The organism is Phormidesmis priestleyi BC1401 (assembly GCF_001650195.1).
In the GTDB taxonomy this organism is placed as follows: Bacteria; Cyanobacteriota; Cyanobacteriia; order Leptolyngbyales; family Leptolyngbyaceae; genus Phormidesmis_A; species Phormidesmis_A priestleyi_B.
The window spans coordinates 57672-115342 of record NZ_LXYR01000012.1 but is presented as its reverse complement, the minus strand read 5'-3'; the positions used below and the strand labels follow the sequence as shown (position 1 = coordinate 115342).

The 57671-nt window shown below is 49.4% G+C and carries 55 protein-coding genes (2 of these 55 cut by a window edge); 24 read left to right on the top strand and 31 right to left on the bottom strand.

Features of this window, described 5'->3' with window-relative positions; genetic code table 11:
* Both minD and minC read right to left on the bottom strand, forming a co-directional pair.
* A protein-coding gene (minD, locus tag A8707_RS09210; RefSeq protein WP_068816510.1) for a septum site-determining protein MinD crosses the window boundary here: on the bottom strand, positions 1-684 show its 5' portion. It extends 117 nt beyond the left edge of the window; 684 of the gene's 801 nt are visible here — the first part of the coding sequence; it begins with the start codon at positions 682-684; its stop codon lies beyond the left edge, outside the window.
* Between the two features lie 186 nt (positions 685-870).
* On the bottom strand, positions 871-1686 hold the full coding sequence (minC, locus tag A8707_RS09205) for a septum site-determining protein MinC (protein WP_068816509.1): 816 nt from the start codon (positions 1684-1686) through the stop codon (positions 871-873).
* Between the two features lie 145 nt (positions 1687-1831).
* On the opposite strand from minC, the gene A8707_RS09200 reads away from it, so the two are divergent.
* From A8707_RS09200 to A8707_RS09190, 3 genes are all read left to right on the top strand, one after another.
* Positions 1832-2572: a phosphatase PAP2 family protein gene (locus A8707_RS09200; protein ID WP_082906296.1), complete on the top strand. Its 741-nt coding sequence runs from the start codon at positions 1832-1834 to the stop codon at positions 2570-2572.
* A 153-nt stretch (positions 2573-2725) separates the two neighbouring features.
* Positions 2726-2983 (top strand): hypothetical protein, encoded by a 258-nt coding sequence (locus A8707_RS09195; RefSeq protein ID WP_068816508.1) that lies wholly within the window; start codon positions 2726-2728, stop codon positions 2981-2983.
* A 298-nt stretch (positions 2984-3281) separates the two neighbouring features.
* On the top strand, positions 3282-3437 hold the full coding sequence (locus tag A8707_RS09190; RefSeq protein WP_156518455.1) for a hypothetical protein: 156 nt from the start codon (positions 3282-3284) through the stop codon (positions 3435-3437).
* 342 nt (positions 3438-3779) lie between these two features.
* On the opposite strand, the gene A8707_RS09185 is transcribed toward A8707_RS09190, so the two are convergent.
* The 5 genes from A8707_RS09185 to A8707_RS09170 form a co-directional block, all read right to left on the bottom strand.
* On the bottom strand, positions 3780-4034 hold the full coding sequence (locus A8707_RS09185; RefSeq protein WP_068816506.1) for a hypothetical protein: 255 nt from the start codon (positions 4032-4034) through the stop codon (positions 3780-3782).
* A 69-nt stretch (positions 4035-4103) separates the two neighbouring features.
* Entirely contained in the window at positions 4104-4487 is a 384-nt protein-coding gene (locus A8707_RS29010; protein WP_331711693.1) for a tetratricopeptide repeat protein, read from the bottom strand.
* On the bottom strand, positions 4387-6780 hold the full coding sequence (locus A8707_RS09180) for a tetratricopeptide repeat protein (RefSeq protein WP_197484703.1): 2394 nt from the start codon (positions 6778-6780) through the stop codon (positions 4387-4389). Before A8707_RS09180 ends, A8707_RS29010 begins: the two co-directional genes overlap by 101 nt.
* Positions 6781-6957: 177 nt before the next feature.
* Positions 6958-7545: a Uma2 family endonuclease gene (locus tag A8707_RS09175; protein ID WP_068816505.1), complete on the bottom strand. Its 588-nt coding sequence runs from the start codon at positions 7543-7545 to the stop codon at positions 6958-6960.
* Between the two features lie 106 nt (positions 7546-7651).
* Positions 7652-9145, bottom strand: coding sequence for a TM0106 family RecB-like putative nuclease (locus A8707_RS09170; RefSeq protein WP_068816504.1), 1494 nt, complete (start codon positions 9143-9145; stop codon positions 7652-7654).
* Between the two features lie 127 nt (positions 9146-9272).
* Between A8707_RS09170 and A8707_RS09165 the strand changes: the two genes are divergently transcribed.
* From A8707_RS09165 to A8707_RS09115, 11 genes are all read left to right on the top strand, one after another.
* The gene (locus tag A8707_RS09165; protein WP_068816503.1) at positions 9273-10457 is read left to right on the top strand and encodes an aminotransferase class V-fold PLP-dependent enzyme; all 1185 of its coding nucleotides are present in this window, start codon (positions 9273-9275) and stop codon (positions 10455-10457) included.
* Positions 10458-10536: 79 nt separating this feature from the next.
* Positions 10537-11625 carry a glycosyl transferase gene (locus tag A8707_RS09160; RefSeq protein ID WP_068816502.1) on the top strand — a complete coding sequence of 363 codons (1089 nt, stop codon included), beginning with the start codon at positions 10537-10539 and terminating at the stop codon, positions 11623-11625.
* Between the two features lie 118 nt (positions 11626-11743).
* Positions 11744-12160: a secondary thiamine-phosphate synthase enzyme YjbQ gene (locus A8707_RS09155; protein WP_068816501.1), complete on the top strand. Its 417-nt coding sequence runs from the start codon at positions 11744-11746 to the stop codon at positions 12158-12160.
* A 34-nt stretch (positions 12161-12194) separates the two neighbouring features.
* Positions 12195-13208: a hypothetical protein gene (locus A8707_RS09150; protein ID WP_068816500.1), complete on the top strand. Its 1014-nt coding sequence runs from the start codon at positions 12195-12197 to the stop codon at positions 13206-13208.
* 14 nt (positions 13209-13222) lie between these two features.
* Entirely contained in the window at positions 13223-13522 is a 300-nt protein-coding gene (locus A8707_RS09145) for a hypothetical protein (RefSeq protein ID WP_068816499.1), read from the top strand.
* A 31-nt stretch (positions 13523-13553) separates the two neighbouring features.
* The gene (locus tag A8707_RS09140) at positions 13554-14765 is read left to right on the top strand and encodes a hypothetical protein (RefSeq protein ID WP_068816498.1); all 1212 of its coding nucleotides are present in this window, start codon (positions 13554-13556) and stop codon (positions 14763-14765) included.
* A gap of 24 nt (positions 14766-14789) precedes the next feature.
* Positions 14790-16961 carry a serine/threonine-protein kinase gene (locus A8707_RS09135; RefSeq protein WP_068816497.1) on the top strand — a complete coding sequence of 724 codons (2172 nt, stop codon included), beginning with the start codon at positions 14790-14792 and terminating at the stop codon, positions 16959-16961.
* 2 nt (positions 16962-16963) lie between these two features.
* Positions 16964-17926, top strand: coding sequence for a PP2C family serine/threonine-protein phosphatase (locus A8707_RS09130; protein ID WP_068816496.1), 963 nt, complete (start codon positions 16964-16966; stop codon positions 17924-17926).
* A gap of 4 nt (positions 17927-17930) precedes the next feature.
* Positions 17931-19208, top strand: a complete 1278-nt coding sequence (locus tag A8707_RS09125) for a vWA domain-containing protein (protein WP_068816495.1) — start codon at positions 17931-17933, stop codon at positions 19206-19208.
* A gap of 9 nt (positions 19209-19217) precedes the next feature.
* Complete coding sequence (locus A8707_RS09120) at positions 19218-19880, top strand: FHA domain-containing protein (RefSeq protein WP_068816494.1); 663 nt, start codon at positions 19218-19220, stop codon at positions 19878-19880.
* Positions 19881-19900: 20 nt separating this feature from the next.
* The gene (locus A8707_RS09115; protein WP_068816493.1) at positions 19901-21310 is read left to right on the top strand and encodes a hypothetical protein; all 1410 of its coding nucleotides are present in this window, start codon (positions 19901-19903) and stop codon (positions 21308-21310) included.
* A gap of 4 nt (positions 21311-21314) precedes the next feature.
* On the opposite strand, the gene A8707_RS09110 is transcribed toward A8707_RS09115, so the two are convergent.
* On the bottom strand, positions 21315-21689 hold the full coding sequence (locus A8707_RS09110; protein WP_068816492.1) for a DUF1257 domain-containing protein: 375 nt from the start codon (positions 21687-21689) through the stop codon (positions 21315-21317).
* A gap of 255 nt (positions 21690-21944) precedes the next feature.
* Here A8707_RS09110 and A8707_RS09105 point away from each other — a divergent pair, with 255 nt between their 5' ends.
* The 3 genes from A8707_RS09105 (at position 21945) to rpmB (ending at position 26343) form a co-directional block, all read left to right on the top strand.
* A complete protein-coding gene (locus A8707_RS09105) occupies positions 21945-24365 on the top strand; it encodes a sucrose synthase (protein WP_068816491.1) in 2421 nt (806 codons plus the stop codon).
* Positions 24366-24758: 393 nt separating this feature from the next.
* Positions 24759-26024 (top strand): aspartate aminotransferase family protein, encoded by a 1266-nt coding sequence (locus tag A8707_RS09100; protein ID WP_068816490.1) that lies wholly within the window; start codon positions 24759-24761, stop codon positions 26022-26024.
* A gap of 82 nt (positions 26025-26106) precedes the next feature.
* A complete protein-coding gene (gene rpmB, locus A8707_RS09095) occupies positions 26107-26343 on the top strand; it encodes a 50S ribosomal protein L28 (RefSeq protein ID WP_068816489.1) in 237 nt (78 codons plus the stop codon).
* 63 nt (positions 26344-26406) lie between these two features.
* On the opposite strand, the gene purF is transcribed toward rpmB, so the two are convergent.
* The 4 genes from purF to A8707_RS09075 all read right to left on the bottom strand — a co-directional run bounded on the left by purF (position 26407) and on the right by A8707_RS09075 (position 32529).
* Positions 26407-27912: an amidophosphoribosyltransferase gene (purF, locus tag A8707_RS09090; RefSeq protein ID WP_068816488.1), complete on the bottom strand. Its 1506-nt coding sequence runs from the start codon at positions 27910-27912 to the stop codon at positions 26407-26409.
* Between the two features lie 161 nt (positions 27913-28073).
* A complete protein-coding gene (gene purL, locus A8707_RS09085; RefSeq protein ID WP_068816487.1) occupies positions 28074-30428 on the bottom strand; it encodes a phosphoribosylformylglycinamidine synthase subunit PurL in 2355 nt (784 codons plus the stop codon).
* 322 nt (positions 30429-30750) lie between these two features.
* Positions 30751-31953 (bottom strand): glycosyltransferase, encoded by a 1203-nt coding sequence (locus tag A8707_RS09080; protein ID WP_068816486.1) that lies wholly within the window; start codon positions 31951-31953, stop codon positions 30751-30753.
* A gap of 84 nt (positions 31954-32037) precedes the next feature.
* Complete coding sequence (locus tag A8707_RS09075; RefSeq protein ID WP_068816485.1) at positions 32038-32529, bottom strand: DUF1622 domain-containing protein; 492 nt, start codon at positions 32527-32529, stop codon at positions 32038-32040.
* Positions 32530-32833: 304 nt separating this feature from the next.
* On the opposite strand from A8707_RS09075, the gene A8707_RS09070 reads away from it, so the two are divergent.
* The 4 genes from A8707_RS09070 (at position 32834) to A8707_RS09055 (ending at position 36232) form a co-directional block, all read left to right on the top strand.
* Complete coding sequence (locus tag A8707_RS09070; RefSeq protein ID WP_068816484.1) at positions 32834-33745, top strand: amino acid ABC transporter permease; 912 nt, start codon at positions 32834-32836, stop codon at positions 33743-33745.
* On the top strand, positions 33742-34734 hold the full coding sequence (locus A8707_RS09065) for an amino acid ABC transporter permease (protein WP_068816483.1): 993 nt from the start codon (positions 33742-33744) through the stop codon (positions 34732-34734). Before A8707_RS09070 ends, A8707_RS09065 begins: the two co-directional genes overlap by 4 nt.
* A 73-nt stretch (positions 34735-34807) precedes the next feature.
* Entirely contained in the window at positions 34808-35536 is a 729-nt protein-coding gene (locus A8707_RS09060) for an amino acid ABC transporter ATP-binding protein (protein WP_068816482.1), read from the top strand.
* 99 nt (positions 35537-35635) lie between these two features.
* Positions 35636-36232, top strand: a complete 597-nt coding sequence (locus A8707_RS09055) for a fasciclin domain-containing protein (RefSeq protein WP_068816481.1) — start codon at positions 35636-35638, stop codon at positions 36230-36232.
* Positions 36233-36349: 117 nt separating this feature from the next.
* On the opposite strand, the gene A8707_RS29005 is transcribed toward A8707_RS09055, so the two are convergent.
* The 13 genes from A8707_RS29005 to A8707_RS09000 form a co-directional block, all read right to left on the bottom strand.
* The gene (locus A8707_RS29005; RefSeq protein WP_197484702.1) at positions 36350-36490 is read right to left on the bottom strand and encodes a hypothetical protein; all 141 of its coding nucleotides are present in this window, start codon (positions 36488-36490) and stop codon (positions 36350-36352) included.
* A 50-nt stretch (positions 36491-36540) separates the two neighbouring features.
* A complete protein-coding gene (locus A8707_RS09050) occupies positions 36541-36801 on the bottom strand; it encodes a hypothetical protein (RefSeq protein ID WP_068816480.1) in 261 nt (86 codons plus the stop codon).
* A gap of 222 nt (positions 36802-37023) precedes the next feature.
* A complete protein-coding gene (locus A8707_RS09045; protein WP_068816479.1) occupies positions 37024-38067 on the bottom strand; it encodes an amino acid ABC transporter substrate-binding protein in 1044 nt (347 codons plus the stop codon).
* Positions 38068-38147: 80 nt separating this feature from the next.
* The gene (locus A8707_RS09040; protein ID WP_068816478.1) at positions 38148-39110 is read right to left on the bottom strand and encodes a glycosyltransferase family 2 protein; all 963 of its coding nucleotides are present in this window, start codon (positions 39108-39110) and stop codon (positions 38148-38150) included.
* Positions 39111-39219: 109 nt separating this feature from the next.
* Positions 39220-41448 carry a phosphoketolase family protein gene (locus A8707_RS09035; protein WP_068816477.1) on the bottom strand — a complete coding sequence of 743 codons (2229 nt, stop codon included), beginning with the start codon at positions 41446-41448 and terminating at the stop codon, positions 39220-39222.
* 190 nt (positions 41449-41638) lie between these two features.
* Positions 41639-41983, bottom strand: a complete 345-nt coding sequence (locus A8707_RS09030) for a DUF5615 family PIN-like protein (RefSeq protein WP_269452697.1) — start codon at positions 41981-41983, stop codon at positions 41639-41641.
* 7 nt (positions 41984-41990) lie between these two features.
* The gene (locus tag A8707_RS29625) at positions 41991-42146 is read right to left on the bottom strand and encodes a DUF433 domain-containing protein (RefSeq protein WP_231947993.1); all 156 of its coding nucleotides are present in this window, start codon (positions 42144-42146) and stop codon (positions 41991-41993) included.
* Positions 42121-42234 carry a DUF433 domain-containing protein gene (locus A8707_RS29620; protein WP_231947992.1) on the bottom strand — a complete coding sequence of 38 codons (114 nt, stop codon included), beginning with the start codon at positions 42232-42234 and terminating at the stop codon, positions 42121-42123. Before A8707_RS29620 ends, A8707_RS29625 begins: the two co-directional genes overlap by 26 nt.
* Positions 42235-42681: 447 nt before the next feature.
* The gene (locus A8707_RS09020) at positions 42682-43053 is read right to left on the bottom strand and encodes a clan AA aspartic protease (RefSeq protein ID WP_068816476.1); all 372 of its coding nucleotides are present in this window, start codon (positions 43051-43053) and stop codon (positions 42682-42684) included.
* Positions 43050-43325: a hypothetical protein gene (locus A8707_RS09015; protein WP_068816475.1), complete on the bottom strand. Its 276-nt coding sequence runs from the start codon at positions 43323-43325 to the stop codon at positions 43050-43052. Before A8707_RS09015 ends, A8707_RS09020 begins: the two co-directional genes overlap by 4 nt.
* A 339-nt stretch (positions 43326-43664) precedes the next feature.
* A complete protein-coding gene (locus A8707_RS09010) occupies positions 43665-45542 on the bottom strand; it encodes a hypothetical protein (RefSeq protein ID WP_068816474.1) in 1878 nt (625 codons plus the stop codon).
* Positions 45539-46018, bottom strand: a complete 480-nt coding sequence (locus tag A8707_RS09005; protein WP_068816473.1) for an ABC-three component system middle component 2 — start codon at positions 46016-46018, stop codon at positions 45539-45541. Before A8707_RS09005 ends, A8707_RS09010 begins: the two co-directional genes overlap by 4 nt.
* A gap of 1 nt (position 46019) precedes the next feature.
* Positions 46020-47099: an ABC-three component system protein gene (locus tag A8707_RS09000; RefSeq protein WP_231947991.1), complete on the bottom strand. Its 1080-nt coding sequence runs from the start codon at positions 47097-47099 to the stop codon at positions 46020-46022.
* A gap of 763 nt (positions 47100-47862) precedes the next feature.
* Between A8707_RS09000 and A8707_RS08995 the strand changes: the two genes are divergently transcribed.
* On the top strand, positions 47863-48234 hold the full coding sequence (locus tag A8707_RS08995) for a hypothetical protein (RefSeq protein ID WP_068816471.1): 372 nt from the start codon (positions 47863-47865) through the stop codon (positions 48232-48234).
* Here A8707_RS08995 and A8707_RS08990 read toward each other — a convergent pair.
* The 6 genes from A8707_RS08990 to A8707_RS08965 all read right to left on the bottom strand — a co-directional run bounded on the left by A8707_RS08990 (position 48225) and on the right by A8707_RS08965 (position 55168).
* A complete protein-coding gene (locus A8707_RS08990) occupies positions 48225-48563 on the bottom strand; it encodes a hypothetical protein (RefSeq protein ID WP_068816470.1) in 339 nt (112 codons plus the stop codon). The genes A8707_RS08995 and A8707_RS08990 overlap by 10 nt on opposite strands.
* 419 nt (positions 48564-48982) lie before the next feature.
* A complete protein-coding gene (locus tag A8707_RS08985; protein WP_068816469.1) occupies positions 48983-50032 on the bottom strand; it encodes a cysteine hydrolase family protein in 1050 nt (349 codons plus the stop codon).
* 29 nt (positions 50033-50061) lie between these two features.
* Positions 50062-50460 carry a phosphomannose isomerase type II C-terminal cupin domain gene (locus A8707_RS08980; RefSeq protein ID WP_068816468.1) on the bottom strand — a complete coding sequence of 133 codons (399 nt, stop codon included), beginning with the start codon at positions 50458-50460 and terminating at the stop codon, positions 50062-50064.
* A gap of 66 nt (positions 50461-50526) precedes the next feature.
* A complete protein-coding gene (locus A8707_RS08975; protein WP_331711692.1) occupies positions 50527-52092 on the bottom strand; it encodes an MBOAT family O-acyltransferase in 1566 nt (521 codons plus the stop codon).
* A 287-nt stretch (positions 52093-52379) separates the two neighbouring features.
* Positions 52380-54503 (bottom strand): FG-GAP-like repeat-containing protein, encoded by a 2124-nt coding sequence (locus A8707_RS08970; RefSeq protein ID WP_156518453.1) that lies wholly within the window; start codon positions 54501-54503, stop codon positions 52380-52382.
* A gap of 317 nt (positions 54504-54820) precedes the next feature.
* Positions 54821-55168 carry a DUF4870 domain-containing protein gene (locus A8707_RS08965; protein ID WP_068816466.1) on the bottom strand — a complete coding sequence of 116 codons (348 nt, stop codon included), beginning with the start codon at positions 55166-55168 and terminating at the stop codon, positions 54821-54823.
* A 173-nt stretch (positions 55169-55341) separates the two neighbouring features.
* On the opposite strand from A8707_RS08965, the gene prfC reads away from it, so the two are divergent.
* Positions 55342-56970 carry a peptide chain release factor 3 gene (gene prfC, locus A8707_RS08960; RefSeq protein ID WP_068816465.1) on the top strand — a complete coding sequence of 543 codons (1629 nt, stop codon included), beginning with the start codon at positions 55342-55344 and terminating at the stop codon, positions 56968-56970.
* Between the two features lie 34 nt (positions 56971-57004).
* Positions 57005-57671, top strand: partial view of a M48 family metalloprotease gene (locus tag A8707_RS08955; RefSeq protein ID WP_068816464.1) — the beginning only. It continues 1664 nt past the right edge of the window; 667 of the gene's 2331 nt are visible here — the first part of the coding sequence; it begins with the start codon at positions 57005-57007; its stop codon lies off the right edge, out of view.

The following is a 57671-nucleotide window of genomic DNA, read 5'->3' as shown; positions in this document are numbered from 1 at the left end:
GCCAGCAGTAGAGGGTGTCTCAGACAAGACGAGCGGTTCGCCTTTGTTGGTCGAGACAATCACCCGTTCGTCATCGGGAACCACGCCAATTAAGGGCACCGCCAAAATTTCTTGCACGTCTTCGACCGACATCATATCGTTTGCCGCCACCATCGCAGGTTTGAGCCGATTGACGATCAGATGAATGCGTTTGATGTTGTTTGCTTCGAGCAAGCCAATCACCCGATCGGCATCTCGCACTGCCGCGATTTCAGGAGTCGTGACGATCAGGGCTTCTTTGGCAGCGGCGATCGCGTTTTGAAAGCCCATCTCAATCCCGGCGGGGCAGTCAATCAAAATATATTCATAGACTCTCGCCAGGGCGTTCACCAATTGCCGCATTTGATCGGGATTAATGGCATCTTTAGTGCGATTTTGCGCCGCCGGAAGCAGCACCAAATTATTAAACCGTTTGTCTTTGACGAGTGCCTGCTCTAGGCGACACTGCCCTGATAACACTTCAACGGCAGTGTAGACCACTCGATTTTCTAAGCCCAGCAAGAGGTCAAGATTTCTCAAGCCAAAATCGGCATCAATGACCGCAACTTTACGTCGCCGTTTTGCCAGAGCCATCCCTAAATTTGCTGTGCAGGTAGTCTTACCGACTCCCCCTTTACCCGATGTGACGACGATGATACGAGCCATTGCAATGATGCGACTACAGAACGACAAGCGTTGACCCAACCGGATCGACTCTTACAAGCTTTCTAGAATAGACGTAAACCCGATCGCTTCAATGATCAGGGTGAACCTTCAGCCCACACTATCAGAAAACTCGATCGATTGACTCAATCCTAAACCGAACTTAAAAACCTGTTTAAATCTCATTCCTCACTCTGGCGCTGGCTGTCTGACAAACTCCGTCGCTCTCGCAATCCGAATATTGCCTTGGGGGGCGACATACGCCACTTCGGGGTGATACTGAGCCGGAGGGGTTTCGGGCGCTCTTGCCACAAAATCAGCAATCCGAATTTGGGTCGGTTCGAGTTGCAGCGCCATAATCAAACATCGGGCATTGCCCTTGCAGCCTGCGTGAGCCACTCCGCGCAGCCGCCCCCACACGAGAATGTCGCCCTCTGCAATCACGCTGCTACCGGGATTGAGATCGCCTAACACAACCACCGTGCCATTATGCCGAATTTCAGTACCCGATCGCAGCGTCATCTGAAGATAAAGCGGCTCGTCCATCGCTTGCCCCGCCTCGACCTGAGCCTGATTGAGCGGAGTCACGGGGGCAGGATGCTGCTCGACTGAATAACCCGCAGTGGCGGCAGCAACAGCCGTTTGACGACGACTGGTAAAGACTCGCTTGAGCTGAAGTTGGGCTTCGGTCAGGGCATCTGCGATCGCTTGCAGTTGTCGATTGTCGAGCAAGCGATCGCCAACGACCAAATCCACGCGAGTTCCGGGTTGCCAGAATCGCTCTTTGGCATCTAGCTGCTGTTTAAACTGCTGCCAAATCTCGCCCCACGTCAAAGCTAGCGACGCATTGGCAGCCGTCACTTCTGATTCAGGAGGCAGGGTGAGAATCAGCCGTCCCCCTTCGCTTTTGAGACGAACCTGGATGTTAGGGTTAACCTCTAAAGCAGGGGGGCTAACCTCGACAGGCGGAGTGCTGGGCGGAGTAGAGGAGGTTTCAGAAGTCATGCGGGAGATTGGCGGCAACGGATCAAATATATTACCTTTGCCCGACTCCGAGAGCAGGAGTCAGAAAGTTCGTTCTTTGGGCTAGGAGTAATCGGGCACGGGTCATGAATTAATAGAAGGACTCGTCAAAAAAATTACGCTCCCCATGCTATTTGATTGGATTCACGATCTGAGTAGAAAAATAATTGCTTTGTGGCGGCACAAAGTCGGACTCAAACTACAGCCTCTGCTCACAGCGGTTCGATTAGGAGGTTTGGCACTAGCAACGATCGCCCTCTGGTTATTTACCTACATTGCCGAAGAAGTCTTTGAGCATGAAACTCAAGCCTTTGACGCAAATGTTTTATTAGCGATCCGATCGCTGCAAAGACCGTGGCTCGATCCGATTATGGTGTTCGTTACCGATGTCGGTGATCCAAGAGTGCTGCTCGTGATCTGTGTGGGGTTGAGTGCGATTCTGCTCATTCGACATCACAGAGCCGAGGCGATGACGATCGCGATCGCTGGGTTTGGAGCGTTGGGGCTAAATTTCGTGCTCAAGAATTTGTTTGCGCGGGCGCGTCCTGAGCTATGGTCACGCATTGTAGATGTGACAAATTATAGCTTCCCCAGTGGTCACGCGATGCTGTCGATGGTGATGTATGGGTTATTGGGCTATTTGTTAGCGACTCGGTTTCAACGGTGGCGAGGAGTCATCGCTACGCTGTCAACATTACTCATTCTGCTGATTGGTTTCAGCCGTCTCTATCTGGGTGTTCACTGGTTCACCGATGTGGTTGGTGGATATGCGGCAGGGCTGGTTTGGCTCATCACCTGCATTCTCAGTCTAGAAATTTGGAGACAGCGCCACGATTTGAGCCATTCTAAGCCCTCTCCAGATGTCTGAAAGGCTTCTTGCTCACTCGCACCTGTGAAAAACATGACCGCTTCTGCAAAATCAGCGATCGTATCTATCAGATCCGGGATCAACCGACTTTTTTAAGAACTTCGCCTTTTATACTGGATATACCTTGGGCAAGAATGCAGAGGAAACCGCTTTATGGTTCAAGTTGTCATTAATCCAGCATCGTTGTTGGAGACTGGGATTCAAGTCGAGAAAGTGGATCAACTGAGCCTATTTAAATTTACCGATGCCTTGCAATCTCGCTTAGAGACTTTGTTGGAAGACAATGAAACGGGTTCTCTGACACCAGAAGATGCCGAAGAATTGACTGCGATTCAGGAACTCGCAAGCTTCGCTACACGCAGTGTTCGCATTTTCACGTATCTCAATTCGCGGCTGATTGCCCAACAGTGACGATCAATGACTCGACGAAGCGAACTGTTCGTAAACGGGGGCAAGATAGATGCGAATATTGCCACTCGCCTGAACGAATTAGGGCGTTGCTGAATCGATGGATGAAGCACAGATTTTACCCTCACCCTAGCCCTCTCCCCAAGGAGAAGGGACAAGAGTTCTGGCTCCCTTCTCCCTGGGGAGAAGGGTTGGGGATGAGGGTAATCGCGATCTCGAATCTGCGGCAGTTGTCTCTTTGTTTAACCCTCGACTGCACGATTGGGCGGATCATTTTACCTGGACGGCTGATGGAACCAGAATGGTTAGGTTGACCCCGATGGGGCGGGCGACGTGTGATCGCTTGGATGTGAATGACGATCGCTATCAGGGAGAACGATCGATCACTGAAGCTCGATCGCTGTGGGTTGAAGCGGGTTGGCATCCTCCGGGCGATGATCCTCGACAGAGTGAGTGAGAAGTGCGATCGCTTCTATGAAAAACAAGGCTGCTGGTGCAAAAACCTCGATCGTTTCTCCAAATTGTGCGATCGTTGGTGCAAAAAGCTCGATCGTTGCTCCAAGAGGGCGTTTGATGAAGTATAGAAAGCCTCTTCACTATCGTTGCTAATCCGCTCCGGACTGAAGTCGGGGCTAGCCTTGCGAAGTCCGTTGAAACGGACTGAAGACGCGGTACTGACTGGCTTTTAGTCCCTTTAGTGGACTTCGCAAGGCTAGCCCGGAATTCCATTCACGGGCGGGATGGAATCGAAGCCAACAACCTCGGTCGACCCCACGTTCTCGACCGTGCCGATCAAATCCTAAATTACCGTTGCCCCATGTGTGATCGTTTTCTCGAAAAGCTCGATCGTTCGTGCAAAAGCCTCGATCGTTCGTGCGAAAACCATGACCGTTCTCTCAAAAAGCTCGATCGTTGCTCTAAATTGCTCGATCGTTCCCCCAAAAAGCTCGATCGTTCCTATAAAAACCATGACTGTTCGTGCAAAAACCTCGATCGTTGCTCCAAATTGCCTGATCGCTCCCCCAAAAAGCTCGATCGTTCCTATAAAAACCATGACTGTTCGTGCAAAAACCTCGATCGTTGCTCCAAATTGCCCGATCGTTGGACGGCTGACCCCGATCGCTCACCCTTCATCGTGTGTCTTACCCATCATTTGCCGCACATATTCTAAACTCTGCCGCGTTCCGATCGTGTAGGGATGCTGATTTCCCAAAAGTTGCTGGCGCAGTTCTAACGCTTGGACGAGCAATGGCTCTGCGTCCGTCAATCGCCCCTGATTTGCATACAGCACTGCCAAATTGTTGAGGCTGGTTGCCACATCGGGATGTTGCTCTCCTAAGAGCGATCGACATAATGCCAACGCCTGAAGGTAGAGCGGTTCTGCCTCCTCGTACCGTCCTTGAGACTTATAGAGTCCTGCCAAATTGTTGAGGCTGCTTGCCACATCGGGATGTTGCTCTCCTAAGAGCGATCGCTTTTTCCTCCTCGTACCGTCCTTGAGACTTATAGAGTCCTGCCAAATTGTTGAGGCTGCTTGCCACATCGGGATGTTGCTCTCCTAAGAGCGATCGCCATAATGCCAACGCCTGAAGGTAGAGGGGTTCTGCCTCCTCGTACCGTCCTTGAGCGCGATAGAGTTCTGCCAAATTGTTGAGGCTGTTTGCCACATCGGGATGTTGCTCTCCTAAGAGCGATCGCCATAATGCCAACGCCTGAAGGTAGAGGGGTTCTGCCTCCTCGTACCGTCCTTGAGCGCGATAGAGTTCTGCCAAATTGTTGAGGCTGTTTGCCACATCGGGATGTTGCTCTCCTAAGAGCGATCGCCATAATGCCAACGCCTGAAGGTAGAGGGGTTCTGCCTCCTCGTACCGTCCTTGAGCGCGATAGAGTTCTGCCAAATTGTTGAGGCTGTTTGCCACATCGGGATGTTGCTCTCCTAAGAGCGATCGCCTTAATGCCAACGCCTGGAGGTAGAGCGGTTCTGCCTCCTCGTACCGTCCTTGAGACTTATAGAGTCCTGCCAAATTGTTGAGGCTGGTTGCCACATCGGGATGTTGTTCTCCTAATCGCTGCTCGACGATCGCTCGACACTGCCCATACCATTGCTCTGCCTCTGCAAAAGCTGACTGTCCCTTATGAAACCAAGCGATCCGAGTGGCGGGTACAATCAAATCGTCATCCGACAGCCAGGGGTTGAGCGTCGTTGCCGCTTCTTTGAGATGAGGAATGGTAGGCAAAACAGCCTGAAGAACAGAGAGCGTTGGCTGTTGTGGAATTTTTTGCCCCTCTCTCACCATGACTTTACAGAACGATCGCTTCCATTCCTCCACTTCTGCCATCTGTTCTCGCTTGACCGCAAAGAACTCTCGAAGCAGTTGATGGAGTTGATACATCTCTTGTCCAGTTCGCTCCAGCAAACTCAATCCCAACAACTTCTCATCTCGCAGATCTTCGAGATCTTCCGGTTCCTCCTCTGGCAAACACGCCTCAACCAACGACCAGGGGATTTCTGCCAGCGCAAACATACTCAACAACGCCGCCAACTGTTGAGATTTCTCATTCAGATCTTGCCAACTCAACTCAAACGCTGCCGTCACACCTAACGATGCCGTCATTTCTGGCTCTGCTTTCAGCAACGCTTTAGCAAATAGCTTTTTATCTTGCAATCGTTGCCACAAAACCGCGATCGACACATCCTTCTTCTTCGCCAGATATCGCCCGACCAACTCCAACCCCAATGGCAAATAGCCCAACCATTCACAAACTTGCTTTGCTGTCGCCAAATCCTGATCAATTCGCTGATCTTGAACGATCGCCCTCAACAACTCCAGCGACTTTTCTTCCGACAGCACCTTGATTTCAAAATCTTCTACCGGATGACCAAAGCGCGATCGAGTCGTCAGCAAAACTCGAAACTGCGATCGCTGGGGTGGCAAAACGGATGCAATGTCGTCATACTGCTGCACATTATCCAACACAATCAGTGTTTCTTTTTTCTCCCAATTTCGCCAACACCACGCCACCTTTTCGGCTAATTCCCGATCCTCTGGGATGGTGAGATTTAGCTGCGATCGAGCAAACAACACAATCTGCGATCCCACATCCTCTCGCGCTCTCAGCCAGCAGATCCCTCCTGGATAGGTGCCCATGTCTCGCTGCTGAAGGGCATACTGCGCCGCTAATTCAGTCTTACCGATGCCGCCCATTCCGGTGATTGACGAGATGGCGATCGTTTCTCTCGACTGAAGTTGTTTGTGCAGCGTTTCTAAATCCTCGTCTCGCCCCACAAAGATCTCACTCACACGCGGCAGATTAGCCGCAATGTCAGGCGGATAGACAGGTTTGGTGCGATTTGTTCCCGATGCCGCACTTCCTGGAAATCGTGGCTTTTGATTGGGTTTGGTTCGTCCATCTAGCACCGATCGCCGCACCAATTCTTGCGCTTCTGCCTCATCGACTCCAACTAGATCAACATAAACGATCGTCGCCAAAATTCCAGACAGCTTACATTCCCCAACTCGAATCGGAATTAAGGTTCGTTTCTCCCCAGTTGGATCTTGAGCAAACGCTGCCGCCCATTCAGGTTGAGTAAATAGAGACTCCAAATAGTGGTCTGACAGCACCGCGATCGTTCTCTCTGCTTCAGATGCCGCCTTTTGCATATCCAACACAAAATTTCCACCGGGGCGAAAATCCCACGCCTGAATGACTACTGAATATTCGGCTTCTTCTAGAATCCACGCGATCCATTCTGCGAAGGCGCGATCGTGACGGTTGTAGCTAACAAAAAAATCCTTCATAGAGCAACAGTGAGGAACCGAGAGAGGCGATCGTTTCTACCTTCTTTCTACCTTAAGAACTTAAGCCGTTCCGTGAATTCTCAAACCTTCTGTAGAGAATGACACCTGTGCAACTGAGAAGGCGATCGCCACACTTCACAAAGTGTTTATTCCGATTTGAAATGCAACACGACTCCCTTATTCATCGGTGAACGGATCTACCTGCAAGATAAATCCAGGTAAAACCGCTTCTCCAGAGAGTTGAACAGGCAGCGACTTCACTTCTTTATCCTGTCCTTGACGATACACTTCGACCTGTTGATCTTGAGGATTAAACAGCCAGCCCAACCGCACGCCACTATCGAGATATTCCTGCATCTTTGCTTGTAGCGTCGCCAGGTCATCGGTGCGCGATCGCAGTTCAATCACAAAATCAGGCGCGATCGGCGGAAATCTTTTACGTTGTTCGGGTGTCAGTGCCTGCCATCGAGAGAGTTCTACCCACGCTGCATCTGGAGAGCGGTCACTTCCACCCGGTAGCTTAAACAGAGTTGAAGAGCTAAATACTTTTCCTAGTTGGGTCTGCTTGTTCCATACATATAATTCTCCTCCCAAATCCATCTCTCGGTTTCCACTGTCTCCTCCTACGGGTGACATAACAATCAACACTCCTTTTGCGTTTCGCTCGATATCTAATTCAGGATTGTGAATGCAGAGTTGATAAAATTGCTCATCGGTCAGATGAACGTCTTGCATATCTACCAGTAAAGGAAGGGTCAGTTCCATCGTCTGTGACTCCCATTGATAACGGTCTACCAGAAGTTAGTGTCTAGGTCTTTAAAAGCGTTGTTCTGATGGTCTCACATTAGTCTACAGAGTCTTTGAGATGGAGTTAATGACTGTCTTGACTCTCAAAAAATCCTGTTAGCCACTCTTTGATGTGATAGGTTGCCCGACAATCATCTTCGTTATAAATCACGATCGAGTCCAAAAACGCTCGATCGCCCGTCGCCAGCCATTGAGCATACCAATAGATCGATTGGGCACCGTTGGCGCTAGAGTCTCGCCAATCAAATCCTAACCATCGAGCAATATGCTTGAGCGCATAGCTTTCGACAGGCAGCGTCACCGATTTTGTGACCCGATCGTGCAAATCGACAAAGCGCGCCAACAGCGGCGTAATTCGTTCTCTAGGCGTGCCATACAGTTCGGCAAGTCGCCCGACGGTTTGCACTTCATAGGGGCAAAAATGAAAAATGGGCGCATCTGGATACGCCCACACAAGGTCAAGAAATTCTCGCCAGATTTTTGACTCGTCTTCCGGTTTATCTGCCAGCAGTGGATGGAAGACTTCGGTTTTCTTCTGGCGATCGACGATCAGCACCCCATGTAGATAAATTAGATTCAGCGACGGCTCGGCTTCGATATCAAAATAAAGCTCGATCTCGGCTGTGGGAATGAAAGAATCTTGACTGCGGTGAATGGGTTTGTGTCCGTTTTGCGGCTCTGAGTCGGGCAACGCGGCGTAACTTTCACCCAAGAAAGCGCGATTTTGGGTCGTAGATTGCGCCTGTCGCACTAGCTTTCGAGCCGCTTCACCACCAAATCCGGCTATGTGTTCTAGCTGATTTGGGTGCAGATCTGCCAGCGATTCTAACGTGGTTAAGTTCAGCGCTTGGAGTTGAAGATAGCGGCTGGGCGTAACACCGGGAAGCAGGGAAAGATGCTGATCAGCTTTGGCGATCGCATAACAATGACTATACCAATGACACAGGCTACAGCGACTGCGAGAGATAAACACCTCTGGCTCCTGGTCATTCTTTAACGTGGCGAGACACTCCTCTAAAATCGCCTCCATCCGAGGAATCGCCTCCCACAAATCAACTTCGTAATAGCCTTTGCCGCGCAGCAGCAGCCATGCCGTTTCGCCCCAGGCTCCTTGCACGGCGGCTAGCACCTTCGTGTGATAGGCAACAATAATTTGATATTCTTGCTTGGGGCGTTTGCTCAACTTGATCTCAGTGGGCACATAGATCCAGTCGCCAAACACCGATTCTCCGGGCTGTTTGGTCAACAGATCAGGCACACTGATCAGCGTCACACCGTCTTGCTCAGTGAGTAAAACAGGCTGATAGATTTGATCGACTCCCTGGCGCATCAGGTTTAGCGTTGCGTCTGCTCCGGCTGCCCAATCGCCCGATCGATAGCTCGGTTTTTGGTAGGTTTCGCCCGTTAAAATCTGCCGATGATTGGCGATGCTGTCTTGAATTAATTTCAGCAAATAGTCATTAGGAGCATCTCGTTGATTGAGATCTCCATATAAATCGAGAAACGCTCGACGGCTACACCGTTGATAATTAAGCAGAAGATCGGCTGTCAGCAACATAGCTATACGCTAACAAGAAATTGGGCTAACGGCATAACCGTTATTTGTCATCTGTCAAGAGAGATTCACGGTCAAGACTTCGCTTAAGGTAGATCACAATCATCACTCGTCTAGAGCAGAATAGAACATGGTCAGCATTTCTACGGAGACTACTCAACTAGAACACTATCGGCAGCACTTTCCTTATCTCGAAAATGCCGCTTACTTTAACTATGGTGGGCAAGGTCCGATGGCTCGATCGGCGATCAATGCCATTAACCAGGCTCAAGAGTCGCTGCAAAAAATGGGTCCGTTTTCGAGCGCGGTCAACGCCTGGATGGGGGAAGAAGCCAAACAGACGAGAATGGCGATCGCCGCAGAATTAAACGCTCCAGTCGAGACAATCACTCTGACTGAGGATGTTTCGGTCGGCTGCAATATTGCCCTCTGGGGCATTGACTGGAACGCCGGAGATCACCTGTTACTAACCGACTGTGAGCATCCTGGAATCGTGGCAGCAGCGCAAGAGATTCAGCGTCGATTTAAGATCGAGGTGTCGATGTGTCCGTTAAAAGCGACTCTGAATGAGGGCGATCCGGTCGCGGTGATCACGGAGCATTTGCGTCCTCAGACTCGGCTCGTCGTCCTCAGCCACATTCTTTGGAATACAGGACAAGTTTTGCCACTAGCGGAGATCGTGTCTGCCTGTCAAACCTATCCCAGTCACCATCCCGTTAGAATTCTCGTGGATGCCGCTCAATCGGTGGGCGTGTTGCCCCTCAATCTCACCGACTTGGGAGCCGACTTCTACGCGTTCACGGGTCATAAGTGGTGGTGCGGTCCGGCAGGAGTCGGTGGACTTTATGTACGTCCAGAAGCGCGAGAAAGTTTGGCTCCGACCTTTATCGGCTGGCGCAGTATCACGACTAATTCGTCTGGCACACCGATCGGATGGCAACCCGACGGACGACGCTATGAGATTGCAACATCAGCCGTACCCCTTTATGCCGGATTGCGAGACGCGATCGCCCTTCAGTCAACCTATGGCACGATTGCGGAACGCTATCAGCAAGTGTGCGAGCGTAGCACTGATTTGTGGCAGCGTTTGAGAGACCTGCCGACGGTGAAATGTCTACGATCGACTCCTCCCGAAGCGGGTTTAGTCTCATTTCAATTAGAGAGCGGCAACCATAACTCACTCGTTCAGACACTGGAAAGCAAAGGTATCTTTGTGCGTACTATTCTTGATCCCGACTGCGTTCGCGCTTGCGTTCACTATTTCACTACCGAAGCTGAAATCAATCGGTTAGTAGAAGCGATTAAGGAGTTCTAAAGAGAATTCAGGCGAGCAGCCTACAATAAAGTTAGTTGATGTCTCGATCGTGATTAATCTGAACTTTCACTCGTGACTCATGCCTCAACCCATTCTCTATATAGCCATCACCAATCACGGATTTGGACACGCCACTCGCGCCGCTTCGGTTGCCGCCAAAATTCAAGAACTATGTCCAGATATTTTGCTGATTTTGGTAACGACTGCGCCCAGATCTCTCCTAGAAGCATATATTCCCGGTGATTTTATTCACCGTCCGCGTGGGCTTGATGTGGGCGTTGTGCAGTCCGATAGTTTGACGATGGACAAAGCCGCGACGCTAGAGAAACTAAGAGACATTAAAGCCAATCAACGATCGCTGATCGCCTCTGAAGTCAACTTTATTCAGCAAAATCGCGTCGGATTAGTGCTGGCAGACATTCCGCCATTAGCGGCTCCGATCGCGAAAGCCGCAGGAGTTCCCGGCTGGATGATGGGCAACTTTGGCTGGGATTTCATCTATCGAGCCTGGGGCGGCGAGTTTATTGAAATGGCAGACTGGATTGGCGAGTGTTTTGGTCAGTGCGATCGCTTATTTCGGTTGCCCTTCCACGAGCCGATGGGGGCATTTTCGACGATCGTTGAGACGGGGTTGACGGGGGTAAATCCCCGATTTGATTTGGCAGAACTCAAGGCAAAATTTGACCTCACCGAGACTCCCAAAGACAACATTGCGCTGATGACCTTTGGCGGATTGGGACTCGATCGCATTCCCTACGAAACCATGCAAAAATTTCCTGATTGGGTGTTTATCTGCTTTGATTTGAGTGCGCCTGAGTTGCCAAATCTGCTGCGAATTGATGATCGCTTCTACCGTCCCGTAGACTTTATGCCTCTGTGCGGTCGCTTGATCTCCAAGCCGGGATACAGCACTTTTTCGGAAGCGTGTCGGCTCGATTTACCGATCGTGTCCCTGACTCGCGAAGGCTTTGCCGAGGCTCCCGTTTTGCTCGAAGGCATTCAAAACTACGCCCATCACCAAATTCTTTCTCCGGCTGACTTCTTTCAAGGCAAGTGGGAGTTTTTACAGCAGCCGTTGATTGCGCCTCGTTTGTCTGCGTCACTGACTAAAGATGGCAATGACACTATTGCTCAAGCTGCGATCGATTATCTGATGCCAAACCATTAAGGTCAGCGCAACGTAAAAAATCCTTGCTGTCACCTTGAGAGAAACCGAAGAGTTGTCAGACATTGCAGTTTGGTGATTAGCATAGAGTTGAACGTGAATTGATGCCCAAATCGCTCCTATGGCTCAATACCAAAAAATTCTCACCATTCCCACATCTGGCAAAGCGCTGCTGAGAATTACTCAAAAGATTCAAGCGATCGTTGCCGAGTCAGGCATCAAAACAGGCATCTGTCATCTATTTCTGCGTCACACCTCGGCTAGTCTAATCATTCAGGAAAACGCTGACCCCGACGTGTTGAAAGACTTAGAGAATTTTTTCTCCAAACTGGTTCCAGAATGGGAATCTTATATTCACAGCGCTGAAGGTGCCGACGATATGCCCGCCCACATTCGCACTGTGCTCACGCACACATCTGAGCAGATTCCGATCGCTCAAGGTCGTTTGCTGTTGGGCACTTGGCAGGGCATCTATATTTGGGAACATCGGCAGCGCAGCCATCACCGCGAATTAGTCGTGCATATCACCGGAGAATAAGGCAAGCGTGACTCAGCTATCGTTTCGATCCAATATGCAAAATTCAAATAAAATCATCTGGGTTATCTTCGCTGCCAGTCTCAGCCTCGGTGGTTGCAGCGTTGAAAAAGCGCGGGCACTTCAAGGAGCCGCTGTGCAGTTTAAAACCGAATCTCTGGCGGCGATCGATGCCATTGACCAGATGCGACAGCGAGAATTAGAAGCGCCTCCGCGATCGCAATCTGAGATTCGTCAAGGATTTATCTCACGGTTGCTCAACTCTAAAGTCGATCTCAATAGTGCCGTGGTTGATTTGGCGATCGACCCGTTTAAGCCGCCCAATGTTGCCGAGTGGGATGATTTTATCGTCGATTTGCGGAGCCAATATGACGGCTTTGCATCAATTTTTGACAAGCTAGATAGCGGCACATTAATCAGCCAAGCTGAAGCCAAACAGTCCGCCGAATATGCAAGAACGCTCACCGTGCAAATGGCACTGCTAGCGGACGCGATTGCTAAGAATCCGCCAGTTCTGGGACAATATCGATCGAGAACGATCGTCAAACTCAAAAAACTTCGGCAAGATTATCAAACGCTGCTGACTCGCCTCAAAGCCAGAGAAGCCGGGATCTCAGACGGGAATGAAACGCTACAGCAGATGAACCAACGCAAATCAGATCTCGAAAATCAAGCCGGAGAACTGATGAATGAATGGCAGCAGATCAAACAGGAGGAACAAAAACTGCTCGAAACGACCGTTGCCCAATGTACGAAAGCTGCCACGATCGGCAAAGAAGTCGTCGAAGTCGCCAATCATTACGACGATTTAGAGATCGGTCAACTCAACGCCCTGATTCCTAGAATTCTCACGACGGCGGCTGCGTTTACAGGTCGCGATTACAGCATGGTGAAAGTCAAAGCAACGAATTTGGTGTCTCAGATCCAGTCCGATCCCCTGTGGAGTGGCGTGACAAAAACGCTGCTCGATCGTGCCAATACTGCCGCCGCCAGTCGCGCTCCGAGCCAGGTCAGTTTGCCCGTGTCGCTCCCGCCCACTAGCCGAAATTAGCAAAATCCCCTTCTATGTCTGACTCTAATCACCTGTTTCTGCAACAAGCGTCTGATCTAATGAATGATCTCAACGTCCGCTACATGGAGGCGGAATTTGATGATCAGGTGCAGCTTAAAGATCAGCTCGATCGAGCAATGAGTGATTTTTCTAGAGCAAAACTAGCCATTCTCAAAAACAGCATTATCTGCACTTCAGACGATGTGAAACAAATGCAGCAGCTTCGACAGCGACTCTCAAACGCTCCTGATGTGCAGAAGATTTTGGCGACGGTCGTTAGTTTCGTGAGCTTTGTGCGGTTGCGGTTTCTCTAACCAGGCTGAATATCCAATTGTTGATGGATCAATGATTACGATCGAACACGTTGACCAACTTCTCAAGGACTGGAAGCAGAACGTCAATCTAGTGAGTCAAAACCTGATTGACCTTCAAGATTTGCCCACCTATCAACAATTATCGGGTGCGCCTGGAGTCTTAAACATCCATTTAATTGGAGTGACCGCAGCGCAAGTCACACCAGCATTAGAGACGATCAATGATCTGTTTCAGCAGTTTGATTTGCTGGTTAAACCGATCGAGCAAGCTAATTACCTTCGCAAACAGATGTCTCGATTTTTGGGGGCAGAAAAAGCGCTGCAAGAAATTGAAACTCTGCTGACGGGCGCTTCGATTCAGCTATCTGTGGTGCAAACGCCCTTCGCTCACCGAGATTTACTCACTGCCGCCGAAACCACGACGACGATCGCGCCTGCTCAGTTGTTGTCGATGATGACGCAGAGGTTTCAAGCCGCGAGAGATGTCGTGTTAGCCGTCGATGCCGCGTGGTTAGCACTGGACTCGATGCTGATCAACGCTGAGACAGAGATGCGATCGCTTCAGCAGTCTGCCGATTTGATCAATCAGGGTTCTTTACGAGAATTGGTGCAGGCGCATCATGTGATCGCCGCCTTGCACGATCGCATTCAGACCGATCCGTTAGGGGTAAAATTGGAGTTTGAGCAAACGATTCAGCCGTTGATTGCACGAGCCAGAAACGCGGTTCAGCAAGGAGTTCAGCAACAGGGACAAGTGCGAGAAAGACTGACGATCGCCCATACGTTATTCAGTCAGTTGCAAGCACTTCACCAACAAAATTTAGTAGCCTTTGCGGAAAGTCAGGAAAAAGTCGTGGATCACTCTTTGCTACAGAATCCGACCGCGCCAGAGCATCTCGCGGCTCTCAGCCAATGGCTCACCCGCCTCGAAGCCAAATCGACCGAAGGACTCGTTAGCCCCGTGTTGATCGGCTTAGAGAATTGGATGACCCAACTGCGATCGTCTCTGGCAGCCGAAAAACGGGCATACTCAGCCAATCTTAAACCTCTCGAAACTCGACGTGAGTTACGCGGGCGATTGGATGCTCTCAAAGCCAAAGCTCTCGCACGAGGACTTTCTGAAGATGCCACTCTCGTCGAACTTGCCGCTCAAGCCAAACAGCTTCTCTACACCCGTCCCACACCGTTAGATGCCGCGATCGCAGTCGTATCCCACTATGAAAAACGTCTCAATGGTCATTAGCCTTCTACTCACAGGAGTTTTTAGATGAACGGCGAGCGCTGCACTCGAAATCACTGCACGGGCACTCTCGAAGATGGTTACTGCGACGTTTGCGGACTTGCAGCGATCGCGACATCAAGAAACCCTCAACCGAGTGCGAGAGTTACGGCAAGAAGCGCCCCCGTCACAACTGGAACGGGATCGTCTCCCCTGACACGGGCATCTAAAGGATCGCGACGCACTCACTCCACGTCAGCGCGCAGCACTCGCAGACAACTCGGCGCAGGCTTAATTTCGATTCCTGAATTGCCCTCTACAGAGCCAGAAAAGGCGATTCTGATCGAAGCCAAAGTGCCTGAAAACAAACGCGCTTGCGGCAACTGCAACAACCCTCTCAAACGAGAAAAAGGCTTTTGCAGCAAATGTGGGCAAAAATATTCGTTTATCGCCACGCTGCAACCGGGAGATGTGATCGCAGGTCAATATGAAGTCAAAGGCGCGATCGCTTACGGCGGTTTGGGCTGGATTTATCTGGGCTTTGACAAAACGCTGTCTCGCTATGTGGTTCTCAAAGGGTTGCTCAACAGCGAAGATGCCGCCAGCGCAGCCGTTGCGGTTGCAGAACGCCAGTTTCTCGCGGTGGTCAAACACCCGAATATTGTGGGCATCTATAACTTTGTCAATCACGGCACCGAAGGCTTCATCATCATGGAGTATGTCGGCGGGCAAACGCTCAAAGATATTCGCAAACAGCGAGGCGTGCTGCCTGTCACCGAAGCGATCGCCTATATTCATCGCATTTTGAGTGCGTTTGCTTATTTGCATCAGTTGGGGTTGGTCTACTGTGACTTTAAGCCCGACAATGTGATGTTAGAAGGCGGCGATGTCAAGCTGATTGACTTGGGCGGGGTGCGGCGCATTGATGATCCCAGCGGCGATATCTATGGCACGGTTGGCTACACTGCGCCCGAAGCCGGAGAAGGTCCGACGATCGTCTCTGATCTGTTCACCGTTGCGCGGACGTTAGCGGTACTAATCACCAATATCAAAGGCTTCAGCAAAGAACACCTTTTCACCTTGCCGAATGCGGATGAAGATCCGATCTTCGCGCAACACGAATCACTCTATCGATTTCTAATTAAAGCGACGGCTGAGAATCCCGACGATCGCTTGCAGACTGCCGATGAGATGGCAGATCAGCTATTGGGTGTGCTGCGAGAAATGGTGGCGTTAGAAACCAATGTTCCGCGCCCTACATCGAGCAACTTGTTTAACGGCGATCGGTTAGCGTTGATGAATAGTAGTGACTCTGCACCGATTAACGCCAGCTATGATCAATTACCGATTCCTTTATTAGATGCGACTGATTCAGGGTTCGACGCTGTGATGAATGCCAGCGCGATCGCAGATAATAGCCATCGAATCGAGAATTTATCACAAGCGGTTAAACAATTTCCTACCTCAACCGAAGCGCTTTTACGATTAGCTAATAGTTTGATCGGAGTCAACTACGCTCACGCTGAAAACTGCCTAGCCGAAGTCGAAGCCAAAGACCCGTGGGACTGGCGATTGCTGTGGTATCGAGGTCGATCGCTGATGGCGCAAGGCAAATTCAAAGAGGCTCAGGCAGCCTTCGACCAGGTTTATTTTGACTTACCCGGAGAGTTAGCGCCAAAACTCGCGTTAGCCTTATCCGCCGAGCAAGCCAAGAATTATCCCTTAGCGATCAAGATGTATGATTTGGTGTCTCGCACCGATCCCAGTTACGTCTCGGCTGCATTTGGGTTAGCGCGATGTTTGAGTGCCAGAGGCGATCGTAAAGAAGCCGTGGCTGCGCTAGAGCGAGTGCCGCAATCATCCAGTTTGTTTACACGATCGCGAGTCGAAGTTGCCCGGACGCTGGTCAATCGCGATCGTAGTGCCCCCGGAGCCCAAGAGCTAAGAGCGGCTTCTGTAGCGATCGAAGCCTTAACGCTGGATGGCGTAGAGCGACATCGCCTCACGCAGCAAGTCCTCGAAACGGCTCTGCATTTGGTCACGACGAAAGCTATTCCGCCCACGTCAGCGATCGCGATTCTGGGTCAACCTTTAGAGGAACCCAAAATCAGAAAAGGACTCGAAAAAGCTTTGCGTAACCTGGCACACCTGGCAACCGGAGATGAAAAAATTCGGCTCGTCGATGAAGCCAATCGAGTCAGACCAAGGAGTCTATTTTAATCATGCCAACGACTCAATGCCCACAGTGTGAGGCACCCGTTTTGCCAGCCGACCAGTTTTGTGAAGAATGCGGCACTGCTTTAGCCGAGAAAAATGCCTCTTCTGGGTGTGAAAAATGTGGTGCGTCGCCTGACACGATCGACCCAGACGGGTTCTGCAATCAGTGTGGATTTCGTCAAGAGGTGAGAGAGGGCGATCGGGTTGAGGTGATTCTCAATCCAAATTTGGCAGGAGTCAGCGATCGAGGACTTCGACATCATCAAAACGAAGATTTTCTAGCACTACAAACCGTGGGAACCGCCGAAATTCTCATCGTTTGTGATGGCGTATCTAGTTCTCATTATCCCGAACTCGCGGCTCAAGCTGCGTCTAAAAGTGCGTGTTTGACCTTAGCATCCGCCCTGCAAACTGGCGCTTCACCAGAGTCTGCACTGCGATCGGCGATGGACACTGCGAGATTGGAGGTTAGTCGCCTTTCTGAAGGTCCGTCTGACACCGAGCCACCGTCTACCACAGTAGTTGCGGCAGTCGTGCATGATGGAATCGCCACGATCGCATGGCTGGGCGACAGTCGTGCTTACTGGATTTCTGACACCGGATCGCAGCAGTTGACGCACGATCACTCCTGGGTAAATGACGCGATCGCATCCGGCAAAATAACCGCAGCCGAAGCAAATCACTCTCCCCAAGCACACGCAATCACTCGCTGGCTAGGAGCCGATGCCCAAGACGACGCTGCCCCCCCGATCGTTCGTTTCCCGCTTCCCAGCGCTGGCTATCTCCTACTGTGCAGTGACGGGTTATGGAATTACGCACCCGAAGCCCAACAGATTCAGGAATTGGTGCAAAAAAGTTTGGGGACGGATGCGGTTACGATTTCGAGATCGCTAGTAGAGTTTGCCCGATCGCAAGGTGGACACGATAACATCACGATTGCACTATTCATTCATCACTTATTGAACTAAACCTATGTCTACTCAATTCACCGCCGAAGTCTTTCAAAATCAATTCTTGCCGCAAGGATCGAGAGAAGTCCACGCGATCATGACCGTGAACGCTGGTGAGAATACAGAAATTTCAAGCAGCGTATCGGGAGGGCGACTATTTGGAATCATCTGCGACACATCAGGATCAATGGGCGGGCAAAAAATTCGATCGGCAAAAGATGCCATGATCAAAGCGGTCAATCTGCTCCCAGAAGATGCTCATTTCTTCATGGTCACGGGGGCAAGTCAAGCGCGATTAGTCGTTCCTCTAATGCAAGCAACTCCTGAAAACAAACAGCAAGCGATCATCAATATTCGCTCGATCGAGGCAGGGGGCGGAACGCTGATTTCAACGTGGCTAGAGGCGGCTCGCAAACAATTTCAGCTTATGCCGTCTGCTATTCGGCAGGCATTATTGCTGACGGATGGACAGAATGATGAGTCAGATGAAAAAGCATTCGATCGGGCGCTTCAAGCCTGTGAAAGCGTGTTTCAATGCGACTGTCGAGGAGTCGGAACCGATTGGCGCGTTGCCCAACTCAGACGCATTTCTAGCAAGCTTCTCGGCACCACTGACATCATCGCCGATGCTTTGATGATTGAAGCTGATTTTCAGACGATTTTGCAGCAGGCAATGGGCAAAAATATTAGCGATGTCTCAATGCGGTTGTGGACTCCTCAAGGAGCTAAGATTCTTTTCTGCAAACAAGTCAGCCCCGATATTGTTGATCTCACCGATCGGGCTAAACCCATGAAGCCGCAGGTGGTGGACTATCCAACCGGGGCGTGGGGCAAACGCGAATCGCGGGATTACCACTTCTGCATTGAGGTCAATCCAGGTAATGTGGGTGACGAAATGCTGGCAGGTCGGGCAAGTCTGATCTGCACGATCGACGGCACCGAAACCAAAATTGCCGAAGCTCGAATTCTAGCCGTCTGGACAGATGATGATGCCAAATCTACCAAGATTGATCGCCGCGTCGCTCACTACACGGGGCAAGCTGAACTCGCTCAGACCATTCAAGAAGGGTTAGACGCTCGTAATCGTGGCAACGTCGAGGTCGCGACCGCCAAACTAGGACGAGCCGTTAAAATCGCCCATGAATCGGGAAATGAAGCCACCGCCAAACTGCTGCGAACCGTGGTGGAAATTGAGGACGCGCCTACCGGAACTGTGCGATTGAAGAAAGCGATCGCCAAAGAAGATGAAATGGCATTGGAAACCCGATCGACCAAAACCACGCGCATTCCTAAGTCATAATCCATTACTATGTCTACCTATTGCCCCAAAGGTCACGAATCTAGCGAGTCTGATTATTGCTCAGAGTGCGGCGCGAAAATCGGCAGCCCTTCCGCCGCGATCGCGCCTACCATTCCTGAGATCGCCGCGCAACTATGCCCCGATTGCAGTGCCCTTCACGAACTCCACAGCGGCAAGTTTTGCGAGATTTGCGGCTATAACTTCGTGACAAAAGCCCACGGAGAACTGCCCATCATTCAATCCGTTGTGCCCGAAGTCGTGACCCCTCTTGAGACCACCACGACCAAACAGGAACCAGCCACTCGTGAATGGGAAGTTGTGGTGACGATCGACCCATCACTGCGTCACCCCGACAGCCCCACACCACCAGCAGACGCAACTCCGATCACGATTCGCCTCGGCAAATCGACTCATTTGATCGGTCGCACCAGCCAAGTGAGAGCCGTCTACCCAGACATCGCGCTGGATTTGGATGACGCGGTTTCTCATCGTCACGCGCTTCTCGATCGTCAGCTAGATGACACATTGACTCTGCGCGATATCGGCTCATCCAACGGGACGCAGCTTAACGGCGTTGAACTTAAACCAATGGTTGATATGCCGCTCAACAATGGTGATGTGATCACGATCGGACATTGGACAAAAATTATCATTCAAACAATTACTCAGTAAGTAAAACTATTTTCTAAATCATGGCTACCATTACACAGAAATCTACTAAAGCAATCAAAAAACTAACAACTCCCCAACTGATTAGAAGTGGCTTATACATCGTTTGGGGAGCAGGCTTATTATTGCTGACGACTACAATTCTGGGAATACAAGAACAACGTAATGCGATTAAAACTGTAGGGAGAGATGCAGTGCCCAGTATTATCACAGCCCAACGCTTAAAAGACGGCATGGCTGGAATGGATGCCTTTGCTGCCAGCGAGTTTTTAGTGCCGTCTAGCAACACACAAAATTCGTTTCTAGAACCCGTCGAGAAAGACAATGATGGAACGATCGTTCAAAGTTATAATGAACGTTACAGATCGGTAACAGAACGATTAATCGCGGCGGCTAATAACATTACCTACGATGAAGAACGCGAACCGATCCAAACCATGCAACTCGGAATCGGTGAGTATGTTGCGAAGATTCAGCAAGCGCGAGATGCCCATGCCCGTCGAGATCAAGCTGGAACGTTAGCTGCTTATTTGTCGGCAGTTGAGATTCTAGATAAAACCCTTTTGCCTGCTGCCGATCGCTTAGATCAAGCAAATTTGAAGGTTCTCGATCGCACCTATGGAGAGCAACGATTTGCCTCTGCCCGATCGCTGTTTTTGATTGCGATCGTGACGCTAGGGTTAGCCGGAATTTTGGTGATGCTTCAGCTATTTCTTAGCCAGCGAACTCGACGCACGTTTAATCCTTTTTTGCTGTCTGCAACCGCGATCGCGCTCCTGTTTTTGGTGCATACGATCGGGTCTCTGCTGTCGGCTTCCAATCATCTCAAAGTCGCTAAAGAAGATGCCTTTGACTCAATGCACGTTCTACGTCAAGCCCGTGCCCTTGCTTATGGTGCTAATGCTGACGAGAGCCGCTATTTGTTGGATGTCAGAAATGCAGCCACTCATGAACAAGCATTCTTTAACAAGCTGAACCAGATTGCGGCTCCTCCGAGTGGTCAGACACTTGAGCAAATCATTCTACTCGCACAACAAGACACTAAACTCACAGGGCTGACCGGGTTTTTAGGAGAAGAATTGAGCAATATTACGTTTCCGGGTGAGCGGCAAGCCGTGATTGACAACCTTTCTACGCTGTCTCAATACCTTCAGATTGATAAACAAATCCGTCAACTCCAGCAAAGCGGAAAATATCGAGAGGCGATCGCGCTGTGCGTTGGCAACAATCCAGGTGAATCGAATTGGGCATTTGAGCAATTTAAAAAAGCCAATCAAAAAACTTACGACGTGAATGACAAAGCCTTTAAAGATGCCATCACCCAAGGCGATCAAGATCTAGAAGGATTTGAAGTTAAAAGCACGATCGTCACCATCACGATCGCGCTACTCGTCCTCTTAGGAGTGATGCCCCGCCTTAAAGAGTATTCTTGACTCGCTAAACCCACCGACCCACGACTACTCGCACCGTTCCATCGCTTAAAACTTCTTCTTCCTCAATGTTAAACCCCTGCTCTTGAGCGGTTTTCATTAGAGTTTTGTGAGCATATTTTTGACTGATAGCATTCACAAACTCTTGCTGGTTAATCTTTGCGCCCCAAAAATCAGCAATCAGATCGTAAGTTTCTCCACTGCGTCGAAACCCCAAATCATAGCCATTTGACTGTCGAACTACATAATCGGCTTGGGTCGTATTGCCCTGATAGCCGCGCACGTTGCGATCGCACTCTACTTTATAGCCCAATTCATTCAAAACCTGGTGCAGCGTCTCGCCATTTCTGATCTGAATTTTAACCGTCGTGAAGTGAGACATAATCCAATTCTAAATTGAGCAAGCTTCTCCGATTGTAGAGCAAGAATTTGACGGTCTTTCAATAGTGTAAGCAAGTGTTTAGATCTGCATAGTAAAGATTGCAATTCTCGAAATTTTCCAGCCTTATGGACGATACATCACGGGTGAGATCAGAACTAGCATCATTGTTGGTAAGTAGGTGAGCACTGAAGACGGTTGCCAGGATAGCAAAATCGGGTGCTGATCCCTGACCGCTGATCCCCTAAAAAAGTTGCTATGTCAGACCTCATTCAAGCGGTTCTTAACACTGAAGAAAAAGCAGATTTACGTCAGTTTGTGAGTCTTTTGCGAACGTCTGACAAGAAATATCTATTGCGAAACGAAATCCTACGCGCGTTTGGCGAATATTGTCAAAATTATCAGAAATCAGAGCAATTTCATACGTCGTCGCGACTCAGTAAGCTGATTTATTATGTTCAAGAAATCATCTTGGTGAATGAAACACTCTGTATGATTATTCGCCCCCGAATCGCCCGACAAGAGGCATATCGGCTGTTAGAAGATCTGACGATCGAGCCAATCACCCCCCAAGAATTGTTAGATTTGCGCGATCGGCTTGTCAATCACTACCATCCGCAAGACGGTGGCACTTTTGAAATCGATTTCCAACCATTTTATGATTATTCACCGACCATTCGTGACCCTAAAAACATCGGCAAAGGAGTCGAGTTTCTCAACCGATATCTATCGAGCAAACTGTTTCAAGACTCTAGCCAATGGGAAGATTCGCTCTTTAATTTTTTGAGATTGCACCGCTATGGCGGCTCACAGTTGATGATTAATGAACGAATTCAGTCGCGACAGCAATTGTCCGATCGGGTCAAACAGGCGTTAAGTTTAGTCAGCGATCAGCCCGCCGATTCTCCCTATCAAAGCTTTCGATTTGACTTGCAAAATCTGGGATTTGAGCCAGGATGGGGCAACACATCTCATCGAGTTCAAGAGACGCTAGAATTGCTCGATCGTTTAATAGACTCCCCTGATTACCAGGCACTCGAAGCCTTTATCTCACGCATTCCGATGATCTTTAAGGTGGTCTTGGTGTCGCCTCATGGATGGTTTGGACAAGAAGGCGTACTCGGCAGACCCGACACAGGCGGACAGGTGGTTTACATTCTTGATCAGGTGAAAAGCCTTGAACAGCAGCTTCAAGAAGATCTTGACTTGGCAGGGCTAGAAGTCTTGGATGTGCATCCAAAAGTCATGGTGTTGACTCGTCTGATTCCCAATAGTGACGGCACTCTCTGCAATCAGCGATTAGAGAAAATTTACGGTACAAAAGATGCCTGGATTCTCCGCGTTCCATTTCGCGAGTTCAATTCCAAATTGACCCAAAATTGGATCTCTCGCTTTGAAATTTGGCCTTACCTAGAAACGTTTGCCCTTGATGCTGAAAAAGAGCTTCGGGCTGAGTTTCAGGGCGTTCCCGATCTGATTGTCGGCAACTATTCTGACGGCAATTTAGTGGCGTTTTTATTAGCAAGACGCTTAAAAGTCACTCAGTGCAACATCGCTCACGCGCTTGAAAAATCAAAGTATTTGTTTAGTAATCTCTATTGGCAAGATTTAGAGAATTCCTATCATTTCTCCCTTCAGTTTACGGCTGATTTAATCGCGATGAATGCTGCAAACTTTATCATTAGCAGCACCTATCAAGAAATTGTCGGCACCCCTGAAAGCGTCGGACAATATGAGTCTTATAAGTCGTTTACGATGCCGGATCTCTATCATGTGGTGAGCGGCATTGAGCTATTTAGCCCCAAGTTTAACGTGGTGCCGCCTGGAGTTAATGAGAGTGTATTTTTCCCTTACACGCGCCAAGACGATCGACTGTTGGGCGATCGTGACCGTCTAGAAGAGATGCTCTTTACGCAAGACGATCCGACTCAGATTTATGGCACCTTAGATGACCCCAATAAACGTCCGTTGTTCTCAATGGCGCGGCTCGATCGCATCAAAAATCTGACAGGCTTAGTCGAACTGTATGGCAAAAGCACCGACCTTCAAGAGCGCTGTAACCTAATTTTGATCGCCGGAAAACTTCGCACTGAAGACTCCACGGACAGCGAAGAAATTGATCAAATTCAAAAGCTTTATCAGTTGATTGACCAATACAATTTATACGGCAAGATTCGCTGGTTGGGAACGCGATTGTCAAAGAGCGATACGGGAGAAGTGTATCGGGTGATTGCCGATCGTCAAGGCATTTTTGTGCAACCCGCTCTCTTTGAAGCCTTTGGTCTAACCATCTTAGAATCGATGATTACCGGATTGCCAACCTTTGCGACTCGCTTTGGAGGTCCGTTAGAAATCATTCAAAACGCGGTGAATGGATTCTATATCAATCCGACTGAGCAAGCAGAGAGTGCAAGTGTGATTTTAGAATTCTTAAATGAGTGCGATCGCAACCCCAATTATTGGAGCGAGATTTCAAAACGGGGCATCGATCGGGTTTATAGCACCTATACCTGGAAGATTCACACGACTCGACTGCTATCTCTTGCCAAGATTTACGGCTTCTGGAACTACACGTCTCAAGAAAACCGTGAGGATATGCTGAGATATATCGAATCGCTGTTTTACTTACTTTATAAGCCGAGGGCACAACAGTTGATGCAAGACCACATGAACCGATAGTTATTGTGATCAGCGCGGCGATTGGGATGGAGATGGCGCGATCGAGTTTTCCATTCCTTATAGGGTCAAACCTGGATGCTAATTCTTTGCTTATACGCTCGATCAAACAGCAATGGGAACAATGAGTGGGCGAATTTGCAGAATCCTGATGTATATTGCGTTTGCTCTGGAAATGGGGACGCAACGATCGCCTGTAAGTTAGATTGAGCGTAGCAAAACCTTCCTCATTCATCGTCCCCTGCCTCCAAACGTCATCGATTCCCCACAAAGCTCTCCCGATCGCCAGTATCTTCTACTAGACTAAGCAAAGGTTCGCATCGACGTAAACCCCAAGTCAGAACTAACCTCTCCCCGTTTTGACTCGATTCCACCCCATGCTTAAGGATTAAACCAGTGAGTCTAGAAACCCTCGTCAGCCCTGCCATTACTTCACTCGCCACCCCCTTCAACACGGCTGAGTTTGATGACTATGTGATGACCACCTACGGGCGTTTCCCCCTCACCCTAGAGCGCGGATCAGGCTGTCGAGTTTGGGATGACCAAGGACGTGAGTATCTCGATTTTGTTGCTGGAATTGCGACCTGTACATTAGGTCATGCCCATCCCGCAATGGTTGAAGCGGTGACTCGGCAGATTCAGACCCTCCATCATGTCTCTAATCTTTACTACATTCCTCAACAGGGCGAACTGGCGAAGTGGCTCGTTGAGCATTCCTGTGCCGATCGGGCTTTTTTCTGCAACTCTGGCGCGGAGGCAAATGAAGGCGCGATCAAACTGGCTCGAAAATATGCTCACACCGTTCTTAACATTGAGAACCCAATCATTTTGACGGCTCACGCGAGCTTTCATGGACGCACACTCGCCACCGTCACTGCCACCGGACAGGCGAAATATCACAAGGGTTTTGAACCGTTGGTTTCTGGCTTTCACTATGTCCCCTACAACGATATTGAGGCGTTAGAAGCGACGATCGCGGCTCTCGATCACGACCAGCGTCAAGTCGCCGCCATTCTACTAGAAGGGCTACAAGGAGAAGGCGGCGTGCGTCCGGGAGACATCGCCTACTTTAAGCGGGTGCGCGAGATCTGCGACCAAACCGGGATTCTGCTGATGATGGACGAAGTGCAGGTCGGCATGGGTCGGACGGGTCATCTCTGGGGCTATGAAAATCTGGGCATCGAGCCAGATGTGTTCACCTCCGCTAAGGGGCTGGGAGGCGGCATTCCGATCGGGGCAATGCTCTGCAAGTCTTTCTGCAATGTGTTCAAACCGGGGGATCACGCCAGCACCTTTGGCGGCAACCCCTTTGCTTGTGCGGTTGCGTTAGCGGTTTGTCACACCCTAGAGCAGGAAAACATTTTGGCAAACGTGCGCGATCGCGGAGAGCAACTTCGGGCAGGGCTGCGGACACTCGCTGAAAAGTTTCCGATGCTGGTGTCTGAGGTGCGGGGCTGGGGCTTGATCAACGGCATGGAGATAGTCGCAGATGTCGCCTTGACTTCGGGGGATATTGTCAAAACGGCGATGAGTGAAGGCGTTCTCTTGGTGCCTGCGGGTCCAAAAGTGCTGCGCTTTGTGCCCCCGTTGATTGTCACCCGCGAAGAAGTCGATCGCGCTCTGCAATCGGTCGATCGTGCCCTCACTGCGGCAGTATCCTAATTTTTTCCTTCCCGACGAGCGCCGAGTGTGTATACAATAAGGGACTGTATGAAACTGCATTCAAGAATTCGGAGACGCTACTATGTCACGTAAATGTCAACTGACGGGAAAAAAGGCAAACAACGGCATGGCTGTTTCCCACTCTCACCGTCGCACCAAGAAATTGCAGGAAGTCAACTTGCAGTCAAAGCGAGTCTGGTGGGCAGAAGGCAAGCGCTGGATCAGGCTAAAGCTTTCTACGAAGGCAATCAAGACGCTAGAGATTAAGAGCCTGAGTGCTTTTGCGAAAGAAGCTGGAATCGATCTGAGCCGTCTCTAAAGAAATTAAACAGTTTGCAACGGCTGGGGTGAGGGCGCGTCGTTCACCCCAGTTTTGTCGTGGTTAAGGAGTCGCTGCTTTTTCTAACATCAGCTTGGAGCGCTTTAAGGGTTCAGGAACGCCGATCGGATAATCACCCGTAAAGCAAGCCGAGCAAAACTCGTTGGTGTCTTCGCGAGTGGCGGTTAACATCCCTTTCCAACTGAGATATTGCAGAGAATCGACCTCGATTTGCTTGGCAATCTCATCAACCGATTTGGTGGCGGCAATTAAATGATCCTGACTGTCGGTGTCGATCCCATAAAAGCACGGGTGCGTCACTGGCGGCGATGAAATTCTCATGTGCACCTCGATCGCGCCTGCGTCACGCAGCGCTTTCACAATTTTGCGGCTTGTGGTGCCTCGGACGATCGAATCATCGACGATGACCACACGCTTTCCTGCCAGCACGTCTTTAAGCGGGTTCAGCTTCATTTTGATTCCCGCTTCGCGCATGAGTTGAGTCGGTTGAATAAAGGTGCGGCCGACATAGCGATTTTTGATCAACCCTTCTGCATAAGGGATTCCTGACGCTTGAGAGAACCCGATCGCCGCAGGCACTCCCGAATCAGGAACGGCGATCACGATGTCGGCATCGACCGACGATTCTGCAGCAAGTTGGCGACCGATTCGCAGCCGATAGCTATACAAACTTTCTTCGTGCATCACACTGTCAGGGCGCGCAAAATAAATCATCTCGAAGATGCAAAGCTTGCGCTGTGATTGCTCTGCCCAGCGAATCGACTCTAACCCAGCATCGGTGATCCACACCAGTTCACCTGGCGCGACATCGCGCAGATAGTCGGCTCCGATGATGTCTAAGCCACAGGTTTCAGACGCGAGAACATAGCGAATTGGGTCGCCGGGTGACTCTTGGGGCAGCGTGCCGATGACTAACGGGCGAATGCCGTTTGGGTCGCGAGTGCCAATCATGCCGTCAGGAGTGCCGATCGCTAAACTAAAGGCTCCTTGGCAGCGCTTAAAGGCGTGAGTGGCAGCATCAACCCAGGTGTTTCCAGCATTGACCGCTTCTGCAATTGCCCACGCGATCGCTTCTGAATCGGTGGTGGTGAGAAAATCATGATTCTGTTCTAAAAGCTCTTCTCGCAGCGTTTGAGTGTTGACCAAGTTGCCGTTGTGAGCCAGCGCAAGTTTGCCTAAGCGGGTTTGCACCACAGCAGGTTGAGCGTTGACTGCCCGACTCGACCCAGTGGTTGAGTAGCGCGTGTGTCCGATCGCCAGATTCCCAGTCAACTCGCTGAGAATCGTTTCGTTAAAGACTTGAGACACTAAGCCCATTTCTTTATGGAGGTGAACCACGTCTCCGTCAAAGGTGGCAATGCCTGCTGATTCTTGTCCACGATGCTGAAGTGCATACAGCCCAAAATAGGTGAGATTGGCAACTCGCTCTCCGGGTGCATAAACTCCAAAGACTCCACATGCTTCTTCTGGTTTGTCAGCAGTGAGTGGATCTGCCCATTTAGACGACTCAGAAGCAGGGTAATCGGACAATGTGTCATCAGGCAGCATAGGTTTAACTCAGAGGTTAGTAAGGGTTGCGTAATCTGCAAGCAGTGGCTGAGTGAACGGGCGACTTAAAGAGTCTTAATGTTTACTTAATACTCTCATAAATCTGATTCGATCCCGGTTAAAGTGCAAAAACGAAACTGCATTCCTGTGATCTTAGGGTTCTAAACCGCTAATCGTCGCTCGATCGCGTCTTGCCATGAACATTGCATCTCTGCGATCGTAGCGTCGATTAACCAGAGATGGTTAGCCGTTGAAATTCGCAGCGATCGACCTCCAACTTGACCGATTTTCTGCCAGTGTGCATCGAGTTGCAGGTTTAGATAGGTTTCCCAGTCGCTCTGATGCTCTCGCGACACCGAGACGATGATGCGCGCGCCGCCTTCTGCAAACAGCAAGTGATCCCAGCGATCTGGGCTAGCGTCAACGGTGATTTCTGCCCCATACTGACCGCTGAGACAGGATTCAGCTAGGGCGATCGCGAATCCACCTTCAGCAGAATCGTGAGCAGACTGAATCCACCCGCGACGAATGCCATCCCGACAAGCGGTTTGAACGGCTCGTTCTAACGAAAAGTCGATCGTGGGAGGTTTTCCGGCGATCGTGCTGTGCAGAGATGCCAAATATTCTGAGGCTCCGAGAGTCACCGATTCAGAGGGCGTATTCACCTCCAATCCGAGCAGATAAATCATGTCTCCTTCAGTTTTCCATCCCTGACCTGCAATTCGACTCAGATCGGGAATCAACCCCACCATTCCGATCACTGGAGTGGGATAAATCGGGGCGGGTTTGCCGTCACTATCCAAAGTCTCGTTGTAGAGAGAGACGTTTCCACCTGTGACGGGCGTTGAAAACTCGGTGCAGGCTTCGGCGAGACCTCGACAGGCTTCGGCAAGTTGCCAATAGCCGATCGGGTTTTCGGGGCTGCCAAAGTTGAGATTGTCGGTGACGGCGATCGGGTCTGCCCCCACGCAGCTTAAATTACGGGCGGCTTCTGCGACAGCAGCTTTGGCTCCTTCATACGGGTGAAGATAGACATAGCGGGCGTTGCAATCGACCGTCGCGGCAACGCCTTTTGTCAAAGATGACGGATCTGCTACAAACGAGGAAGACGACGCATTTGCGAGAGGACGAACTCGCACTACGGCGGCATCGGCTCCACCAGGGAGAGTCACCGTGTTGTTTTGAACCTGGTGATCATATTGACGATAGACCCAGCGTTTAGAGGCGATCGTGGGACTATCTAATAATTTCAGCAACACTTGATTCCAGGTGAGAAATCCGCTTGCGAGTTCGATGCCTTTTTCGTTGCAGGTCGGTAAGCGATCGCGGCTCCATTCCCAGGCTTGACGCGCATAGTCGGGCGGCTCTTTGAGTAGCTCGTGATGATAGATCGGCGTGTTGTCTGACAGAGCCGTTGCAGGAATTTCAGCGGCGATTTCACCTTTAAAGAGAATTCTGACGATCGACTCCTCAATCACCGTCCCGGCGACGACTGCCTGAAGTTCCCACCGTTTGAAGATATCGATCAGTTCTTGTTCTCGCCCTTTGTGCGCCACAAACAGCATTCGCTCTTGAGATTCAGACAGCAGATATTCATAGGGCACCATGCCCGTTTCTCGCGCCGGAATCAGATCCAAATCCAACTCAATGCCGACTCCGCCTTTGGCTGCCATCTCAGAGGTTGAGCAGGTGAGACCCGCCGCGCCCATGTCTTGAGCCGCCACGACTGCCCCCGTTTTGAAAGCTTCTAGACAGGCTTCGATCAGCGACTTTTCGAGAAAGGGATCACCGACCTGCACCGCAGGGCGATCGTCCATCGACCGATCGCTGAGTTCGGCACTAGCAAAGCTGGCTCCGCCCATGCCATCGCGTCCCGTCGTCGAGCCAACATAGAGAACCGGGTTGCCGATGCCTTTTGCCCCCGACTTGACGATTTCGGTCGTCTCCATCAAGCCTAACGCCATCACGTTGACGAGCGGATTGCCCGAATAAGCGGGGTCAAAATAAACCTCGCCGCCCACCGTCGGCACGCCTACACAGTTGCCATAGTGTGAAATGCCAGCCACTACGCCTGTGAAGAGGCGGCGCGTTTTGGCATCGTCTAAAGACCCAAATCGCAAAGAATTGAGCAGCGCGATCGGGCGTGCCCCCATCGTAAAAATGTCTCGCAGAATTCCGCCCACCCCCGTTGCCGCCCCTTGAAACGGTTCGACCGCAGACGGGTGATTGTGCGACTCGATCTTAAACGCGAGCTGCAAGCCGTCTCCTAAATCGATGACTCCCGCATTTTCACCCGGTCCGACGAGAATCTTGTCGCCTTCGGTCGGAAACTGCTTGAGCAACGGACGAGAGTTTTTATAGCAACAGTGTTCTGACCACATCACGCCAAACATTCCCAATTCGGCTTTGTTGGGGTGACGACCTAACCGTTGCACAATGTCTGCATATTCTTCGGGTTTTATCCCTTCAGCAGCAATCTCTTCAGCCGAAAAAGGAGCGGATGCAATCACTGGCATAAAATCCTGCACGATCGAGACAAGGTTTTATTCTATCGGTATTCTTGCTGGACTCTCGATCGGGGTGACGGCGATCGGCTCAGTTAAGCAGATTTTCCGTCGGCAAAAAGCTCAGGAATTAGTCCCCTCAATATTCAGGAGGAACTTGCAAATCATTTTAGCGTTGCTAAATGCGAGTATGAACCGCCCTCCTCACGAAGCCTATTGTGTACACACAAGTCGGTTGATCGGTCATTGCTGAGATCCTCGCCCCCTGAATCCCCCAATCTGGGGGACTTTGAACCCGGAATTTTAGCTTGAAGTCCCCCAGATTGGGGGATTTTTAGGTCTTAAATCCCATGTCTCGGAGTCCTTGTTTGAGTCGATCGCCCTCTGGTGATCCGGCTTTTTCATAGAGCGAGATCGCCTGTCCGAATGCCGCTAAACTTTCTCTTACGCTGCCCACTTTTAAGAGAACAACCCCTAGATTTTGATGAGCTTCGGCGTAATTGGGTTGTAGGTCGATCGCGGTTTGATAATGCCCGATCGCGGCTCCAAACTGTCCGAGGGCTTTTAAGGTGATGCCGAGATTGTTGTGCGCGATCGCCAGCGTTGAATCGATTTCTAATGCCTGCTCATACAATGTTTTTGCACCGATTAAATCGCCTTTTTCTTTGAGCAAATTGCCCCAATTATTGATGGCACCTAATTTAAGTTTAGGCAAAATAGATTGCTGAAGTGCCGCTTGATAATGGTGCTCTGCCTGAGTGGGATTCTGTTCTCCATAGACGCAGCCCAGGTGATAATGCAGTTCATACAAAATTGGTGCATCAATCTGAGAACGGTTCTGAATCGATTGCAGTCCCCGTTCTAGTAACTGTAATCCTTGCATAGTTGCTCCCATGTCAATATACAGTGCACCTAGCTTACTGCACACATAAGGATCGGTGGGATGATCTGCTAGAAAGCCTTCCATGATGGTGCGGGCTTTGGTGAATTTGTCACGGGCAGCGATCGTGCTTGCCTGATAGCCATAATGCAAAATCGCGACATCGGGCAAATATCCGATTTGCCAGTCGGGTTCGCGCTGCAAAAGTGCCTCAACGCTGTCGTCTATCATTGCGTGATAGGGGCGAGTGAAGTGAATCTCGCGATGGCGACGAAACAGCCGAGACACCATTGAGTAGGGCGACTGAGCGGCTCCGACTTCTTGACGCACGAGATTGATTAAAAGATGGTGCGGACTGTCGATCGCCTGCTGAAGCGAGGGGATAATTTCGGGCACCAATACTTCGTCGGCATCTAACACTAAAACCCAGTCACCCTGCACGTATTGGAGCACTTCATTTCGAGCGACTGAGAAATCGTTGCACCAGTCAAACGAGTAGACGCGGGCATTGAACGATCGAGCGATCGCGATCGTGCCATCGGTCGATCCGGTATCTAAAACAATCATTTCGTCAACAATATCGCGTACACTGGCGAGACATTTTGGCAACGCTGTCTCTTCGTTTTTAACAATGATGCAGAAACTGAGTGTAGACATGACTTGACGCGACGAATGATGCTCTTTCAAGATACAGGCATTCGATCGGACTTTCTAGCAAAGCATTCGCGATACAATATATAACTACTTCTGCAAAGTGGTTTGATCGGAGCGGCTCTGCTCGCCCTGTTTGATTTCTCGTTCTAGGAAGTAGTTTAGAAGCGTTCTGAGCAGCACGATCGCGCCCAGATTTACAATGTCTTTGCGAGTCGGTGCAACAGCGGTGCGAAGAATGTCACTGGCGACGGCGAATTCTAACCCCAATGCTAACGATCGCCCCAACTGCAAGCGAATCACTTCGGTAAAGTCGATATGCCGTCTTCGCATGAAGAGTTGCCGAATGTAGGTGAAGATTCCACGAACCACAGCGACTCCGATCACAAACGCTACCGCGATTTCTGTACCAACGGCTAAATAGCCGACGATTAACTTCAGCCAGTCTTCTAAAGGGGTGCTTGCTGGAGCTTCTCCGCTACCCTGACCACCATTGAGACTGAGCAGGAGCACAAAACCAATGATCAATGCCAGGGGCAATAGAAGACTGACTATAGATTCCTGTAATGACTCGCGTTTCATTTGTTTAGTTAAAGATTTACTCTGACAAAGAGTAGTGACTTTCTGTAGACACAGCCGTCTGCCTGAAGTTTGAACCACTCTTTTTTTATAATGCGTGTCCATAAACATTTTTGAGCAGCGAAACGATTTGGCTCAGGTTAAGTCATAATCTGGCTTAATAGACCTCCTGCATGAATCCGAGAACGCCCCCCAAATCTCCCATTCTGGGGGCACAAGCTGACCTCAACGGAGCGAGATCTGAGAGGGTTTACATTGAGAAGTCTGTTCATGCGGGAGGTCTAATGTTTCTACAACAGGGTTGGCGATGGCTTCTTTTTGGCGAAATACTCGGTTTTGGCGATTTGCAGGACAAGCGATCTCCGTCGTCTTAATCGTGGCTGCTCTCGGATTTTTGGGCAATAATCTCTTTGGCAATCTCCGACAACTGGGCATTCAATTTGGGTTCAATTTTCTCAAATCGCAAGCCGGGTTCACGATCGGAGATATTCCCTTTGCTTACAAACCGTCTGATAGCTATAATCTGGCTCTGCTGGTGGGGTTGCTCAACTCGCTGCGCGTGATTAGTGTAGGAATTATTCTGGCAACGGCGATCGGAGTCACAGCAGGCATTGCGCGGCTCTCAGATAATTGGCTGCTGAGAAAATTAGCGATCGTCTATGTCGAGGGGTTGCGAAATGCGCCGTTGCTATTGCAGCTTTTCTTTTGGTATTTTGCAGTATTTTTGGGTTTGCCCAGTCCAGAAAATGCTGTTTCGTTCGGGTTTATCAGCTTTAGCAATCGTGGAATCGGGCTATTGGGGCTACAGCTTTCACCCGAATTTTCGGCATTGTTAGCAGGGTTGACGATTTACACCGGAACCTTTATTGCAGAGATTGTACGGGGTGGCATTCAGTCGGTTCCTAGAGGACAGTGGGAAGCGGCTCGATCGCTTGGACTCAAACCCGGACTACTGATGCGATTGGTGATATTTCCGCAAGCGCTGCGGGCAATCCTTCCGCCGTTATCAAATCAATATTTGAACTTAGCAAAAAATTCGAGTTTAGCGATCGCGGTTGGTTATCCTGACCTGTATGCGATCGCGTCTACAACGTTTAATCAAACAGGTCGCGCCGTTGAAGTCATGATTCTCATCTGTGCAACTTATCTGACGATTTGCCTTGTGATTTCCCTATTGATGAATGTATATAATCGCTCAGTGCAGTTGGTGGAACGATGAATGCAAAATCCAAAACTCCGATCGCGTGGCTACAAAGAAATCTGTTTAACACTTGGTATAACAGTTTGTGGACGATCGTTTGTTTCGCTCTTTTGAGTTGGATTGCTTACGGAGTCGGAAATTGGGCATTTAATAAAGCCCAGTGGGAAGTCGTCACGTCAAACTTGCCGCTGTTTTTTGTCGGACGATATCCTGCCGATCAGGTGTGGCGACTGTGGTTAGTATTGGTAATTGTGGTGGGCACGATCGCAACTGGAATTCTCAACCGAAAACGCAGATTTTTGTTTATTTTGATTCCTGTCTGTGTATTGTCAATTCTATGGTTAATCGGAGGCGGATTTTTCCTCACGACCGTTGGGACTAACTTATGGAATGGATTACTTCTGACGTTGTTAGCCGCGAGTATTAGTATTGTTCTGGCGTTCCCGATTGGAATCTTATTGGCGTTGGGGCGACAAAGTTCGCTGCCGATTTTAAGAGGCTTTTGCACCATCTATGTTGAATTAGTTCGCGGATTGCCCCTGATTGGAATTTTATTTATGGCGCAAGTAATGCTGCCGTTGGTGTTGCCGAGTCAAATTCAACTCGATCGCGTGGTGAGAGCGATCGCCGGGTTAGTGCTTTTTAACGCTGCCTATTTAGCAGAAAACGTTCGCGGTGGACTGCAGTCGATTCCACGTGGACAAGTCGAAGCGGCGAAAGCATTGGGATTAAATACGTCGTTATCTCTATTGTTAATCGTGTTGCCGCAGGCGTTAAGAACGTCGATTCCAGCGATTGTCGGTCAATTTATTTCGCTATTCAAAGATACGTCGCTGCTCTCATTGTTTGCGCTGGTTGAATTGACGGGCATTACTCGTTCTATTCTCGCGCAGCCTGAATATCTGGGACGCTATGCAGAAGTCTACTTATTTATTGGTCTAATTTATTGGGTGTTTTGTTACACCATGTCACAGGTGAGCCGTAAACTAGAGCGAAAAAGTATCTAGTCTGCGGCTTTCGTCGAACGCAGTTATTCTAATAATGAATGCTCGATCGCTAAAATTCCTCTCTTTCCCCACTATGTCAATGCTAATTGCTGAAAATGTTCACAAATGGTACGGCAAATTTCAGGTGTTGCGGGGCGTAAGCTTAACCGTCAGCCCCGGCGAAGTCGTCGTGATTATGGGTCCGTCCGGCTCTGGGAAATCGACGTTTATTCGCACGTTTAATGCACTAGAAGACTATCAGCAGGGACGCATCATCATCGACGGCACCGAGCTATCGGCTGACCTGCGAAACATTGACACCATTCGGCAAGAAGTGGGCATGGTGTTTCAGCAGTTCAATTTATTTCCACATTTGACGGTGCTGCAAAATGTGACTCTTGCCCCGACCTATGTTCGCAAGTGGAGTAAGGCAAAGGCTGAAGAAGTGGCGCTGCAACTGTTGGAGCGAGTCGGCATTCTTGAACAGGCGCAAAAATTTCCTGGGCAGCTATCGGGTGGGCAACAGCAGCGAGTCGCGATCGCCCGCGCTCTGGCAATGCAGCCCAAAATCATGCTGTTTGATGAACCGACTTCTGCCCTCGATCCCGAAATGGTGCGCGAAGTGCTAGATGTGATGCGCTCACTTGCCGAATCGGGTATGACCATGATTGTCGTCACGCATGAAGTAGGGTTTGCGCGAGAAGTTGCCGATCGCATCATTCTGATGGATGAAGGCTTACTCGTTGAATCGGCAAGTCCGATCGAGTTTTTTCAACACCCCAAAGAAGAACGCACCCGAAAGTTTCTCTCACAAATTCTCTGATACCTTTAACCACGATTGTGTTTTGTAACATTTCGTTATAGCCTTTACAAGGTATTACCAAGGCTCACATTTCGTAACCTAAATTTCGTTAGTACAACCATGAAAATTTCTGCTCTAGTGAAAACGTTAAGTCTTGCTGGATTTCTGAGCCTGGGCGCGTTAGTGAGCTTTCCGGCAGTCACAAAGTCTGCTGATATGCCGATGACGTATCCGATGCCGATGACTAAGCCTGCTCCTTCCCTCAAGCCTGTCTCTCGTCCTGCTCCGATGGCGGCTAAGAAAACGATCGTCCAAATTGCAGCCATAAACGGGTCATTTAAGACACTAACAGCGGCTCTCAAAGCGGCAGGTCTGACCGAAACGCTCTCCGGTCCCGGACCCTTCACCGTATTTGCTCCGACTGATGCGGCGTTTGCAGCACTGCCCAAAGGCACCGTCGAGAAACTTCTGCTGCCCCAAAATAAAGCCATGCTAGTCAAAATCTTGACCTACCATGTGGTTGCGGGTGATGTCTTGTCTACCAATCTCAAAACCGGAAAAGTCAAAACGGTTGAAGGTAGCTCAGTGAAAGTCAAGGTGAGTGCTATGGGTGTCATGGTAAACAACGCAAAGGTTGTCAAAGCAGACATCAAAGCCAGCAATGGGGTCATTCACGTAATCGATAAAGTACTTATGCCATCGGCAAAAACTAAGTAGATTCTCACGATCGAGTCACCATAATGGCAAAGCATCCAGCAAACAATTTTTGCAACATCGCGGAAAATATAGACTGAATGCTTTGCCTAATGTGACGAAGATTTGCTGCGTATTCGTTTAGCCTGTTGTCCGTCGAATGTGATCTAGAATGCGCTGTTTGCGTTCTATCGATCGCGGCGATGAGTCTTTACCAAAGTCTCCGACACTGCGAGCGATATGCTCCATGATTCTTTTCTTACGATCGTCTGCGTTCGCCATGATCAACCTGAATTAAGGAAAGTATCTGTACTACCTCAATCTTAACGACATTACAGACGGGAGGTTCCGAGATATCCAGTAAACCCGTTGAGGCTGCGTTCGATTTTGATCGAGGAGCCATCTTTTCTGTGAACGTAGGTGACGTTAGCCAGATCAAGCGACAGACAGCTTGCTATTAGCCTGTTTAACGAAACCGTTTGAAACGCCACGATCGCGCATTCACTCAACTGTTTTTTAGTAACCGCGATCGGAACTCCTGAACAGTCAAATGTGCCGATACAGATCGAACTCTCGGTTTTATCGTCGGTCATGGCACAACTATAGAATTTTGTGAACACCCTATGCCCACGAGACCATCAGAACTCAAGACAAGCTGAACTTTGGGCGTTGCTGAATGCAGATAATGCCCTCTTCCCCAGCCCTTCTCCCCAAGGAGAAGGGAGTTAGAACTCTTGTCCCCTCTCCTTTTGGGAGAGGGCTAGGGTGAGGGTAAAACCTGTGTTTCCTAGATCGATTCAGCAACGCCGAACTTTCTATCGAAATGGCGGCGAGAGCAGTAACCCTCCCTTAGTCGAAAGATTATTTTGTCCGCGTGGCAGATTTAACTTGGTCTTAGCACCGAGGTTACGATCGTAGATCTCACCATAGTTTCCAACCTGCTGAATGATTCGCACTGCAAAGTCATTCGTTACTCCCATTCCCTTCCCTAAGTCCCCTTCCGCACCCAGAAATCGCTTCACCGTCGGGTCGGGGCTGTTTACCTGCTGAGTCACATTTTGAGAAGTCACGCCTAATTCTTCAGCTTTGATCAACGTAAACACTGTCCATCTCACTAGATTACTCCAGGCAGCGTCACCATCGGCGACGGCAGGCGCTAAAGGCTCTTCGGATAGGGGTTCTTCTAAAATGATGTGATCGTCGGGTTTGGGCAACGTCGTGCGGCGAGACACGAGCTGAGAGCGATCGGCAGTGACTCCTTCACAGCGTCCTTCTGCGTAAGTGCCAAACGTCGTATTCACATCCTCAAACACGACGGGCGTATAGAGAATGCCTCGCTTCCGCATTTGATCGGTCAAGTTTTGCTCGGTCGTCGTTCCAGTCTGAATGCAGATTGATTTGCCCTGGAGATCCGCCAGGGTTTTGATGTTGCTCGCTTTTCTTACCATGATGCCTTGACCGTCATAAAAGACGACGGGCGCAAACTCCAATCCCACTGAGGTGTCGCGGCTCATCGTCCAAGTGGTGTTGCGGCTGAGAACATCGACTTCCCCGGTTTGTACGGCTGTAAACCTCTCTTTGGCGTTGAGGTTGCGATACTCCACGGCGTTAGCGTCGTTAAATAAGGCAGCAGCAAGTGCGCGACACACATCGACATCCAGCCCTGAATATTTGCCGTCTTTGCCGACAAAGCTAAATCCGGGCAGTTCTCCGCTCACGCCACACACAAGTTTTCCTCGACTGAGAACGGTGGCTAATCGCCCTTTCGGTGCGGTTCCGCCGCTTTGAGTCGTGGGAGTGTCACTGCAAGCGGTTAAGGCTAAAACGAGCAGAGCGACGAGGAACCGGGAACGTATCATAGAAGTTTGGTGAAAAAGACAGGTAGCGGGGTCATTGTAGTCTTTTCACGGGGTCTTTTGACAGAACGATCGAGCAGCCTTTATCGCGATCGACTCGCTTCGGGCTGTCGTTCAAACCCTGCCACTTCTCCCAGCGTATAGAGCGGACGGTTTTTCACTTCCTCATAAATCCGTCCAATATACTCGCCGAGAATGCCGATGCTCACAAGCTGCACGGCACCCAGAAAGAAAATCGCCACAATGATCGTGGCAAGTCCGGTGACGGGAGAGTGGGGCACAAAAATCCGCCAGTAGAGCACCAAGACTGCCATCACCAGCGCTACCACGGCTGCAAATAAGCCCACATAGGTCGAGATGCGGAGCGGCACGATAGAAAACGACACCAACCCGTTGACCGCCAGCCCAAACGATTTGCTGAAGGTGTATTTCACCTCGCCCGCAAATCGCGGATCTCGCTCAAACTTAATCGAAGTCTGCTGAAAGCCCACCCACGATCGTAGCCCCCGAATATAGCGATTTCTCTCTGGCATGGCGTTGAGCAAATCTACGACTTGGCGATCTAACAAACAAAAGTCGCCCGTGTCTATTGGAATCTCAACATCCGCCAGATTCTTCAACAAACGGTAAAACGTGTAGGCGGTAAACCGCTTGAACCAGCCCTCTTTTCGGCGCTGCGTTCGTTGAGCGTAGACCACCTGATAGCCCTGGTTCCATTTCTCAATCATTGCCGGAATCAGTTCGGGTGGGTCTTGCAAATCGGCATCTAAAATCACAATCACGCGACCCCGTGCAAAGTTTAAGCCTGCCGTCACTGCAATCTGATGCCCAAAATTACGAGCCAAACTCAAATAGCAAACCCGTGAATCTTCCTGGTGTAGCTCTCGGATCAGAGACAGCGATCGGTCGTGACTGCCATCATTGATCAACACTAATTCGGCTGGGGCATCCAATCGATTCATCACCAAACTGACCCGACGATAAAGCTCATGAAGGGTGGCTTCTTCGTTGTAGATCGGAACAATCAGCGAGTAGGTTGGCAACATCGGTTAGGCACCAAAATTTGTACAGAAAAGGGGAGATCGCAAGATATGTAAAATTATCACATCTTAGCGATCGCCCCTAAATTTCACCAGTCTTTTGCTTGAAAAGAATTTAGTGCGCTAGATCCAAAGCACGTTTTGCCAGTGCTTCAGCCGTGATGCCGTTGACTGCCATCAGTTCACCTGCGCTTGCTGTGGTTTCGCCCCGCTTCCACGAGAAGGTATCGCGCTTGGCAGTGCTTCGCAGCATGATCGGCTCCAGCATCCCACTGGCTCCCCCGGTGACTCCAATCAGCACATCGCCGCCAAACATCGCCTCAAACTTGGCATCGTCAAGAAACTCGCCGTCTGGCTCTGAGCAAAGCTCCCAGGCGACATCATGGGCGCGATAGAGACGACGCGGATTCACAACCGAAACGACGCGCACAGATAATCCTTCCGCTTCGAGATGCGCTGCCGCTTCGAGGACGGGAATCAAGATCATGTCACCGACGGCGGCAAACACTACGGTTTTGGCATTTGGACTCTCAGCGCTCGGCATTTCTTTGAGGACGATCGCCCCATCTTTTAATGCCTGTCCCGTCTGCTCAAACGTTGTGTGAATCGGGAGTGGCGACTTACTCGACGTGATCACAATGCCCTTATTCTTTGTCGTCAGCCCCCAGTCATAGCAAACCTGGATGCTGTTTGCGTCGGGTGGAAACAGCGGAAAGACATTGCCATTTCGCATCATCGCCGCAAAATACGCCTCGATTTCAGGACGTTGGTGAGTCCAGCCGTTGCGCCCCTGCTCTAACGCTCCTGCCGTAAACAGCGTCATCGTCGAGGGAGTCGGACGGCGCAATTCTGCCATTGCCTGAGTCACCGTTTGCCAAATCGGTAAGCCATTGATCGCAAACGATTCATAAGAGCACCAGAGCGATCGAGAACCCATCAGCGCTAATCCGGCTGCCAACCCTGCACAGGCATCTTCGCTGAGCGGCTCATAGACTTGTCCGTTGGGCGATTGGTTGTAGAGCGCGTCTTCAACGGGGTGAATGATTCGCAATGCCTGATTGATGTTGGCAATCCCGGAGGCTTCGTTGCCGTCTGCATTGGTGACGGTGAAGGCACGATCGACCTGTCCGACATAGCCAACTAGCTTACCCATTGCCGTCGTCGAGACTTTGGGATCTCCGCCCACGGTGAATTCTTCTAGAGGCAACTGACCCAAATCGGGCAAGGGCAACACCAATTCAGTCACCGCCGTTTTGCTCGCAGGTCCGCCGCCTGCCCGTTCGCAGTTGGTTCGCACCAGTTCCCAGGCTGCGGGAGTGAGAGCACGAGCTTTTAGCGCGGCAATAATATCGGCGTTATCGAGGGTGTGTTGAGCATAGAGGTTGTGAGATTTTGCGCCTCTCGCGTGCATTCCGGCACCTTTAAGCTGCTTGATGATAAAGACCGTCAGCTTTCTTCCCAGAGCAGACTGGGCAGCGCCATCGATCGCAGTCAGCACCGACTTTGTAAACTGAAGCCGCTGCTCAAACGAGAACGCCGTGCTGTCTACATAATCTCCGGGCTGATTTTGGTCGTCAAAGTCTTTGGCATCGACCATCACCACTTCCTCAAAGCCGTTGCCCTTCCAGTAGGCAATCATCTGCTCATTCGATTTGGTAGACACCATGCTGTGATGCTCTTGCGAGAAGCCATTCCACACCAGCACAGGCAAAAAGTTAGTCACCTTGGGGTAGGCAGTATGGAAGTGCGCGATCGCGCTGACAATATACGGTTCGCCTAATCCTCCATCGCCGACTGTGAAGGGAAACAGCGTATCGCGATGCAGAGTCGCGGCTGCCATCGCAAAGTGTTGCCCCTGCCCCAAGGGACCTGCGGGAGCCAAGATCCCAGGAATCAAGCCAGAGAGGTGTCCCAATAACCCATGCTTTTCGCGGAAGCGATCGCGCAACTGCTGCACAGTCTGAATGCCCATATCTTCGAGCGATCGGTCTAAAAACATCGCGCTATAGAATCCAGGAGCGTGATGTCCGACTTCGGTGAGAATATTTTTGTGACCCAACATTACCAGCGCGGCATAGGCTTCGGCTTGACTGGCAAACCCGCCGGGGTGCCCAGATGCCTTACTCGCGGTCACTTGCAGGATCAGATAGCGCAACGCATCTGCCGTCAGCATAGTCTGATAGGCTGCGGTCAGGTCGTCAGGGTCAGCGATCGCGAGTTTGCTGGAAGCGATCGCAGGGCTTTTCCCATATTGATCAAAACCGGGGAGCGAGTCACCAAAGTGTTGAATGCCTTCACAAAACGCAGGCGCGGCGGACTGGGGGGTTGGGGTTACTGCGGTCATGCTGGTGATACCTAGTGCGATGAGCGAGGGTTTAACTCCTACTCATAGTACACAGCCACCTGACCAAAAAGAAAACAGGCTTCCAATGGAAGAGATTTGGAAAAGTCATCTAACGTTTCTGCTCACCGGACGCTAGCAACTTTTCGGACTCAATGAAAAGACTCTATACGATCGGTGTGCAACGGGATTGTTAGATATCTGGCACTAACGGCAAACGGCGAATACGGCTCGGCTCAACCGTAATCGCTGATCCTTGTTCTAAATCCTCCTTGCATTCAGCGATTACTGTCAACAAAAGATTTGTGAGCGCCGGGGCACGTAATCTTTCAATCCGAATGCGAATAACCGAAGAAGCGATCGCTACATCAAGTGCCAGCAGTGTATGAAAATCTGCGTCAAGCGTAGCAACGATACGCCCGTCATTTCTGGCTCTCTGAATGATGTCTGCATCTTCAGCTTCAGACATCCTGCTTTCACCAACATGGATAGTATCGATACCTGCATCACATAACAACGCTGCCGCAGAGAGTGGCAATCCTTAATCAAGCAACAGTTTCATAGCGATTAGGAAGCTCAATGATGCGATCGTCCAAATAGGAAGAGGCAAAGATTAGGGCTTGTCGGATATCTTCATCCTCTAGCTCTGGAAACTCTTGATGTAATTCTTCTCGATTAGGAGTAAGTTGCGAGTAGCTCAATCACCCGACGAACCGTAAAGCGAAGATTACGAATGCAGGGTTGCCCATTCATCCGTTTTGGGTTGCTCGTAATACGATCGAGTCTCATTAGAGTAATTCCAACGTTTCATTATTATTTTAGCCTTCAACGAGGATAAGCCATGCCTGCAATACAAGCTCCACCTATCTATCCATTCTCCATCATCATATAAACCGTCTCCCATGCTATCTTTGCGCCCGCAACTAGAGCAAGTCAGTAAAGTCTGCTGCGAGGATTTTTGCTTTTGCTCAGAGTAAGAAGTGGAAGGATGACGCAGTGTAGGAGGAACTGCAAACTTGCCACAATTTGAACACCACTGCCCCCCATCATATTCAATTGTCTGCGTAGTTTGACACTTGGGACATAGATTGGACATAGTAGCTCACTTATTTCTGCACGACTACTTAACAGAGTTACCATTTTTACAAGATGTCTAACCTTCCCAATCACCCTCAACAGATAACCTCTCGGCGATCGGGTGCATTGGGGGAGTTAGACCGCGCTGCGAAGGACTCCTTAAGGTAATGCTGTAATTGCTACCAATCCGCCAGCAACAGCCTGGATTTTTAACTCATAGCCTTCTAGTAGACCCATCCCAACTAATGGATCTGCCTCTGACTCATTGATTTCAACTGATCTAACCTGACCATCCCAAACCACTAAAGCTTCATAAACGTTAAACGTGCACATACTTCCATCGCCTAGCACACCTTCTTGCTGCATATACCAGGTTAGATCTAGAGTTGTGATGACAGCAGATGGCAAAGTTAGAAAGCCTGTGTATCCAGTGTCAATCACTGCTTTAATTCCCTGATTTTGCTGATTTTCACCGAGTACGGCTAACTGTACGATCGCCTCTCGGTTGACATTCACGTTTCCAAGAATCATGCGGATGTCGTGGGAGAGCGAAAACCGAACCGATGGACGGCACGATGCCCGATCCGAATTCCAAAGATTTGAGCTTCAGGAAGGCGCTTCAACAATTGCTTGGCAGCACTAAGACTATCATCAGCCACTTCAAAGGCTCCGGTTTCAATGTCGATCGCCACAATCTTGCCATGATTGCCTTCTTCGACTTGTTGACGCACCTGAGATTCATAAATCTCATCGCCCCGTCGAGCAAATTCTTCTTTGCTGTACCGGGGTTGTCGAACTGTCATAGGCTTGCCCTCGTTTCAATCGTTGCCCTCTCATTTTAATCTAGGAGATTGCACCCACGATCGCAGTTCCAACCGAGATCGAGTTTTTGGACAGTCCTGTGGGGGAAAGAGATGCTGGGTTTCCTTTTGTCAACCCAGCTTACGGCGATGAACGATCTCATTACGCTCCATACTTGATTCCCAGACGACCGACGATTCTGATTCATTCGTTTAGGATTATGAATTCACTAACCTGTCACCCTAACGGCTTGGAGTTGAGCAGACGGAGATCACCTTTGCATCATAACCGAGATCTTGATACCGTCCGCTGCACCAGGGTTGTTATGCACTTCTCAGCGCCTACTGTTCAGGAACAGGGAAAAAGCCATAGCGACCCTCATTAGGGTTCTTGGTGAAGGTTGTTGAAGTAATCCTGCCTGTTATGTTATTGGGTGGATGTTCATTTTCAATGATGATTATTTGGCTATCGCTACAATTATCAGCAAGATATTCATAGAATCGAAACTTGAGATCCGATCCTTCTAAAATCACTCTATCTTCTGACGCTTCCGGTTTCCAGTATGCCAAAAGAGGGGAATCTAGTACAACAAAACCTGGATGTGATAGATTTCTCTCCTTGCAAAATTCCATAAGTCCGATAGTCATAGCTGCATGAGTAATAGCTCTCAGACCTTTTCCTCTGCTAGTACGAGGTTGTCCACCTATCACGATATCTTTAAGTGCCTCATCGAAATGCAATCGATTTGATCCAGGAAAGTCCCATGCTTGAAGTAGATGCTGAACTTTTTGAGCAAAGTCATCAAGCACTGATGATGAAAGATCAATTTGTGGGCTAACGGAATTTACTGGTTCGTCAGCTTCAATGCGAAGAGTAGATCTTTTCTCTTGTAGTTGTCCAATTCTATTGAATGAATCAATCACACGTTGAATTTCACTTGAATGCCTAATAATCTCACTAAAGTTATTTTGAGCTTCTCTTAGTGGGGATGCTATTTCTTGTATTTCCTGGTTAAGCCCCTGAAATTCAGGGTCAAGCTCCTCCTTTTGAATGATTAATCCCTCAGCCTCATTTCTAAGATCTGATGCTGTTTGATCGAGTTCCAAAGAAAGCTTTTCCACCTTGGCAATTTCAGCAGTTGCAGCATGAACGACACTTTCAACATCACCATCACAGACTTCGTCTTGATGCTGCTCATCAGGGAGGGCACCACACATAGGACAGGGTGTTCTCTCTAAATGGACAAAAAGAGACCCTGATTCCTCAATCGCTGCAAGGCGCTCAAGGTCAATCTGGTAATGGTCTTTGAGGAGTTCAAACCGCGATAGGAGACTAGAGATTTCATTGATCCGATCAGATAATCTCTCTATCTGTCGCATAACCTCATAGCGACGTTCTATTTTTTCATCTAACTCGCGTTGTCTTCGATTCAGAATTTCTTGCTGAACCTCAGCTTGTGTCTGTAGTTGCAATAATTGCTCTTCGGCTTCAGTACGATTAATTCCAATTTCACTAAGCTCGGCTTGTAATTCATTGAGTAACTCATCAATAAATTCAACTTTAGCATTGTTACTTTTCCGAGTATTTACAAGCTCAGCTTGCATTTCAGCTTGAGCAACTAATGCACTATCATCCACACCAGTGAGCATTAACTTGAATACTGAATAATCTTTTGTCTTTTCAGTGTTCTGCCCAGATAATAGAGGAGATAATTCTTTCGTTATGTCACTTTCCTTAACTAGAATTAGTCTAGCAAGATTCCGAAAGCTAAGACTATTTGTAATTCCCTGTTGATTTTTTTGCACATACTTCCCTGCAAGTCCGATTAAGGACAGTAAGTAAGTTGAAAGTGTGCTGGGATTTCCATGCTCATGTTTCTGGTTAAGAATAGTACCTGATTCTATATCAGGCTCACCAGTAAGCCAATTTCCTTCAAATTTACGAAAGTTGCCCCCGCTTGTACTCCTTTCGAGGGTAAAAGTCTCGCCGTGTAATGATTCCAGCGTTAGCCTTTCTCGGTCATATCCAACTCGTTCAGGAATATCTCTCAGAGGTCCCTTAGCACCAAGGAGAAAATCAATCGCCTCTACAATAAATGACTTTCCTGTATCCGAAGCTCCACATACTACATTCAAGCCACCTTGAAATTCCAACGAAGAAGGCTCTTTGTATGGACTAATGAACGAAAGACCTCTCAATTGAAGGGGATTCCAAGTCATATTCTACCCCTCCCCGCTCTCTCGAATGGCTGGAATTGCATAGACCATGCCTGAAAGAATTGCCGCTCCACCGTTTTTAATTCTGCAGGAGTTGACTCACCAAAGGTTTCAGTTACCCATTCTGCTCGTTCTTTGAGTTTCGAGATATATCGAGAACTTAGCATTGAAAGGAATGCACCAGCAGTGTCAGTAACAACGTAGTGAAAACCATTTGATTCAGACAACCGATTTACAAGTCCACGGCTCATCATCAAAAAGAGTCCGCGCTCAATTAATTCACGCCGCACGGTTAGTTCACCTGAGCGCATTGGAAGGGGAGCATGTAAACTTTCTGGACCTTCAACATCACCTGAATGTACAGTTAAGTAGTCAAAAAAGACAAGATATTGGAGGTCAAGTGACCGAGGAAAGATTGCGGTCAAGATAGCAAGCGATCTAATTCCAGTCTCAAGTGGAGTATTAAATGGAGATGTCATGTTATGCCTCCTTACTTGTAGGAACCCAAAGTAGACGATCTTCGTTCGCAAGCTGATGACAGATACCTTGTTGATCCTGTACCTTAACTACACTTCTAAGTGGGTTTGATGCTGGTGCAATAGTAGCAGCTTGAGCAACAGTTGCTCTCATACGAGCTAATCCGTCTCCATGACTACCATCGCAGATATCGATAACACCGTGGAAAATTTCATCCTGCAAGTTCTCGAATGTACCATCAGGAACAGTATCACGAGCAAAATTGCGTAGAGATTCTGCATGATAGAAGCGTTCTCGTTGCCTTAAGAAATCACGGCTCAGTTGTGAAGATAGTTCTGAAACAGAATTTACAGCTTTCCCCAAACTATCGCCATAAGCATTAAATATCTGCTGAATATAGCGACTTTCTGCCACCTCATGCTCTTCTGGAGGAATTAGAACCTCTGGTCTTGGAGGTAAACCGCCACCAAACCTAACCGAATGAAAAGGCGTTTTTGAGTGTCCATCAATAAGCTCTACAACTGACTTAGTGGAAAAGATCGAGAAATCGAACTCTTCAAACCAACTAAGCAGATCACCCTCTAATGGAATACTAGATGTTTCTGTAATTCCGTTTTTACAAGAGCTTTCCCAATTATTTTTAGCTTCTTCTTTTAGTCTATCTGGTGCTTCAATTAGCTTCCCTAGTTTTGTACCTATGTCACGAGATGCAATGAAATAATACTTGCGTGGGGACGAATATTCTCCCTTGTAGGAGTAGTAAATGATTTTCCCAATTTCGACCCATATATCGCTGGGACGCAGAGGGTGATCGTAGTGTTTGCACTGATAATTATCCCACCCACCTTCCCATCCTCTATCACTAATAAAACCAGCCACATCTACTCCTTGATCCCCAGACCCGGTGTGACGCGCAACCCGAACGTACAAATCCTTTAAAGAACTTGCCCACTCTTGTGTAAACGATTCCCACTCTGCTGGCGAGAAGGTAGTAACACGAATTGGCTTAGGTATCGGAATACCAGTCGAGACATGCTCTGCTGATGGACATGATACAGGTGCCCCTGGAGATATTGGCTTCATGTCCTCGTCTGCAATCAAGCGTCTATGACCTTTGTATTTTTTAACTTGCTTAATTCTACTTTGGCTGGGGCAGTAAAAATTTCAATAATCAGGAAATTGGGCTTGGTGCATAGCATAGGTGAGCTGCAACCGCAAGCGGTTGCAGCTCACTTACGAAGAATGCAAATTCGGTTGTTGGCTCCAACGCTAGTTAGATCGTAGCGTCACGAAAATTTTAGCATACAGTACAAGTGAACTAAATGGCGCTGTCGATCTAACAACTTACTATATCGAATTTTTTCTTAGTAATGTCTACATTCAAGCATTATCGAGAAAATTTTCTTGTGATATCGCCGCTATGGGATGTTATCCAAAACTTTTCCGTGAATTCTCAGAGCATTTTTAGCGAAAAGCTATGTGATATTTGCTACACGAATGTCTTATTGAAATACGAATGTCTACCTCGCCCAAACTGTTTGAGCGCCTCAACTGCACCTGCGAAAATTAAGACGTTAAAGATTCCAAAAAACTAAAAACTCCTGTAGAATACATCGCAGTGATGAAGTTGTGCCCCGAAGCCTGATTTACGAGATCAGACTCCGAGGACTTCCATCCCTAGTTAATATGAGTAACTCAGGAGGCGTTCATGATTGTACACCGTCAGCTTTGCTATGGGATCTTGAAAGGCTGGAATCAAGATCCTGCATATCTTTTCTATCCCTACGGAATGCCTGAGAAATCAGCATTCTTGTCCTCTTTGAACTAACCGAGAGGACAAAATAATATGGGAGTTAGGACGATCGTTCCTGGCTCGATTTCGTTCACTGTTGAGTTGCGTTGCTCAACCGAAAAACGTTATCGAGTTAGTGTTACTTTGGATTTGCAAGAGCGTTACATCTTCCTTTCGTCTGGCATTCTCCCGAATGTTAGCGATGAGATTGAAGAGTTTGTGTCACAACTGAGTGAGATTGCATCCAATCAACTGGCATTGTTCAAGTGGGATGGTACGAGTGACTTGATGACTGAATATCAAATCGTTCGAGTGTTGCCCGGTTATCAAATTGAACGTTCTTTAGTGAAGTTCAACATTGCGATCGGCAATGGTTCACTGATTCAAGTGGAGGAATTGCACGACAAAACCACCATTCAACTATAAAAAGTCCGGGAGTCGTTGATTATCTCTTTTAGGAGCGGCTCCCTGATTGCAGTTTGGCGAGTGTGAGTGACACCTGCCTGTAGTGACCGTCGTGGATGAACAACCCAATTGAAGGCAGTGCATTGCCATTGGTGCAAGACTTTAACTTCAATAGAAGCAGCAAAGCCTTTAGCAACCCTAACTTCCGCTTGAACGAAAGTCACGATCGCTTGAACAGAAGTCACAACTGCTTCAGCAAAACTAACCTCCGCTTGAATGAAAGTCACGATCGCTTGAACAGAAGTCACAACTGCTTCAGCAAAACTAACTTCCGCTTGAACGAAAGTCACGATCGCTCTTAGGTTGGCAACTGTACTTTATAGCAGCGCCACAGCAGAGGATAGAAGTTGTAGAATTCGCTAGACCTATCGGGATTAAGCTCGTGCAAAGACATTAGCAAGCGTATCTAAAGCTTAAGGTTGGCGACTGGTTTTGACGAGGCTTTGCCATGTCTGTGCAAAAAATCCCACCTGATTTAATCCACGTCTCTTCAGATTGTTCGAGTGTTGTCGGGATATCAAGTTGAACGATCGTTCGTGAAGTTCAATATTGTCCTGGGCACTGATTCACTCATTCAACTGGAGGAATTGCACGACAAGACTACGATTCAACTCTAGGATGTTAGGGAGTCGAGAATTGCCTGGGTGACGTTCCTGACCTAGCTGGTTCATACGATTCCCTAATGCCGAATAAAACAGCAATAGGTTGGTCAGTTAGCATTTGTAAGTCGATCGCTGAGCGAATCGGTCGATCGTATCAGGGTCATTCCCGCAGCCGCAAATCGCTGAAACGCTTCGTCTGCCTGTTCTGTAAAGTCAATCACACCGGGAACGACTACCGGAGAGGTGCAATCTTCGAGCAGATAAATCTTCTTCGCCAATTTAGGATCTTTATCCAGAATCTCGGTTAACAGGTCGTCGATCGTCCAGGCGACACAGTGACTTTTTGCTTGACCTGCAATGATCACCGCATCAAAATCGAGCAGTTTTTGAATTAAGGGACTGTTCTTTTGGGCGATCGCTGATCCATCGATTCCATCCATCACTTCAGGGCGCAGAACCGAATAGTTTTCTGTTAACGGGTTATCGCCTTTGATTTGAAAGTTGGTTTGACTGCTGCGCGCAATGCAGTGAAAAAACATCGCTTCCTCAACTGCCGACACAAGGGCGTGTCCGATGCCGCCCAACATTGAGTGATATGCCCAAACCGTGAGCGGATATTTGCCATTCTCGGTCAGTGTGCGAGTGTAGTGCAGAGCATGAGATTGCAGCGTCTGATAATCGCCGTTTGCGACACTATAAGCAACCGCCGGGTTGACCTTCCACACGCCAGTTTGTACATCTTCTAACCGAATCATCGTCGCAGTCGGAATCGGATGCTCACCCCGTTCATTCACCCAAAAAATTGGATGGAAAATCTGCATTGCCGTGTGCGTGTCCATTGTCGGCGCAATTTCGGTAATCAGTCCCAAATTGCGGTAGATAAACTCGCAGAGACGCTGGTCATCGTCGATCGCGCCCCTGCCCGATCGTCCTCCCACAAATAACTCAAAGTCTGGAATGCAAAACGTGTTTTGAACGTCGATCGCTAATAGGCAAACCCGCACCCGATCGTCAGACGCGGGACGAATACTTTGCTGCGTTGCCCAGGCTTCAGCGTCGATCGCTCTCTGCTGATAAGGAACCCGCCACACGTCGCCCACTCGATCGGGGTCAAAAAAAGACGGAATCGGCAGTTGTGACACGACTGGAATATTCATTGCGTGGCTTGTTCGATTAAAAGGACTGCCTAATCGTCTAACTCTGGATCAGCCTCAAAGCGAGTGATATCGTCTTCTCCTAAATACTCCCCGTTCTGAATCTCGATCATCACCAAAGGAATCACCCCCGGATTTTCAACCCGATGAGGCGTACAAGTCGGCACGTAGGTAGACTGCTTTTGCACCAGCGTTTTTTCTTCACCATCACACAGCACTTTTGCAGTTCCTGAAACCACCACCCAATGTTCACTGCGGTGATAGTGCATTTGAGTGCTGATGTGATGTCCGGGCTTTAGCTCAATGCGGTTAATGCGATAGCGTTTGCCTTCTTCGAGTAGGGTCACGGTGCCCCAATAGCGAGTGCGCGTGATTTCGGCATCTGAAGGCAACGACTGAAGCGCGATCGATTCGTTCACGTCCTGGCTCATCGATTTTCTCTTAAAGAACTCCTATCTCTATCATGCAAGATGTTGAGAGAACATCCGAAATAACTGCTAGAAATCAAAGTAAATATATTTTGAACCGCCTTCAGGAGCTAACACCCAAACTGCATAGAGACAGAGCGGAATTAGAAATAGCTTGATGTGCCAGGTCAGTTGAAGTTTTAAGCCCCGATTGAGCAGATAAGCGAATCCCATTCCTACGAAAATTGCGCCCAGCAATAGAGAAATCTGGAGCGGATAAAGCCCGATCGCTTCTCCATAAATTTTTTGAGAAAACTGAGCATCGGCTGATTGTCCGATCAGTCTTTGGACGACGACCAGGGAATCTCTAAAGTTCGGTAGCCGGAAGAATATCCACGCCGTAAAGACCATAAGCTGAGTGGCAAACCAGGCAGTCACGATTCCTGGAATGGTTTGCCAAAACTGTTCGAGTTGAGGAGACTGGCGCGATCGTAGATCGACCCATCGATGCACCGCTAAGGCGACTCCGTGCAGTCCGCCCCAGACCACAAATCCCCACGCTGACCCGTGCCAAACGCCTGCGATTAGCATCACGATAATCAGATTCACATACGTCCGAGTTTGCCCTTTGCGAGAGCCGCCCAGCGGAAAGTAGAGATAGTTTCGCAGCCAGTCGCCCAGGGTGATGTGCCAGCGTCGCCAAAAATCAGCAATGCTGGTGCTGAAATAAGGAAAGTCAAAGTTTTGAGGCAGATTGATTCCTAACAAAAGGGCACTGCCTCGCGCCACATCGACATAGCCGCTGAAGTCGAGATAAAGCTGTAGTCCGTAGGCAATAATCGCCAGCCACAAATTGCCGCTTCCGGCACGTTGGGCGTTATCAAAACTGAGTTTGACGAGAATATCTAAGCGATCGGCAATCAGTCCTTTTTTAACAGCACCGCAGGCAATCAGCCACAGCCCTTCTGTAATTTGGTCGATCGCCGGAAATTTGAGCGATTGCAGTTGTCCGGCAAAGGCGTGATAGCGAACGATCGGACCCGAAATCAGCTTGGCAAAAAACAACTTGTAAGCCGCGAACTTCAGAAATTCTTGTGCCGCAGGTGCGCCCCGATAAACATCCACTAAATAAGCAATGCACTCAAAACAGAAAAAACTCAGCCCCCACGGGACGATGACGTGTTGAGTCGTCCAGTCTGCACTTTGTTGAGCGATTGACCACCCTAACCCCGGCGCGATCGACGACAAAATGAACGGTAGATATTTAAAACTCAGCAGTAGTAAAACATTCGTCACGACTCCAAAGGTCAATAGCTTGATGCGTCGGCGATTCCAATCTTGTTGGGCAAACTGCCAGTCTTCAATCCGCCAATCAGGAGGTGCCCCGATCGCTTGCCCCAAACTAAAGTTAATCCACGTTGCCGCTAATAATAGAGGAATGTATTGAGCTTGCAGCGAGGCATAAAAAATTAGACTTGCGATAAACAGCAGCCACGATCGCAGCCACGACTGCTGCACCGACCAATAAATCCCGATCACACTAAGCAGAAATAAGCCGTAAAGCGGAGAGAGAAACGTCATGATTAGCGTTCTAAAGAACAGCGTCCTAGCGGCATAGTCTACTGTTAAATCGATCGCCTGAAACTTTTTTCTCAAACGATTGTAAAACGCTGCCTTAACGCTGATGAGTCTCAAACACGGGTCGGACCTTTTCGGGGGTCAATAGCACGTAGCAAAGAGAGCGATGCGACCAAATTGCTTCAATTTGCAATCAAGAAATGCCTAATGCTCCTTACCAATGGACACTCTCTCAACCGTCCCAAATCATTGCCCCATTCATTAAGATCTTGAGCAATAATGTCGTCAAGCGTTTAACTGTCCTTATGCCCACGACCAGACTTGGTTGTGGGCAGTTTTATTTTGAAGGGAACGATCGAGCCACGTTAAGCACGATTGCCAATGGCTTCGGTCAAAGTCGAGCCGTTGAGCGCATACACTCTAGAAGTTGCCAAACATTGAGCACACCCACAGCTTGTATACGCTGCCACTTGGCTGCTCTGAGGCGTGAGTGCTGGGGTGACTACCGGGGCGACGCTCGGAAGTGAATACGCTTGAGCTACCCCAAAATTGAGATTCCAGCCCAGATCTCTGAGAGAAGCCAGCGTCATTTGGCTGAGCGGAGTGGCGATTCCTGGATTTTCTGCATAGGGGGTCATCAATTCTGGGTCAAAGCGAGTTTCATCCCAGTGAGAAAATGCACCCGCCTCGATCGGGACTGCTGCCTGGGTAGAACTGCCCATCAATTCTCCATACGCCCACCCTGCGTAGGTATTGGCGTTATAAGTCGCGTTGGTGCGGTTGACCAGATTCTTGCCAAAGTTAAAAATCTGCCTCGTCGAATCCATAAATTGGACAGGCTCCCATAAGGTGCCAAAGCCCAAAACATGGGCAAACTCATGAATCATGATGTCGCGTAAATAGGTCGGATTGGCATTAAACTCAGCAAACCGACGCGCATTGAGGGTGCTGGCTCCACTGCTGATGATCAAATTAGGACCGTCTAGAGCAAATTGCGGTCCAGAGAGCGCCAGCGTTCCAGTGTCAGCATTGCCATTGCTGTAGACCAGGCTTTTGCCCGTGATCGTGACGGCTAATTGATTCGATCGAGTGATCGCACTGCGGCTCGTGATTGCGTTTTCCCAAAATTTTGCTGCTTCGCCGATCGCCGCTTTTGCCGCGTCGGTCAATCCAGTCAACCCCTGAGTTAAATCAAGCTTAAACTCAAATTTTTGGTCATCGCTGACCGCTGGAGTGAAATTGGTTGTCAGTGAGTAGTTTGCTGTCTGACCGCCGTAGCTCATCACTTGAGCATAATAGTTGCCTGCGGTCAAAAATCGTCGAATCGACTCGCTAACGGTGCCTCGCTCCCACTGCCACGCCAACACTTCGCCCGCATCGATCGCCCCATTCTGGTTGACATCTTGAATCAGCCGCACATCTGCATCGCCCGTCAACCCCGTCAAACTGGCGTTAAAGACTCCAGATTGAGCGATCGTAAACTGATAGAAATCACTGGGACGGTTCGCGCTCACCTGAGCACCCCTTGAAAACGCTGCTGACGGTTCAGCGATCGCCGTTGCTAGAGTTCCTGATGCTGTGAGCGCCGATAAGCTAGCTAGAGGCGCAGCGACCACGCCCACGGATGGAGGCCCTTCGATCGGGTGGCGCAAAACGCCCATGATTTTCCAATTCACATCAGGAACCGTGATCAGCGCCACTGTATCCACGACTTCAACGCCATTCATCAACCAAAGGCTGTTGGCACCCGTGCTAGAGTTACGCCACACCAAGTCGGCTTTGCCATCGTGATTAAAATCACCAACGGTTGCGATCTGCCAATTCAGGTCTACGACAGGCGGCAAAACACGCTTTTCAGCGATCGTTGTTCCGTTGGTCACCCACCAGAAATTTTCCCCAGTAGCGGAGTTTCGCCAAAGCACATCGACCTGCCCATCTTGGTTAAAGTCGCCTGTGCCTACGATGTTGAGGTTGGCATCTTTGAGGGTTGGTAAGTATGGAGTATTGCCGATCGAAGTTCCATTCATCACCCACCAGGCAACCGAACCATCGGACTTATTCCGCCAGAGCAAATCGACTTGTCCATCCTGGTTAAAGTCACCCGTTCCAACAATCTGCCAAGTGGGATCTTTGACTGCCGGAGTGGTTAAGTAAACAGCTTGGGCGATCGCGGCACCATCCATGATCCACCAGGCAAGTCTGCCATCAGAGTTTCGCCAGAGAATGTCGTCTTGTCCGTCTCGGTTAAAGTCACCTGTTGCGGTCAATTGCCAATTTGGGTCTTTTACGGAAGTCAGATCACGATTTTTGACATATCGGGTTCCGTCCATCGACCAGCTTGTGTTTGTCCCTCCGACTGAGTTTCGCCAGAGAATGTCTGTTTGAACGCTGCTCTGAGCAGAGGCGACTCGCAGACCATCAGTGCTGAGAGGTGGACGGTCAGAATTAAGCAATGGTGAAGCGGTAAGCAGGTCATTAGTGGTGTCCATGACAACTGCTCCAAAATCGCTCAACCACAAAACTGACAGACCCAGACGCACACACGACTGGCTGATCTAAACTAACAAAAGTTTTACACCTATTCACATTGACTCCCAATGTTACCGATACTAGAAGTGCTGCCCTGAAAGCCTCTGTGAACTTTCAGGGCTTTCAGGCTCTACCTAGAGGATTTTGCATGGTAAATGGTAGATGCTTAAGGTAGTTAATCTCACCTAAAAGAAGTCCGTGATGCCCTGATAATTACTCTACATCTTACAGAGGAAAGACCGCAAATTTTCGGGGTAGTTGTTAAGTTCTGATGAAGTTAGACCAATCGCCAAATGAATGGGTAACGGTAGGGTCGACCGGAGTCTCCTAACACTGATACGATCGCCAAAATCGGCATCACAAAACTGGCAGCAAATAGAGCAATGCCCAGCACAATCGCGATCGGGATGCCAATGACCGTAACCGCTAGCACTCCGGCAAGTGCGGCATAAAGGTAAAGATTAATGTGAAAATTGATTGCTTCTCTGGCGTTTCCTTTGACGATCTCGTCCTCAGAGATCAATAAAATGGCGACTGGGATGCCGATCGAGACCAGCAAAGAACTCAAGAAGATTGACCCGTGACATAGAGCAGATAACAGCTTGCGTTGATCAGAGTTTTGCATAATCGTCAGCTTCCAAGGTTGAAATTCTTTTGAGATTTTTCTGTGAGGATATCTAGAGTCAGACGTGAGTAATTCACGTACCTTTTACCTCTCACCCCTGACTCCATTTCTCGTTATCTTTAAGGTATTGTAAAACTTCTGGCTCCCTCAGAATTTATCCTTTGGATCTAAGCATGTCCACTGAACTTCAGGCTGAATTGCAGACAGCAGTTGAGCGTCGCCGCAACTTTGCGATTATTTCTCACCCCGATGCGGGCAAAACGACCCTGACTGAAAAGCTGCTGCTCTATGGAGGCGCAATTCACGAAGCAGGAGCCGTCAAAGCGCGTCGTTCTCAACGTCATGCTACGTCGGACTGGATGGCAATGGAGCAACAGCGTGGCATCTCAATCACCTCGACAGTGCTGCAATTTGAGTATCAAAACTGTCAGATTAACCTGCTCGACACCCCCGGACACCAAGACTTTAGTGAAGACACCTACCGGACGTTAGCCGCTGCCGACAACGCGGTGATGCTGATCGATGCTGCCAAAGGCTTAGAGCCGCAGACTCGCAAACTCTTTGAAGTGTGCAAACTACGATCGCTACCCATTTTCACCTTTGTGAATAAGCTCGATCGTCCCGGTCGCACGCCGCTAGAGCTATTGGACGAAATCGAGCAAGAACTCGGCTTACAAACCTATGCGGTCAATTGGCCGATCGGCATGGGCGACCTTTTTCAAGGAGTCTACGATCGTCGTAGTCAGCAGATTCACCTATTTGAGCGCAGTGAACACGGCAAGAAAGAAGCGATCGACACCGTGATTGATTTAGGTGATCCGCGCATTGAGTCATTGTTAGAGCAAGGGCTTTATCGCCAGTTTAAAGACGAGTTAGAACTGATCGAGGGCGTTGGACCCGAACTTGATTTAGAAGCCGTTCATCAAGGCAAAATGACTCCCGTTTTCTTTGGGAGTGCGATGACCAACTTCGGGGTTGAGCTATTTCTAGATGCGTTTCTCGACTATGCACTGAAGCCCGGAAATCACGAGAGCAATCAAGGTGAGATTGCGCCGACCTACCCAGAATTTTCGGGATTTGTGTTTAAGCTTCAGGCAAACATGGACCCCAAACACCGCGATCGGGTCGCCTTTGTGCGAGTCTGTTCGGGCAAGTTTGAGAAAGATATGACCGTCAGCCACGCTCGAACTGGAAAAACGGTGCGCTTGTCTCGTCCTCAAAAGCTATTTGCTCAAGATCGAGAAGTGATCGAAGAAGCCTACCCCGGCGATGTGATTGGGTTGAACAATCCGGGCGTGTTTGCGATCGGAGACACGATCTACAGCGGGCAAAAGCTGGAATATGAAGGCATTCCTTGCTTTTCGCCAGAGTTGTTTGCCTATTTGAGAAACCCCAATCCGTCTAAGTTCAAACAGTTCCGCAAGGGCGTGTCTGAGCTGCGAGAAGAAGGTGCCGTTCAAATTATGTATTCTGCCGACGAAGCCAAACGTGACCCCATTCTGGCAGCCGTCGGACAGTTGCAGTTTGAAGTGGTGCAGTTTCGGCTACAAAATGAATATGGAGTCGAGACGACGGTAGAGTGGCTTCCTTACACGGTGGCTCGATGGGTCGAGGGCGGCTGGGAAGCGCTGCAAAAAGTAGGGCGAATCTTCAACACCTTGACAGTTAAAGATAGTTGGGAGCGTCCCGTTTTGCTGTTTCGCAACGAGTGGAACTGTCAGCAGCTTCAATCTGACCACCCTGAGTTGAAATTGAACTCGATCGCTCCCGTAGTTTCTGGGAAAGAGCCAACCGCACTCTAAGGTATCCTAAAAGCGCTGTGCGTTTAGGCAATCTATGACTTCTTCCCCCGATTCAGCTTCGGGCACCAATCTTGAAGCAGGTCTGGCAGCGATTAAGCAAGGCAACTACCCTCTAGCGATTCAACAGTTAGAGCGATATCTCGTCTCTCAAGCGGGTGCTTTAGAGCAGCCCGACTCGATCAAGGCGCGAATGTGGCTGGCAACGGTCTATGTGCGAAGTGGGCAACCTAAAAAAGCGATCGCCGTCTGCCAACAGTTGCGTGACAGCCCAAACGCCAAGCTCAGAGAGTGGGCAAGTCAGACCTTAGAGGAGATTGAGCAGCGCTATCCGACGTTGGGCAAGGGGACGAATTCTGATGCTGAAGCTGCTGACTTAGCCGGGTTTGTTCCCTTGCAGTCTGAGGCTAGTGGAACGCGATCGGTCTTCATTCCCCCCACCAAATCAGCGGCAGCAGATCAGCCATCTGTCGAGAATTCAGAGTCTCCGTCACCCATCCATCCCCCATCCATCGTTAAAAAATCATCCGCCACTACTCCGCCTCAAGCCCCTTCAATCTGGCGTAGTGCAGGACGATCGCAGCGTTGGCAACCGTTAAATAAACTCAATCCGGCTCGATTGCAGTGGGCAGAAATGGCAACTCCGATCGGGCTTTTTCTGCTGATCGCCAGCGTGTTTGCAGTTTTGAACGGAGTTGGTCTTC

What these genes read in the sequence shown, in the direction of transcription:
- A8707_RS29005 (WP_197484702.1), bottom strand. Translation starts at nt 36,490, where the DNA reads ATGGCGAACGCAGACGATCGTAAGAAAAGAATCATGGAGCATATCGCT.
- A8707_RS09150 (WP_068816500.1), top strand. Translation starts at nt 12,195, where the DNA reads ATGCAAAATTCAAATAAAATCATCTGGGTTATCTTCGCTGCCAGTCTC.
- A8707_RS09015 (WP_068816475.1), bottom strand. Translation starts at nt 43,325, where the DNA reads ATGACAGTTCGACAACCCCGGTACAGCAAAGAAGAATTTGCTCGACGG.
- A8707_RS09075 (WP_068816485.1), bottom strand. Translation starts at nt 32,529, where the DNA reads ATGAAACGCGAGTCATTACAGGAATCTATAGTCAGTCTTCTATTGCCC.
- A8707_RS09165 (WP_068816503.1), top strand. Translation starts at nt 9,273, where the DNA reads ATGGTCAGCATTTCTACGGAGACTACTCAACTAGAACACTATCGGCAG.
- A8707_RS09020 (WP_068816476.1), bottom strand. Translation starts at nt 43,053, where the DNA reads ATGATTCTTGGAAACGTGAATGTCAACCGAGAGGCGATCGTACAGTTA.
- A8707_RS09080 (WP_068816486.1), bottom strand. Translation starts at nt 31,953, where the DNA reads ATGTCTACACTCAGTTTCTGCATCATTGTTAAAAACGAAGAGACAGCG.
- A8707_RS09155 (WP_068816501.1), top strand. Translation starts at nt 11,744, where the DNA reads ATGGCTCAATACCAAAAAATTCTCACCATTCCCACATCTGGCAAAGCG.
- A8707_RS09145 (WP_068816499.1), top strand. Translation starts at nt 13,223, where the DNA reads ATGTCTGACTCTAATCACCTGTTTCTGCAACAAGCGTCTGATCTAATG.
- A8707_RS09170 (WP_068816504.1), bottom strand. Translation starts at nt 9,145, where the DNA reads ATGTTGCTGACAGCCGATCTTCTGCTTAATTATCAACGGTGTAGCCGT.
- A8707_RS09185 (WP_068816506.1), bottom strand. Translation starts at nt 4,034, where the DNA reads ATGGTTTTTATAGGAACGATCGAGCTTTTTGGGGGAGCGATCAGGCAA.
- A8707_RS09175 (WP_068816505.1), bottom strand. Translation starts at nt 7,545, where the DNA reads ATGGAACTGACCCTTCCTTTACTGGTAGATATGCAAGACGTTCATCTG.
- A8707_RS08980 (WP_068816468.1), bottom strand. Translation starts at nt 50,460, where the DNA reads ATGAGCCAGGACGTGAACGAATCGATCGCGCTTCAGTCGTTGCCTTCA.
- rpmB (WP_068816489.1), top strand. Translation starts at nt 26,107, where the DNA reads ATGTCACGTAAATGTCAACTGACGGGAAAAAAGGCAAACAACGGCATG.
- A8707_RS09045 (WP_068816479.1), bottom strand. Translation starts at nt 38,067, where the DNA reads ATGATACGTTCCCGGTTCCTCGTCGCTCTGCTCGTTTTAGCCTTAACC.
- purF (WP_068816488.1), bottom strand. Translation starts at nt 27,912, where the DNA reads ATGCTGCCTGATGACACATTGTCCGATTACCCTGCTTCTGAGTCGTCT.
- A8707_RS09180 (WP_197484703.1), bottom strand. Translation starts at nt 6,780, where the DNA reads ATGAAGGATTTTTTTGTTAGCTACAACCGTCACGATCGCGCCTTCGCA.
- A8707_RS09055 (WP_068816481.1), top strand. Translation starts at nt 35,636, where the DNA reads ATGAAAATTTCTGCTCTAGTGAAAACGTTAAGTCTTGCTGGATTTCTG.
- A8707_RS09200 (WP_082906296.1), top strand. Translation starts at nt 1,832, where the DNA reads ATGCTATTTGATTGGATTCACGATCTGAGTAGAAAAATAATTGCTTTG.
- A8707_RS09050 (WP_068816480.1), bottom strand. Translation starts at nt 36,801, where the DNA reads ATGACCGACGATAAAACCGAGAGTTCGATCTGTATCGGCACATTTGAC.
- A8707_RS08985 (WP_068816469.1), bottom strand. Translation starts at nt 50,032, where the DNA reads ATGAATATTCCAGTCGTGTCACAACTGCCGATTCCGTCTTTTTTTGAC.
- A8707_RS09195 (WP_068816508.1), top strand. Translation starts at nt 2,726, where the DNA reads ATGGTTCAAGTTGTCATTAATCCAGCATCGTTGTTGGAGACTGGGATT.
- A8707_RS09060 (WP_068816482.1), top strand. Translation starts at nt 34,808, where the DNA reads ATGTCAATGCTAATTGCTGAAAATGTTCACAAATGGTACGGCAAATTT.
- A8707_RS08970 (WP_156518453.1), bottom strand. Translation starts at nt 54,503, where the DNA reads ATGGACACCACTAATGACCTGCTTACCGCTTCACCATTGCTTAATTCT.
- A8707_RS09125 (WP_068816495.1), top strand. Translation starts at nt 17,931, where the DNA reads ATGTCTACTCAATTCACCGCCGAAGTCTTTCAAAATCAATTCTTGCCG.
- A8707_RS09110 (WP_068816492.1), bottom strand. Translation starts at nt 21,689, where the DNA reads ATGTCTCACTTCACGACGGTTAAAATTCAGATCAGAAATGGCGAGACG.
- A8707_RS09005 (WP_068816473.1), bottom strand. Translation starts at nt 46,018, where the DNA reads ATGACATCTCCATTTAATACTCCACTTGAGACTGGAATTAGATCGCTT.
- A8707_RS09070 (WP_068816484.1), top strand. Translation starts at nt 32,834, where the DNA reads ATGGCTTCTTTTTGGCGAAATACTCGGTTTTGGCGATTTGCAGGACAA.
- A8707_RS09140 (WP_068816498.1), top strand. Translation starts at nt 13,554, where the DNA reads ATGATTACGATCGAACACGTTGACCAACTTCTCAAGGACTGGAAGCAG.
- A8707_RS09000 (WP_231947991.1), bottom strand. Translation starts at nt 47,099, where the DNA reads ATGAAGCCAATATCTCCAGGGGCACCTGTATCATGTCCATCAGCAGAG.
- A8707_RS09160 (WP_068816502.1), top strand. Translation starts at nt 10,537, where the DNA reads ATGCCTCAACCCATTCTCTATATAGCCATCACCAATCACGGATTTGGA.
- A8707_RS09035 (WP_068816477.1), bottom strand. Translation starts at nt 41,448, where the DNA reads ATGACCGCAGTAACCCCAACCCCCCAGTCCGCCGCGCCTGCGTTTTGT.
- A8707_RS09130 (WP_068816496.1), top strand. Translation starts at nt 16,964, where the DNA reads ATGCCAACGACTCAATGCCCACAGTGTGAGGCACCCGTTTTGCCAGCC.
- A8707_RS29620 (WP_231947992.1), bottom strand. Translation starts at nt 42,234, where the DNA reads ATGAGACTCGATCGTATTACGAGCAACCCAAAACGGATGAATGGGCAA.
- purL (WP_068816487.1), bottom strand. Translation starts at nt 30,428, where the DNA reads ATGCCAGTGATTGCATCCGCTCCTTTTTCGGCTGAAGAGATTGCTGCT.
- A8707_RS09040 (WP_068816478.1), bottom strand. Translation starts at nt 39,110, where the DNA reads ATGTTGCCAACCTACTCGCTGATTGTTCCGATCTACAACGAAGAAGCC.
- A8707_RS08995 (WP_068816471.1), top strand. Translation starts at nt 47,863, where the DNA reads ATGGGAGTTAGGACGATCGTTCCTGGCTCGATTTCGTTCACTGTTGAG.
- A8707_RS09010 (WP_068816474.1), bottom strand. Translation starts at nt 45,542, where the DNA reads ATGACTTGGAATCCCCTTCAATTGAGAGGTCTTTCGTTCATTAGTCCA.
- A8707_RS09135 (WP_068816497.1), top strand. Translation starts at nt 14,790, where the DNA reads ATGAACGGCGAGCGCTGCACTCGAAATCACTGCACGGGCACTCTCGAA.
- A8707_RS08965 (WP_068816466.1), bottom strand. Translation starts at nt 55,168, where the DNA reads ATGCAAAACTCTGATCAACGCAAGCTGTTATCTGCTCTATGTCACGGG.
- A8707_RS09190 (WP_156518455.1), top strand. Translation starts at nt 3,282, where the DNA reads ATGGTTAGGTTGACCCCGATGGGGCGGGCGACGTGTGATCGCTTGGAT.
- minC (WP_068816509.1), bottom strand. Translation starts at nt 1,686, where the DNA reads ATGACTTCTGAAACCTCCTCTACTCCGCCCAGCACTCCGCCTGTCGAG.
- prfC (WP_068816465.1), top strand. Translation starts at nt 55,342, where the DNA reads ATGTCCACTGAACTTCAGGCTGAATTGCAGACAGCAGTTGAGCGTCGC.
- A8707_RS09115 (WP_068816493.1), top strand. Translation starts at nt 19,901, where the DNA reads ATGGCTACCATTACACAGAAATCTACTAAAGCAATCAAAAAACTAACA.
- A8707_RS09065 (WP_068816483.1), top strand. Translation starts at nt 33,742, where the DNA reads ATGAATGCAAAATCCAAAACTCCGATCGCGTGGCTACAAAGAAATCTG.
- A8707_RS09105 (WP_068816491.1), top strand. Translation starts at nt 21,945, where the DNA reads ATGTCAGACCTCATTCAAGCGGTTCTTAACACTGAAGAAAAAGCAGAT.
- A8707_RS09120 (WP_068816494.1), top strand. Translation starts at nt 19,218, where the DNA reads ATGTCTACCTATTGCCCCAAAGGTCACGAATCTAGCGAGTCTGATTAT.